The organism is Streptomyces sp. NPDC058985, from assembly GCF_042740985.1.
GTDB lineage: Bacteria > Actinomycetota > Actinomycetes > Streptomycetales > Streptomycetaceae > Streptomyces.
Genome location: NZ_JBHYJX010000064.1, coordinates 1 through 41143 on the forward strand (window position 1 = coordinate 1; position 41143 = coordinate 41143).

The following is a 41143-nucleotide window of genomic DNA, read 5'->3' on the forward strand; positions in this document are numbered from 1 at the left end:
CCGGCGGTAGCCGGCCGTGGGGGTGTTTGTTTTGGTCATTTGCGCGCGCGCGCGCTCCTGCCACACGCCGCCACCCCCCCCCCCGCCCCCGCCCCTCATCCGATGGTGGGCTACGCCGTGGGGCGGCCCATCGCCCGGTAGGTCCAGCCGGCCTTGCGCCAGGTCTCCGGGTCCAGCGCGTTGCGCCCGTCCAGGATCACCCGGGCCGCCGCGGCCTCGCCCAGCGTCTGGGGGTCCAGCTCGCGGAACTCCCGCCACTCCGTCAGGTGCAGCACCACGTCGGCACCCCGCACCGCCTCCAGCGCGGAGTCGGCGTACCCGAGGGTCGGGAAGAGCCGCCGCGCGTTCGCCATGCCCTTGGGGTCGTACACCGTCACCTGGGCGCCCTGGAGGTGGACCTGCCCGGCGACGTTCAGCGCGGGGGAGTCGCGTACGTCGTCCGAGTCGGGCTTGAAGGTGGCGCCGAGCACCGCGATCCGCTTGCCGAGGAACGGGCCGCCGCCCAGCGCCTGCCGGGTCAGCTCGACCATCTGGCCGCGCTGGCGCATGTTGATCGAGTCGATCTCGCGCAGGAAGGTGAGCGCCTGGTCCGCGCCCAGCTCACCGGCGCGCGCCATGAACGCCCGGATGTCCTTGGGCAGACAGCCGCCGCCGAAACCGATCCCGGCCCGCAGGAACTTCCGGCCGATCCGGTCGTCGTACCCGATCGCCTCGGCCAGCTTGGCCACGTCGCCGTCGGCCGCCTCGCACACCTCCGCCATCGCGTTGATGAAGGAGATCTTGGTGGCCAGGAAGGAGTTCGCGGAGGTCTTCACCAGCTCGGCGGTCGGGAAGTCCGTGACGACGAAGGGCGATCCCTCCGCGATCGGTGTGGCGTACACCTCGCGCAGCAGTTTCTCCGCCCGCTCACTGCGGACACCGACCACCAGCCGGTCGGGGCGCAGCGTGTCCTGGACGGCGAAGCCCTCGCGCAGGAACTCCGGGTTCCAGGCCAGTTCGGCGTCCGCGCCGGCCGGCGCGTGCTCGGCGAGGTAGGCGGCCAGCCGGTCGGCGGAGCCCACGGGCACCGTCGACTTCCCGACGACCAGCGCCGGGCCCGTCAGATGGGGCGCGAGCGAGGCGATCGCCGAGTCGACGTACGACATGTCGCAGGCGTACTCGCCGTGCTTCTGCGGCGTGTTCACGCACAGGAAGTGCACGTCGCCGAAGGCCGCGACCTCCGCGAAGTCCGTGGTGAAGCGCAGCCGCCCGGTGGCGCCCTCGATCCCGGCGACGTGCTTGCCCAGCAACTCCTCCAGACCGGGCTCGTACATGGGTACCTGGCCCCGCTTGAGCATCTCGATCTTCTCGGGCACCACGTCCAGGCCCAGCACCTCGAAACCGAGCTCGGCCATCGCCGCCGCGTGGGTCGCGCCGAGATAGCCGGTACCGATCACGGTGATCTTGAGGGCCATGGGTGCTCCAGAGGTGTACGGCGGGGTGCGCGCCCGAGCATAACGGGGGTGCGGGGCGGGCCCGTCGGTCGGCTGTCGCCAAGCTCACCTATCCACGACCCCGGACAGGGCTCTAAAATTTGGGTTACTTAACGGTAGTTAGCGTGCCCAGCATCACAGCGTTTTGGAGCGTGAGACACCTTGGCCGGATCGGCTGACTTCGACCTGTACCGCCCGTCCGAGGAGCACGACATGCTCCGCGACGCCGTCCGTGCGCTGGCCGAGGCGAAGATCGCGCCGCACGCCGCAGCGGTGGACGAGGAGGCCCGCTTCCCGCGCGAGGCCCTCACCGCGCTGACCGCGAACGACCTGCACGCGGTGCACGTCCCCGAGGAGTACGGCGGCGCGGGCGCCGACGCGCTCGCCACGGTGATCGTGATCGAGGAGGTCGCCCGCGTCTGCGCCAGCTCCTCCCTCATCCCGGCGGTGAACAAGCTCGGCTCCCTGCCGGTCATCCTCTCCGGCTCCGAGGACCTGAAGAAGAGGTACATGACCCCGCTCGCCAAGGGCGAGGGCATGTTCTCCTACTGCCTCTCCGAGCCCGACGCGGGCTCGGACGCGGCCGGCATGAAGACCAAGGCCGTCCGCGACGGCGACCACTGGATCCTCAACGGCGTCAAGCGTTGGATCACCAACGCCGGCGAGTCCGAGTACTACACGGTGATGGCCGTCACCGACCCCGCCAAGCGCTCCAAGGGCATCTCCGCCTTCGTCGTCGAGAAGTCCGACGAGGGCGTCTCCTTCGGCGCCCCGGAGAAGAAGCTCGGCATCAAGGGCTCGCCCACCCGCGAGGTCTACCTGGACAACGTCCGCATCCCCGCCGACCGCATGATCGGCGAGGAGGGCACCGGCTTCGCCACCGCGATGAAGACGCTGGACCACACCCGCATCACCATCGCCGCCCAGGCCCTCGGCATCGCGCAGGGCGCCCTCGACTACGCCAAGGGCTACGTCAAGGAGCGCAAGCAGTTCGGCAAGCCGATCGCCGACTTCCAGGGCATCCAGTTCATGCTCGCCGACATGGCCATGAAGATCGAGGCCGCCCGGCAGCTGACGTACGCCGCCGCCGCGAAGTCGGAGCGTGGTGACAGCGACCTCACCTTCCAGGGGGCCGCCGCCAAGTGCTTCGCCTCCGACGTGGCCATGGAGGTCACCACGGACGCCGTCCAGCTCCTCGGCGGCTACGGCTACACCCGTGACTACCCGGTGGAGCGCATGATGCGCGACGCCAAGATCACGCAGATCTACGAGGGCACCAACCAGGTCCAGCGCATCGTCATGGCGAGGAACCTTCCCTAGCAGGGTTTGTGCAGGTCAGGAGGCAGCCCCCGGCGTGACGCCGGGGGCTGTTGCCGTACGTCCCCGGGTGCCCCGGCGCTGTCCGGCCGATTGTCAGTGGTGGGTGAGACGGTAGGGGCATCGAGTCGGAAAGAGGGGGAGCCGCCTTGTCCGGAAGCCAGAACTACATCAATCACGTCGCTCTCGTGCTGGACGCCAGCTCGTCCATGTCCCGCCTGAGCCAGAAGGTGGTCGAAGTAGCCGACGAGCAGATCGCCTACCTGGCCCGCCGCTCGCAGGAGCTGGACCAGGAGACCCGCGTCACGGTGTACGTCTTCGCCGACAGGGTGGAGTGCGTCATCTACGACAAGGACGTGCTGCGGATGCCGTCGCTCAAGCAGATGTACCGCGTCGGCGGCATGACGGCGCTGCTGGCGGCCACGCTCAAGTCGCAGCGGGAGCTGGCGCACACCGCCCAGCTGTACGGAGACCACAGCTTCCTGACCTTCGTCCTCACCGACGGCCAGGAGAACGTGAGCCACCGCTGCCCGGACGCCCCGGCCAGGGATCCGCGCGCACTGGTCGACGCCGTGGCCGGGATGATCGAGACACAGGAGGACAACTGGACGCTCGCCGTCCTCGTGCCGGACCAGATGGGCAAGCGCGAGGCCATGCAGTACGGGTTCCCGAAGGACAACATCGCCATCTGGGACGCCACGAGCACGCAGGGCCTGCAGGAGGCCGGGCAGGTCATCCAGGAGGCCACCGAGAAGTTCATGGTGGGCCGCGCGCAGGGCATCCGGGGGTCGCGGGCGGTGTTCTCCACAGGTGCGGAAGCGGTCAACAAGGACACCATCAAGGCGGCCGGCCTCACCCCGGTGGACGCGTCGAAGTACCAGCTGGTCCCGGTGACGCGTGACGCGGCGATTCGCGACTGGGTGGTCGAGAGCGGGTACACGTACCGCACCGGCGCTGCCTTCTACCAGCTGAGCAAGTCGGAGAAGGTCCAGCCGAAGAAGCAGATATCGGTGCTGGAGAAGAAGACGGACCGGGTGTACACGGGGCCGGAGGCCCGAGCGCTGCTCGGTCTGCCGGACGTGGAGGTCCGCGTCAAGCCCGACCACAACGACGACTTCACGATCTTCGTACAGAGCACCAGCGTGAACCGGAAGCTCGTACCGAACACACGGCTGCTGCTGATGCTCTGACCCCTGTGTTCGGTCAGTCCTGGTAGCCCTCCGCCACCCGCCGCTCCCGCAGCTCCATGATGGCCCGGCGGCGGGCCAGGCGGTGGGTACGGCGGATCTGGGCCTCCTGATAGCGCCGCTTGTCCTTCTCCGTCTCCGGCAGCACCGGCGGGACCGTGCGGGGCTTGCCGTCCGCGTCGACGGCGGCGAAGACCAGGTACGCCGAGCCGACCTGGGTGGCCGGGGTGGACTCGTTCCAGCGCTCGGCCATGACCCGGACGCCGACCTCCATGGAGCTGCGGCCGGTCCAGTTGACCTGGGCCTTCACATGGACGAGGTCGCCGACGCGGACCGGCTCCAGGAACGCCATCTCGTCCATGGACGCGGTGACGGCGGGCCCGCCGGAGTGCCGTCCGGCCACGGCGCCCGCCGCGTCGTCGACGAGCTTCATGATCACGCCGCCGTGCACGGTGCCCAGCAGGTTGGTGTCGCCGTGCGTCATGATGTGGCTGAGAGTGGTGCGGGAGGCCGAGGTCGGCTTGCCCGGGATCTCCGGTGGCGCCGACCGTGCGGCCGAGGCCTGTTCTGCCTGGTCTGTCATGGCCTCCACCTTATGCCGCGGCGACACCGGCGTAATTTTGTGTCAGCTTCGCAACAGCGCTGACCCTATTTTCCGACGACCCTTGTATGGCCCACAGCGGGTACCTGCACACTGGTGCGCATGAATGATTGGCCCGAGGGATGGTCCGGTGACAACCGCGGCCGGTACGGACGTGGCAGCGGGAGCGCACAGCCCGAGAGCGCACGCGTGATGCGCCAGGTCCGCCGCGGTGCGGCTCCGCCGCCCGGCCCGGGCCCGTCGGCGCCGCCGTACGGCGGCGGGGTGCCGCAGCAGCCGTCCTATGTCGACGGCCGGGGGCACGGCGGCGACGGCTACGACAGCGGATACAACACCGGCCAGGTCTACGGCAGCCCCGGCGGCCACGGGCCGGGACAGGGCCGCGGCGGCCCCGGACGGCCCGCCCCGGACTGGCGCAGACGGATCAAGTGGACCGCGATCACGGTCGTGACCGCGCTGGTCGTCACCACCGTCGGCACCTACTTCTGGGCCGACTCCAAGCTCAACCGCGAGGTCGACCTGTCCAAGGTCATCGAGCGGCCCGAGGCCGGAGAGGGCACGAACTACCTGATCGTCGGCTCCGACAGCCGCGAGGGCATGACCGACGACCAGAAGAAGGACCTGCACACCGGCTCCGCCGAGGGCAAGCGCACCGACTCGATGATGATCCTGCACACCGGGGACAACGGGTCGACGCTGATCTCGCTGCCCCGCGACTCGGACGTGGAGATCCCCTCCTTCGTCGGCTCCGACTCCGGCAAGACGTACCCGGGCACCGGCCGGCACACCAAGCTGAACGCCGCGTACGCCGAGGACGGCCCCGAGCTGCTGGTGCGCACCGTCGAGCACAACACCGGGCTGCGCCTCGACCACTACGTGGAGATCGGCTTCGCCGGCTTCGCGAACATCGTGGACGCGGTCGGCGGCGTCGAGATGGACATCCCGCAGGACATCAAGGACAAGAAGTCCGGCGCCGACCTCAAGAAGGGCAAGCAGACCCTGAACGGCGAGGAGGCCCTCGCCTTCGTCCGCACCCGGTACGCGCTGGCCGGCTCCGACCTGGACCGCACGAAGAACCAGCAGAAGTTCCTGTCGGCGCTGGCGAGCCAGGTGGCCACGCCCTCGACGGTCCTCAACCCGTTCAAGCTGTACCCGACGATGGGCGCCGGCCTGGACTCCCTCATCGTCGACAAGGACATGGGCCTGTTCGACCTGGCGAGCATGTTCTGGGCGATGAAGAGCGTCAGCGGCGGCGAGGGCACCTCGATGAACATGCCGATCTCGGGCAGCGTCGGGTCCAACCTCAAGTGGGACGACGCCAAGGTGAAGCAGCTCGTCCAGGAGCTGAAGAACGACGAGAAGGTCACCGTCTCCGGCAACTGAGCCGGGGCCGGGCGGCCGGGCCCCTCACTCCTTGCCGCAGACCACCTCGTCGCCCCGCACCACCGTGCCCGACTCCTGCGGCGGGTCGGCCGGCCGCACCTTCACGGCCTGCCGGAAGTCGGCGCCCGCGATCACCTTCAGCAGCGCCCCCTGCCCCTTCACCGGCCGCAGCTCACTGCCGGGCAGGGCGGCGGCCAGCGACTTCGCCGACTGGTCCCAGCGGGGGTCGTAGGCGACCACGGTGCGCTCGACGGCGCGGTCCTTGGCGTTCCGCGGCGCCCGGGTGGTGCGGAACCCGGTCGCGGCCAGCGCGTCGTCCACCCGCTTGCCCAGCCCCGGGGTGCGGGTGCCGTTCTCCACCTGGACCCGGATCTGCTTCGGGTCCACCGGGACCCGCACCGGCGCCGGACCCGCGGGCTTCGGCCGGGGCGCCGACAGCGGCTTGTCCTGGCGCAGCGCGTCGAAGATCCGCTCGGACTTCACCGGGTCCCACTTCAGCGTCGAACCGACGCCCTTCACGGCGTACCCCATCTTCCCGATGGGCACGGTGGTGAACTCGGAGGAGGACGGCGAGAAGTTCCGCATCGCCCGCCCCAGCGCCAGCAACTCGTCGGTGCCGAAGCCCTTGTCGGCCCGCACCGACCCCAGCACGGCCCGGGTGACGTCACGGAACTTGAGCGGGTTCAGCAGGATGCCCGAGGAGGTCGCCCGGTCGATCAGGGCGGCCAGGAAGCGCTGCTGGCGCTTCATCCGGCTGAGATCGGAGGCCCCGTCGAGGTGGCGGGCCCGGACGTACTGGAGTGCCTGCCCGCCCATCAGGGTGTGGTCGCCGGCCGCGAGGTCGAGCCCGGTGTAGCTGTCCTTCAGCGGCTGGACGGTGCAGATCTTCACACCGCCGAGGACGTCCACGGTCTTCATGAAGCTGGTGAAGTCGACCTCCAGATAGTGGTCGATCTTCACGTGGGTCATGTTCTCCACGGTGCGGATGGTCAGCTGCGGGCCGCCCTCGGCGTACGCCGCGTTCAGCTTCAGCGGATGCCCCTTGTGCTGCTCCCCGGTGGTGCGGTCGGTGTGGCCGGGCGTGACGGCGTACGAGTCGCGCGGCAGGCTCACCACGCTCGCCCGCTCCCGGTCCTCCGAGATGTGCACGATCATGACGGTGTCGGTGCAGTGGCAGGGAGCGCCGCCCAGTCGGTACTTGCGCCGCTCCGCCTCGCTGATCCGGTCCCGGCCGTCGGTGCCGACCATCAGGACGTTCATGCCGTCGCCCGCCTTGGGGCGGTTCTTCATGTCCTTGAAGGGGTCGACGCGCGAGATGTCCGAGTCCAGCCCGGAGAGCACCATGTGGCCGATGCCCGCGGAGGCCAGCACCACCACCGACAGCGCGGTCACCGCCCGCATGGCCCAGCGCGGCTTCTTCCGCCGTACGGGGGGCCTCGGCGGGCGTCCGGAGGGGCGGGAGCCGCGGCGCTGCGGCGGGGGGCCGCCCCGGGGGGACGAGGCCGGGACCCGGGGGGAGCGGGGCGGCGTGGGCAAGGTGACACCTCCGCGGGGACGGGTTGCCGGCTGCGGACCGTGAGGCCGGACGTGGGATCCGTGAGCACCGTAGGCCCATACGATCTGCTGCCCGCGGCTGTGACCCCCGCGGCGCGCACCCGTGTCCCCCGTTCGCGGTAACGTGAGCACCGATGAACGCCAAGTCCGACGTGCGGCCGCCCGCCGTTTCCGTGATCATGCCCGTCCTCAACGAGGAGCGGCACCTGCGCGGCGCCGTCCGCGCCATCCTCGCCCAGGAGTACGCCGGCGAGATGGAGGTCGTGATCGCCCTCGGTCCCTCGACGGACCGTACGGACGAGATCGCCGCCGCACTCGTCGCCGAGGATCCGCGCGTGCATACCGTGCCGAATCCCACCGGCCGTACGCCCGCCGCGCTGAACGCCGCCATCAAGGCGTCCCGCCATCCCGTCGTCGTCCGCGTCGACGGCCACGGCATCCTGTCGCCCGGCTACATCGCCACAGCCGTACGGCTCCTTGAGGAGACCGGCGCGCACAATGTCGGCGGCATCATGCACGCCGAGGGCGAGAACGCCTGGGAGGACGCCGTCGCCGCCGCGATGACGTCGAAGATCGGCGTGGGCAACGCCGCCTTCCACACCGGCGGCGAGGCCGCCCCCGCCGAGACCGTGTACCTGGGCGTCTTCCGCCGCGAGGCGCTGGAGCGGCAGGGCGGGTACAACGAGGAGTTCATCCGAGCCCAGGACTGGGAGCTGAACTTCCGCATCCGCGAGGCCGGCGGCCTGATCTGGTTCTCGCCCGAGCTGCGGGTCTCCTACCGCCCCCGGCCGAGCGTGCGCGCGCTGGCCAAGCAGTACAAGGACTACGGCCGCTGGCGGCACGTCGTCGCCCGCTACCACTCCGGCTCCATCAACCTGCGCTACCTCGCCCCGCCGACCGCCGTGTGCGCCATCGCCGCCGGTGTCGTGGTGGGCGCCGCGCTGACCCCGTGGGGCTTCGTCGTGCCGGGCGCCTACCTGGCCGCGATCGCCGCCGGGTCGGTCCCGGCGGGCAAGGGGCTCGGGCTGAAGGCGCGGGCGCAGATCCCCGTGGCGCTGGCGACCATGCACATGTCGTGGGGGTGGGGCTTCCTGACCAGCCCCAAGTCGCTGGCCAGGAAGGTCATCGCCTCGCGGCGCCCGGCCGTCAAGACCGACTCCGGGACCGCCGACGCCGCCGGAGCGCGCTGACGTCCCTCAGGGGCTGAACGCCGGGTCCACCTTCATGCAGGCGCTCTCGTCCGCGCCGTTGAGGGCCTCGGCCGACTCCGGGGTGCGGTCGTCGGACTCGGGCGCCTCGTACGCGCCGCCCTCGCGCCAGTCGGCGCCCACGACGAGGGTGACCCCCGAGACGTCGGTCGACCGCTCCACCGAACTCGCCGGTATCCCCAGGGACTTGGCGACGCGCCGGGCGTCGCCCTCCAGGTCGGCGCTGGGGTAGCGGACGAGCGTGCGCTCCTCGTTCGGCAGCACCGAGGGGTCCGCGACGGCCCGAGTGAAGCCCCGCTCCACCAGCAGACCGGCGACCGTGTTGGCGCGGCCGCCCGCCGCGCCGAGGCGGTCCGTGCGGGTGCCGTTGCGGACCTGCACCGCGATCTCGTCGTCGGGGGCGGCGGGGTCGTCCGGCTCCTCCGGCTCCGACTCGGGCTTCTTCTTCGCGTCCTTGCCGTCCAGCGCGATGTCCTCGCGCACCAGCCGGAAGAGCTGCTCGGCGTCCTCGGTCGGCTCCACGCGCGCGCCCACGTACCGGTTGGGCATCGTGGTCATGGTGATGCGCTCCGGCTTCACCCGGCGCAGCTCGTCGCTGAGGTCGTACAGCTTCTTGACGCTGTCCAGGCCCGGGTCGACGGTGAGCGCGGAGGTGGCCTCCTCGGCCAGTCTGCGCAGCTTGTTCGGGTTGCTGAGGGTCGCGTTCTCGCGCAGCACCCTGACCATCGAGTTGAGGTACATGTGCTGGGCCTTCGCCCGCGCCAGGTCGCTGCCGTCCTCGAACCCGTAGCGGGTGCGCAGCCACTGCAGGGCCTGCTCGCCCTTGACCGGGTGCGTGCCCTTCTCCAGCTTCAGGCCCGAGCCGTGGCCCTCGCCGTCGCGCGAGTGGATGTCGGCGTCCACACACACCGGGACGCCGCCGACGGCGTCCGCCATGGCGACCACGCCCGCGAAGTCGACCATCACGAAGTGGTCGATGTGGATGCCGGTCAGCTCCTGCCAGGTGGCCACCGTGCAGCCGGGCCCGCCGTGTCCGAGGCTCTGGTTGGTCATCACCCGGCCGTCGGTCGCCGGATACACCTTCCCGTCGTCCGGGTCGGTGCACTTGGGTATCTCGACCAGGGTGTCGCGCGGCATGCTCACCACCGACATGTTGCTGCGGTCGGCGGACAGGTGCACCAGCATCTGCACGTCCGCCAGCGGCGTGGAGCCGAACGTCTCCCGGGCGCCGCCCAGTTGCTGGTTCTTCTCGCTGTCCCGGGCGTCCGAGCCGATCACGAGGATGTTCAGCGGGGTCTGTCCGGCCGCGTTCGGCGTCGGCGCGGCGACCTTGCCGTCCCCCAGGTTCAGGGGGTCCTGCTGGATGTTGCCGTTGAGGTGCTCGTAGTAGAGGTAGCCGGCACCGGCTGTGCCCGCCAGGACCACGGCGAGCGCCAGCCCGGTCCAGCGCAGCGCCCTGCGGGCACGCCGCGGGCGCCGTCCGCCGGTTCCCCCGCTCTCCTTGACCCCCGGGCCGTCCGGGCCGTCCGGGACGTCCGGGACGGTCTCCCGTCTGTCCTCCTCCTGCACACCGCTCCGCGTCACTTGCGCGTCCCTCCCCACCCCCGCGCCACCGCGCGGACCCGTCGCCGTCATGTGAGACGTGCGAGGGGCCCGTCAGGTCAACTGGCGCACTGCTTCTGGTCGGCCGTGGACTTGTCCAGGTCCGGCGTCTCAACGGACTTGGCGTCGAGCTTGACTCCGGCGCCCTTGAAGTCCTTGCCGAGGGTGAGGGTCATGGTCGGCAGGCCCTGGGAGTTGGTGACACTCTCGCCGGGTTTCATGGCGGCGCCGGAGAGGCCGAGGATCTCGGCGAGGGCGCGGGCCTGGTCGGCCTGGTCGGGGGCGTACTCCAGGGTGGTCTTGGCGACTTCCGCGGGGGCGTTGCCGGCGTTCTCGGACTTGGTGACACCGGCGTCCGTCTGGAGGTAGGCCAGCTCCTGCTGGGCGCTGCCGGCGGGGGCGCCGCCGTTCATGACGCGGACGCGGACCTCGGAGGGCTCGGACTGCTCGCCCTTGAGACGGGCGGCGACCGCGGCCGCCTCCTTCTTCTCCTTCTGCTTGACCTCGGTGAAGGAGATGTCGTTCCTGATCATGTCGAAGACCTGGGGGCCCTTGGTCTCGTTCACGACCACCGTCGCCTTGACCTTCTCGGCGGGGTTGTCGATCACCGGCACCGTGGTGAACGTGATGTTCTTCGTCGGCACCTTCTTCAGCTCCAGGGCCATGTCCTTGAGCGTGCCCACCTTGCCGATGGCCTTGTCCACGGTCAGGGCCTCGGTGGCGGCCTCGGCGAGCTTCACCAGCTTGGTGGGGCTGGTGAGGGTGTCGCTGGAGGACATCTTGCGCATCAGCGAGCCCAGGAACTGCTGCTGCACCTTGATGCGGTCCAGGTCGCCCTCGTTGCCGAAGGCGTGCCGGGTGCGGACGAAGGCCAGCGCCTGCTCGCCCTCCACCTTGGACTCGCCCGCGGGCAGTTTGAGATGGGACTTGGGGTCGTCCACGGCCTTCTCCACGCACACGTCGACGCCGCCGACCGCGGTGGTCAGCGTCTTGACCGCGTTGAAGTCGGCCATCATGAAGTGGTGCGGCTGGATCCCGGTCGCCTCCTTCACCGTGCGCATGGTGCAGCCCGGGTCCCGGCCGCTCTCGCCGAGGCTGGTGTTGAAGCGGACGCCGGTGGAGCCGGGGATGATCTTCGTCGTGCCGTCCTCCTGCTTGGTCTCGCAGTCGGGGACGTCGACGATCAGGTCGCGCGGGATGCTGAGGGCGGTGGCGTTGGAGCGGTCCTCGGAGACGTGCAGCAGGATGTTCGTGTCCGCGTGCCCGACGCTGCCCTTGTCGCCGTAGCCCTCGTTGCCCTCACCGGTGCGCTTGTCGGTGCCGATGATGAGGATGTTGAAGGCCTCGTTCTTCTTGAAGCTGCTGCTTCCGGCGCTGCCGACGTCCGTCGTCGAGACGTTGCCCTCGAGGTGCTTGAGGTAGACGTAGCCGCCGACCCCGGCCACCAGGACGACGAAGGCCGTGCTGCCGCCGACCCAGAGCAGGGCCCGCTTGCCCTTCGACTTCTTCTCCGGCCGGCGTCCGCGCCGCCCCGGTACCGGCTCCTCGGGCGCGGGCCTGCGCCGCCGCTGGGGCGGGACCTCGCGGCCGGGCGCGGCCGTGCGGCGACGGGCCGTGCCCGCCGTGTCGCCGCCGCCGTCGCGGGAGGCGCCGTCGCGGGAGCGGGGGGCGCCCCGGCGGGGGCCGGGGACGGACGACTGCGGTGCGGAAGGGGACAGTCGCAGTTCGTACTCACCGGTGCGTGGATTCAGTACCCACTGGTCTGCGGGATCGACATCGTCTGCCCGCCCACGTCCTTGCGCGTCCACGGTCTCCCAATCCTCCGTCGGGGGCCACGCGGCGCCTTCTCCGGAAGGCGCACGATGAAGGGTCAACTAGTGCACGACGCCAGGGCCGGCCTCGCGGTGCAGGGGCACTGGAGCGCTCACACTATCCGTCCAGTTCAGCGTCGAACGACTCCGGTGTCACATTCGACTCCCCTACAACAGGGCAATCCCTCCTATTTTCATGAACTCCTACCATCGATAGGGCTTGTAGACGTCCATGCACGTGCCGCTGTCCGAGCCGTTGAGGGCGTCGCTGTCGTCCGGCAGGTCTCCCGCCTCGGGCGTCTTCTGCTTCGGATAGGACGTGCCCGAGCGCCAGTCAGCTCCCACGGCGAGCGTGATCCCGGCCACGTCGGTGGACTTGCGCACCGCGCTCGCCGGGATGCCCAGCGCATCGGCGACGCGCCGCGCGTCGCCCGCCAACTCGTCGCTCGGATAGCGGACCAGGGTCCGCTCCTCGGAGAGGGCGGCGGAGGTGTCGGTCGTCGCCCGGGAGAAGCCCTTCTCCGCGAGCGTCCCGGCGACCGCGCCGGCCCGGCCCCTGACCGGGCCGAGTGAGTCGGAGCGGGTGGCGTTCTGGACCAGGACGCCGATGTCGGAGTCGGCGGCGGGCTCGTCGGAAGGTTTCCCGGTCGCGCCCTCACCGGAGCCCCCGGCGTCCTTCGGGTCCTTCGCGTCCTTGCCGCTCCCGCCGTCCCCGGTGCCCTTGCCGTCCTTGCCGCCCTTGTCGTCGAAGGAGACGTCGTCGCGGAGCATCGCCCACATCTGGTCCGCGCCGGCGGCCGGCAGCAGGTGGTTGGCGTCCTGGTCGTCCGCCACGGTGGGGATCGTCGTCATGGTGATGCGGTCCGTCGGCACCGTCTTGAGCTGCATGCCCAGGTCGTACAGCTTCTTGACCGTGCCGATCTCCTCGGAGACGGTCAGGGACTTGGTGGCGGCCTCGGCCAGGTTCATCAGGCGGCCGGTGTCGGTGAAGACGTTCTGCTGCTTCAGCGTGCGGATCATCGAGTTCATGTACATGTGCTGGGCGCGGGCCCGCAGCGGGTCGCTGCCCCAGGCGTGCCGGGTGCGCAGCCACTGGAGCGCCTGCTCGCCCTGCACCTTGGTGCGGCCGGCCTCCAGCTTCAGACCCGAGCCGCCGGGTACGCCGGGCAGCGGCCGGTCCCACACGTTCTGGTTCACGCAGACCTCGACGCCACCGACGGCGTCCGCCATCGAGACCACGCCCGCGAAGTCGATCGTCATCCAGTGGTCGATGTAGACCCCGGTGAGGTTCTCCCAGGTGGCCAGGGTGCAGCCGGCGCCGCCGCGGGCCAGCGACTCGTTGATGATGGCGTTGGTCGCGGGGAACTTCTCCCCGGTCTCCGCGTTCTGGCACGCGGGGATGTCCACGCGGGTGTCCCGGGGGATGCTCACCACCGCCGCGCTCTTGCGGTCCGCCGACAGGTGGATCAGCATCTGCACGTCGGCCAGCGGCGGGTTGTCGCGGTTGTTCTTGCCGCCGCCCAGCGCCACGTTGGCATCGGAGGCGCGGCTGTCGGAACCGATCAGCAGGATGTTCAGGGGGGTCTGGCCGGCCGCGTTCGGCTCGGTGCGGTGCGCCTTGGAGTCGCCGCTGCTGCGCGCGCCCTTCTCGATGTTGCCGTTCAGGTGCTGGTAGTAGAGGTATCCGGCGCCCGCCGTGCCGAGTATCAGCACCGCGAGGACCGTCGCCGACCAGCGCAGCGCCCGGCGCCGGCGTCCGGTGCGCCGCCGCCCGGACCGGCGGCGGTTCCCGTCCCCCCGGCCCGGCGGCCCTGCCGTGCCGGCGCCGCCCCCGTCCTGGGCGCCGGGGTCCCCGCGGTGCGCCTGCCGGACCGCGGCCGGTCGCGTTCCCTCCCCATGCACACTGCCCTGCGTCATGTCCCTCTCCCACCCTCGGGCCCGTGAACGTGCCCCTGCGCGCGACCTGTTCGCACAGTTGGACGTCCGGAGCCCCTCGTTGGCTGTACGGCGGCCCCGACGGATTGCGGGCGCCCCGCGCGGGGCCGCTTCCGTCCCGGCCGTCCCCAGGCGCACCGATGGACTGTCGTCCTGTCAGACGGGTTTGGAGGCCGTCAGGTCACTTCGCGCACTCGACCTTGTCGGCCGTGGACTTCTGGAGGTCCTCCGGGGCCTTCGCGGAGGTGGCGTCGAGTTTGACTCCGGCGCCCTTGAAGTCCTTGCCGAGGGTGAGGGTCATGGTGGGCAGGCCCTGGGAGTTGGTGACGCTCTCGCCGGGTTTCATGGCGGCGCCGGAGAGGCCGAGGATCTCGGCGAGGGCGCGGGCCTGGTCGGCCTGGTCGGGGGCGTACTCCAGGGTGGTCTTGGCGAGGTCGGTGGGGGCGTTGCCCGCGTTCTCGGACTTGGTGACGCCCGCCTCGTTCTGGAGGTAGGTCAGTTCCCGCCCCGCGCTGCCGGACGAGGCGCCGCCGTTGAGGACACGGACGCGGATCTCGGAGGGCTCGGACTTCTCGCCCTCGAGGCGGGCGGCGACCGCGGCCGCCTCCTTCTTCTCCTTCTCCGACTCCTTCTTCTTGACCTCGGTGAAGGAGACGTCGTTCTGCACCATGTCGAAGACCTGCTGGGCGGGCCCCTCCTTGAGCACGACCGTCGCCTTGACCGTCTCGGCCGGGTTGTCGACCACCGGCACCGTGGTGAAGGTCAGGTTCTTGGTGTTGAGCTTGCCCAGTTCCAGGCCGAGGTCCTTCAGCTTGCCGATGCTGTCCAGCTTGGAGTCGACGGTCAGCGCCTCGGTCCCCGCCTCGGCCAGCTTCAGCATCTTCGACGGACTGGTCAGCGTGTCGTTGGACTTCAGCTTGCGCATCAGCGCGCTGAGGAACTGCTGCTGGATCTCGATCCGGCTCAGGTCGCCGCCGAAGCCCACGGAGTGCCGGGTGCGGACGAAGGCCAGTGCCTGCTCGCCCTCGATGGTGTGCTCGCCCGCGGGCAGCTTCAGGTGCGAGTCCGGGTCGTCGATGTCCTTCGCCAGGCACACGTCGACGCCGCCGACGGCCGAGGTCAGCGTCTTGACCGCGTTGAAGTCGGCCACCATGAAGTTGTCCGGCGTCACCCCGGTCAGCTCGGTGACGGTCCGCATGGTGCAGCTGGGCGTACGGCCGTCCTGGCCGAGGCTCGTGTTGAAACGGACGCCGCTGGAGCCGGGGATGACCTTCTGCGTCCCGTCCTCCTGCGTGGTCGGGCAGTCGGGGACGTCGACTATCAGGTCGCGGGGGATGCTGAGCGCGGTGGCGTTGGAGCGGTCCTTCGACACGTGCAGCAGGATCGTGGTGTCGGCGTGGCCGGCGCTGCCGGTGTCGCCGTAGCCCTCGTTGCCGCTGCCGGTGCGCTTGTCGGTGCCGATCAGCAGGATGTTGATGGCCTTGTCCTTCTGGAAGCCACCGGTGCTCGCGCCGTCGTCGGAGACGGACTGGATGTTGCCGTTCAGGTGCTGGAGATAGAGGTACCCGGCGGTGCCGCCCGCGAGGACGACGAACGCCATGGTGCCGCCCGTCCACAGCAGGACCCGCTTGCCCCTCGACTTCTTCTTCGCCGGCCGCCGGCGCCCGGCCCGTCCCGGCGGCGGTTCCTCCGGAGCCGAACGGCGCCGGCGCTGCGGCGGCACCTCACGGTCCGGAGCCGCGGCGGGCGCGGCGCCCCGGGGGCCCGGGACCGGTGACTGCGCTGCGGAAGGGGACAGTCGCAGTTCGTATTCGCCGGTGTCCGGATTGAGTACCCACTGGTCTGCGGGGTCGATGTCGCCCGCCCGTCCACGGCCTTGCGCGTCCACGGTTGTCCGAATCCTCCGTCGGGGCCACGCGGCGCCCTCCCCTCCGGGCGCCCGGTCTCGCTCACTCGGTGCGCGGCCTCGGGCAGAGCCTCGGGGCCGGGCACACCGGATCGCTCACATTAACCGCCCGGTTCGGCCCGGGGCGATGGCAGTGACGCATGCCACGAAACTTACAACTGGGCAATCCAGCGCATTTCTTGGACAATTGTCCGTACTTTCATGCGCGCCTTGCACCCGTCTTGCCGTGACTTTGAAAGCGCTTTACTCGCGCTACTCGCAGACGTCTTCGTCGGCGGTGTTCCCGCTGAACGTCGGCGCCGGAGATTCGGCGTCACCGCGCTCGCCGTGGACCGGCAGTGCGATCGTCACCGGTTCGTCCGTCCGCAGCCGGGTGAAGAGCTTCTCGGCGGCCGGCTGCACGAGCTGGTCGCGATTGGCATCACCCGCGTAGGGCTGCCGGGGGACGGTCAGGAACTGCACGCGCTCGGTGGGAATGTCGCGCAGCCCGCGCACGAGGTCGTACAGACCGCGCAGGCTCGCCAGATTCGGGTCCGTCGTCAGTGCCGACGTGGCCGCGTCGAGTACCGGGTACAGCTTCACCGGATTCAGCAGCACGCCATTGCTCTGCACCTTGTTCACGAGCGCCCCCAGAAAGCGCTGCTGCCGGTCCATCCGGTCGGTGTCGCTGCCGTCCCCGAGCGACTTCCGGGCGCGGACGTAGCCGAGGGCCTGCTCACCGTCGAGCGTCACCCGGCCCGCGGGCAGTTTCAGCTTGGCGTCCTCGTCGTCGACCGGCTTGCGCAGGCACACCTCGACGCCGTCGAGGGCGTCGACCATCTCCTTGAAGCCCTGGAAGTCGACGACCACGTGGTGGTCGATCCGGATGCCGGTCAGCTTCTCCACGGTACGGATCGAGCACGCCGAACCGCCTGCGGAGAAGGCGTAGTTGAACTGTGTGAACACGGGCGCGGTGCGTGCCCCGTCCGGGCCGTGGCAGCCGGGCACGTTCACCATCAGGTCGCGGGGGAGGGAGACGGCCGTGGCGCTGTCCCGGCCCGCCGCCAGGTGCAGCAGGATCGTGGTGTCCGACCGCTCGGTCCCGGAGTCCCGGCCATAGCGCGCGTTGCCGTCGCCGGAGCGCGAGTCCGACCCGATCAGCAGCACGTTCTGCGCGCCGCGCACCAGGGCGGTGGGGCGCTCCTTCTCGTATCGGGCGAGCTCGGCGGCCGCCGCCTCGTCCGACGTGATGTTGCCGCTCAGCTTCGCGTACACCGCCCATCCGACGCCCACGGCACCGACGGCCACCACGCCGACCGCGATCCCCGCCCGGGCCAGCCGCCGCCTCCGACGCCGCCGCCTCAGCCCGTCCCCGGACGCGGACGCCCCCGCCCCCTTGCCGGCGTCATCGCTCACGTCTCCCTCCGTCCCACACCCGTGCGCTCCTACGACCATGCAGCGCGGGCCGCGACGACGCGGAACGTTGGTGAGCCGAACGGGTCAGCCCACCCGCATAGCCGCGGGCGGCCTACCCGCATAGCTGCGGGCAGTCGTGCCGCTGGGGCGGCACGGGTGGGCGCAGCGGCACCCCGCCACGCCGGGCTGCGACACCCAACCCCGCCCAGCTCCGACGCCGGGCGCCCCGTCAACGCCGGATCAGCACCCGGCGTACACCCGAGCCGGGCCCCGCCAACACCTCACCTCACCGAGCCGTGGCAGAAACCCTCTCCGCCTCGATCCGCTGATCCAGCACCCCGTCCCCCGCCCGCTCCAGATGCCGGCACAGGACCACCGACCCCCCACTCGCCAACGGCCCGTACAGCCCCGCGCTCAACCCCTCCCACGTGTCGTACGGCAGCCCCGACAGAATCCGCGCCCCCGGCCCGGTGAGCCCCAGCCCGGACGCCTCCGCCCGCGCCCGCTCCACGACCTCCGCCCCACTGAACTCCCGCCCGGCCACGATCAGCGCAGGCCCCTCCGGATCCACCGGCGCGTACGCCACGAACCGGTCCCCCTGCCCCGGCACCTCCACCGCGTAATCGGCGAAGCCCTCCGGCGGATGCGGCGCGAACCGTCCCCCGAGCGGCCGCAGCGCCAGCGCGATCCGCGCGCCCGAGCACGCCCGCGCGGCGTCCAGCGACTCGGGCTCCGGCCCGCTGACGACCACGTCGGCCGACGCCGGGTCACCCGCCACGTCGGCGACGACACCCACCGACGCGCACGCCAGCAGCCACACCGCCGTCTGCCAGTGCGCGGGCAGCAGCAGCGCGACCCGGTCGCCGGGCTCGACGGAGAGTTCGTCCTGGAGCAGGTTCGCGGTCTTGGCCACCCAATTGGCGAAGGTGGCGACGGACAGTTCGACGCGTTCGCCGGTGGCGTCGTCGTAGAAGGTCACCAGGGGGCGTCCCGGGTCCGCGGCGAGCGCGGAACTGAGCAGGTCGGCAGGGGTGCGATCGGTCGCGTTCACCCGCGCAAGCGTACGCGGCCCGCAACATCCGCACCGAGCGGACGGCGTACCGCACCACCCGCACCACCACCGTTTCGGGCGAAGGCACCCTACGGACCGTCAGATCTCAAATAGACATATTTGTAAGACCATGTCCAGTATCAGGGGCATGCGTGGATTCCTTGCTTCCTCGATCGGTGTCACGACCGCGGCGGCCCTGGCCGTCCCGCTCGCCCCACCCGCGGCGGCGGCCACCTCCGCGCCCCCGACCGCGACCCCGAGAGCGGCGCGGGCCGAGGCATACGTCCCCGGCGGTACCCAGTCGCTGCCCCTCACCCCCCTCGCCCGCGACCGCGCCACCGGCGCCGCCGCGCAGGGCCTGCCCCGCCGGGACGTACGGCACTTCTCGCTCGTCGGCGTCGTCTGGGACGACCCGGGGACCGAACTGCACGGCCGCGTCGAGGTCCGTACTCGCGCGACCGCCACCGGCGTCTGGTCCGACTGGCAGGAGGTGGAGACCCACAACGCCGACCACGCGGCCGACCCCGGCACCTCCGAGAGCACCGCCGACCGGGTCCGCGGCGCCACCGCACCCCTGTGGGTGGGCGAGTCCGACGGGGTGGAGGTGCGGGTGCGGGCGGACACCGCGCCCGAGGCCGCCACCCGAGCCGTCCCGGCGGCCATCGCGTCGACGCTCCCCACCGGCATGCGCCTCGAACTCGTCGACCCCGGCAAGGGCGCCCCACCCCCCGCGGCACCCGGACCGGAGGACGGACCGGAGGGCGAGCCCCGCACCACGACGACGTCCGCGGAGTCCGAGGCGTCCGCCGAAGCGCTCGCCGCCTCCGCCGCCAACGCCGGCCTCGCCCCGCTCGGCGCCGCCGAGATCCCAGCCCTCAGCCAGGCCCGGATCGAGGCCGAACTCGGCACCGGGCAGCAGACCAAGCCGTACGTCGGCGCCCGCCCGAGCATCACCACCCGCCACGGCTGGGGCGCGGACGAGGGGCTGCGGGAGAAGGGGTTCGTGTACACGAAGAAGGTCAAGGCGGCCTTCGTGCACCACTCGGACACCGGCAACAACTACCGCTGCGCACAGGCGCCGTCGGTCATTCGCAGTATCTACCGCTACCACGTCCACAGCACGGGCTGGCGTGACCTCGGCTACAACTTCCTCGTCGACAAGTGCGGAAACATCTACGAGGGCCGCGCCGGGGGAGTGTCCAAGGCGGTACTCGGCGCCCACACCCTGGGGTTCAACTCCAACAGCATGGGCATCGCCGTTCTCGGCACGTACAGCGACAGGAAGCCGTCCTCGGCCGCCGTGAAGGCGATCGCGCGGCTCACCGCGTGGAAGCTCGGCATCTACGGCATGAATCCGGACGGGAAGACATACCTGAAGTCCGGTGGTGGCAATCTCTACCGAAAAGGTAAGAACGTACGACTGAACGTCATCTCCGGTCACCGCGACGGCTTCGCGACGAACTGCCCCGGCAGGCTGCTCTACGGCAAGCTCGACACGAGCCGATCGAAGGCGGCGCGGTACCAGGGCCGCTGAGGGCGGAACACCGCACGGCCGTCGAGGGCGCCGAGGAACGGTCTGCATACACTGGCCGGCCGAAACACAGTTCGGCCGGTCCCGGCAGGAAGCAGAGACGACGGTGACAGAAGCGATCCTCCTGGTCGGCGGCAAGGGCACGCGGCTGCGTCCGCTCACGGTGAACACCCCGAAGCCCATGGTCCGGGCGGCCGGGGTGCCGTTCCTCACGCACCAGCTGGCGCGGGCGAAGGCGGCGGGCGTCGACCACATCGTGCTCGCGACGAGCTATCTGGCCGAGGTCTTCGAACCGTACTTCGGCGACGGCTCGGCGCTGGGGCTGCACCTCGAGTACGTCACCGAGGAGGAGCCGCTCGGCACCGGCGGGGCGATCCGCAACGTGGCGTCCCGGCTGCACTCGGGGCCGGACGAGCCGGTTCTGATCTTCAACGGCGACATCCTGACGGGTCTGGACATCGGCGCGCTGGTCCGCACCCACGAGACGACCGGCGCGGACGTCTCCCTGCACCTGACCAAGGTCACCGACCCGAGGGCGTACGGGCTGGTCCCCACCGACGACACGGGCCGGGTGCTCGCCTTCCTGGAGAAGCCCCAGACCCCGGAGGAGATCGTCACCGACCAGATCAACGCGGGGGCGTACGTCTTCCGTCGCTCGGTCATCGACACGATCCCGGCGGGGCGGCCCGTCTCGGTCGAACGCGAGACCTTCCCGGAGCTCCTCGCCACCGGCGCGCACCTCCAGGGCATGGTCGACTCCACGTACTGGCTGGACCTCGGCACCCCGGCGGCCTTCGTGCGCGGCTCGGCCGACCTGGTCCTCGGCCGCGCCCCGTCCCCGGCGATACCGGGGCGCTGCGGCGACCGCTTGGTCCTGCCCACGGCCCAGGTCGCGCCCGACGCGAAGCTGGCCGGCGGCACGGTGATCGGCGAGGGCGCCTTCGTGGCGGAGGGCGCGCGCGTCTTCGGCAGCACGATCCTGCCCGGCGCCGTCATCGAGCCCGGCGCCGTCATCACCGATTCCCTCGTCGGCACCCGCGCCCGCGTCGGCACCCGCTCGGTCCTCAGCGACACGGTCATCGGCGACGGCGCGATCATCGGCGCCGACAACGAACTCCGCTCCGGCGCCAGAATCTGGTGCGACGCCCACATCCCACCGGCTGCACTGCGCTTCTCCTCGGACACGTAACGCCGCGCGGCCGGGCGGGGGCGGGGGCCATGTGCCCCCGCCTCCCGTCCCCGCGGGCCATGCGCCCCGTTCCCGCGGGCCATGCGCCCCGTTCCCGCGGGCCATGCGCCCCGTTCCCGCGGGCCATGCGCCCCGTTCCCGCGGGCTATGCGCCCCGTTCCCGCGGGCACATGTGCCGCCTGGGGCGGCACGGGTGGGCGCGGGCGGCACCCGGCCAGCGCCGGGCCGCGTCACCCACCCCCCGGCCCGCACCCACGCCGGGCACACGTGAACGCCGGCCCGCACCACGCCGGACGACGAAGTCATCCCCGGCCCCGTCAGAGCCGCTCGATACCCCGCGGAGCCATCCGCGGCGCCCGCCGCCCCGGCACCCGCCCACTCAGCAGCACCAGCCGAGCCGCCCGATGCCGCTGCCCGGCATACGGCTCCAGCAGCCGCAGCATCTCCGCGTCGTCCGCGTACCGGTCCCCGCCCAGCGCGAACCCCACGATCCCCGGCAGATGCAGATCGCCCACCGTCACCGCGTCCGGCGCCCCATGACTGCGCTGCACGGTCTCCGCCGACGTCCACGGCCCGATCCCCGGTACGACCTCCAGCCGCGCCTGCGCCGCCGCCGGCTCCATCCCGGCCGCCTCCTCCAGCCGCGCGGCGACACGCACGGCCCGCAGGATCGTCGAGGCCCGTTTGTCGTCCACCCCTGCCAGGTGCCACTCCCAGGACGGGATCAGCGCCCACGTCCGCGCCGACGGCATGACACACATCCGCCCGGGCGCGGGCCCCGGCGCCGGCTCCCCGAACTTCCGCACCAGCAGCCGCCACGCCTGGTACGCCTCCAGCGTCGTGACCTTCTGCTCCAGGACCGAGGGGATCAGCGACTCCAGCACCAGCCCGGTCCGTGTCAGCCGCAGCCCCGGCCGCCGATGCCGCGTCAGCGCCAGCAGCCGGTGCCTCGGCACGAAAGCGGACGGGTCGTCCTCGGCGCCCAGCATCCGCGGCAGCTGATCCAGCAGCCACTCCGCCCCGGGCCCCCAGCTCTCACCCCGCACCTCGTCACCGCGCGCGGTGACCCGCAGCGTGCCCGGCCCGGCGGGGGTGCGGCTGGTCCGCCACACGGCCCCGTCCGGTGTCGTCCGGAACGTCGGATCTCCCGGCCCGCGCCGCAGCGGCCCGAGCACCAGCCCCAGCTCCAGCGGCCCGTCCGGCACCCACACCCGTACCCGGCCCGGCGCGGCCCCCTGCCGGGGTATCCCGCCGCGCGCAGCGGCACGCGGGGGCCGGGAAGCGAAACGTCCTGCCACGAGTGAGGTCCTTGGAGGAAAGGGACGGAGGGGCCTCTACGAGAGTAGGAGGGCCTCTACGAGAGTAGAGGGGTCACCGCACCTCGATGAACGATCCCGCGTCCCGCTCCGGCCGCGCGCGCGGTTCCCCGGCCGGATGACCGACCGCCACCGCACCCATCGGGTCCCAGTCGCCCGGCAGCCCCAGCACCTCCCGCACCACGTCCCGGCAGAACATCGTCGAGGACACCCACGCCGACCCCAGCCGCTCCCCGGCGAGCGCGACGAGCAGGTTCTGCACGCCCGCGCCGGTGGCGACGACGAACATCTCCCGCTCGGCCCCGTCCCGCCGCGCGTCCCCGTACGTGTGTGAACCGTCCATGACCAGGCAGGGGACGACGAGGTAGGGCGCGTTGCGCAGGACGTCCCCGCGCCGGACCCGCTTGGCGATGGACTCCTCGCTCTTGCCGTCCCGCCGCAGGTCCGCGATCCAGGCGTCCCGCATCGCGTCCAGCAGCCGGGTGCGGGATTCCCCGGACTCCAGGAGCACGAACCGCCACGGCGTCGTGTGGTGCGGCGCCGGTGCCGTGACCGCCGCCGCGACCGCCCGGCGTACGGCGCCGGGGTCGACGGGCTCGTCGGTGAAGGCCCGTACCGTACGGCGCTGGGTGACCGCGTGCCGTACCGCCTCCGACGTGCCCAGCCGGAACATGTCGTCGCGCGCGCCGCGCACCATCGCCCGCGCGCCCTCCCCGTCGTCGTCGGCCACCAGGAGCGGCAGCCCGCGCACCACGGCGACCGGCAGACCCGCGGCCTTGCCCTTGACCAGGTCGCCCGCCGCGGCCAGCTCGTCGGCGGTGGCGACGACGGTGGAGCCGAGCGGGTTGCCGTGCGCGTCCGTGCCGCCGCGCAGGTCGTCGAGGACCCGCACTCCGGCGGCGCCGATCGCCACGTCCGTGAGCCCGGCCCGCCAGGGGCGGCCGAAGGTGTCGGTGACGACGACCCCCACGTCGACGCCGAGCGCGTCGCGCAGTCCCTCGCGGATGCCCCGCGCGGAGGCGTCCGGGTCCTCGGGAAGCAGCAGAACCGTGCCGGACGGGGTGTTGGAGGCGTCGACGCCGGCCGCCGCCATGACCAGCCCCTGCCGGTTCTCGACGATGCGCAGCGGGCCGCGCCGGGCCACCACCCGCACGGTCTCCGCGTCGATCGCGGCCTCCCGGTCGGCGGCCCGTACGACACGGCCCTCGGCCTTGGACACGATCTTGGAGGTGACGAGCAGCACGTCCCCGTCGGCCAGCCCCGGCTCGGCCGCGGCGATCAGCTTGGCGAGGTCGTCGCCGGGCTGCACCTCGGGCAGGCCGGGCAGGGCCCACACCCGGTAGCCCTCCGGGCGGCCGGGGGCGTCCTCGCGCGTGCCGTCGCTCATGCCTCCCGCACCTCCTCGGCGAGCGTCAGCGCCTCCCGGGCCATCTGCGTCGTGGTGTCGAGGTCGGTCATCATCAGCGGTACGGCGCGGCAGAGGATGCCGGCCGCCTTCACGCGGGTGACGGCCTCGGCGTCGACGGTGTCGACCAGCCAGCCGTCGAGCAGCCCCGAGCCGTAGTGCTCGGCGACCGCGGCCGCCGAGGACTCCACGCCGACCGCCGCGAGCACCTTGTCCGCCATCCCGCGCACGGGCGCGTCCCCCACGATCGGGGACAGGCCCACCACGGGCACCCCGGCGTCGGCGATCGCCTCCCGGATGCCGGGCACGGCGAGGATGGTGCCGACGGAGACCACCGGGTTGGACGGCGGGAAGAGGATCACGTCCGCCTCGGCGACGGCCTCCAGGACGCCCGGCGCCGGCTTGGCCTGCTCGGCCCCGACCGGCACGACCGCCTCGGCGGGGACGGAGGCGCGCAGCCGTACCCAGTACTCCTGGAAGTGGACCGCCTTGCGCTCCCCTTCCAGCTCGACCGCGACATGCGTCTCCACGCGGTCGTCGGTCATCGGGATGAGGCGCACCCCGGGCTTCCAGCGGTCGCAGAGGGCCTCGGTCACCGCGCTGAGCGGGAAGCCCGCGGTGATCATCTGCGTCCGTACGATGTGCGTGGCGAAGTCGCGGTCGCCGAGGCCGAACCACTCGGGCCCCACGCCGTACGCCGCCAGCTCCTCCTTGAGGTGGAAGGTCTCGTCGGCCCGTCCCCAGCCCTGCTCCTCGTTGATACCGCCGCCGAGCGTGTACATCACCGTGTCGAGGTCCGGGCAGACCTTCAGACCGAAGAGGTGGATGTCGTCCCCGGTGTTGCCGATGACGGTGATGTCCGCGTCGGGCGCGGCCTGCTTCAGACCACGCAGGAACCGGGCACCGCCGATGCCGCCTGCCAGAACCACAATGCGCATGGCCCCAGTCTTGCAGGCGGGTACGACACCGCGTCAGGCAGTCTTCACGGCGCCGGTGTCCGCGTCCCGCGCCGTGGCGGCCGAGCACTGCGGGGCGTGCATCGGCATCTCGGTGAGGCCCGGGTAGTAGACGTGCAGGCTGACCGCGGGCTCCAGCGCGTCGTTGACGACCTCGTGCACGTGCCCGGGTGCGAACACGCGCTGGGTGCCGGCCCGCAACGCGCGCGTGCCGCGCTCCGTGTACTCGGTGAGGGTCCCCTCCAGGACGGTCCACACGCCGGAGGAGGGGCCGTGGTCGTGGCGTCCGCTGCCCTGTCCCGGGACCCAGGACAGCAGCCACACCTCGTAGCCGGGGCCGGTGCGCAGCCGGTGGTACCAGCGTGTCGTGGCGTCGTACCGGACGAGGTGCTCCCACGCGGAGCGGTCGTCGGCGAGGGAGCGGGCCAGCCCGGCGAACTCGGCCACGGTGGCCGGGTGCTCGCGGGGTGCCTGGAGGAGGTGGGGGACTTCGAGGATGTCGCCGGCGATCTGGAGGTCGCTGTCGCTGTTCATGGGTGCGGTGGTTCCTCGGCGGAAGAGTGCGGCGGGGGGAACGAATGACTCAGGAACGCCCTGGTAGGGCGGGCAGGCGGAGCGTCGAGTCGAGTGGACTCGGGAAACAGCCGGAGCGCGGTCGGCTCAACAGCTGGAACAGCGGCAACAGCTACAGCGAGCGCGGGCAGCACCGTGGGACCCGGCGGTGCGGGTCGAGGTGAGCGCCAAGTTCGCGAGCATGCCCACAAGGACACCGGTTCACACCGGCACTGTCAACTCGATGCCCGGTATGTGGGACATGGTTCACCTCTTCCGGTTCATCTTGCAGGGGAAAGGTTTGTTCAGGGGCTCCTGGGACACATGGCGCACTAGCCGGGCGCGCCACCTCCGTTGTGATCCTGTGACGCGAATGTGATCAGGTTCGCTTCGGCGCGTGTATCGGAACGGGATCGAACGCCGGCGCGTCCTTCCCGGTACGAGCGGAACGCGGGTCGAGTGTCCGGCCGGGCCTCTTTGGGATGTCAAGGTTTATGGCGATTTGAACACTTTCCGCTTTGCCTTGGTTCCGCAGAGTGAATAAGGGGCCCAATAGCAGATCTCGGCTTGACTCGCCCGGAGCAGCACACTTGTAATTTCACTCGTGTCGTTCAGCCGGAATCGGTAACGGCCAGATCACGGGGACGCGAAGACAGACGAGGGGCGCACATGACCGAGACGGTGCAGCAACTGCTGGTCGACGACGCGGACGAGGAGCTCGGCTGGCAGGAGCGCGCACTGTGCGCCCAGACCGACCCCGAGTCCTTCTTCCCCGAGAAGGGCGGCTCCACCCGCGAGGCCAAGAAGGTCTGCCTCGCCTGCGAGGTCCGCTCCGAATGCCTCGAGTACGCCCTCGCCAACGACGAGCGCTTCGGCATCTGGGGCGGCCTGTCCGAGAGGGAGCGCCGCCGGCTGAAGAAGGCCGCCGTCTGACGGGGCGTCAGAACCGGCGCGAACGGCGGGACCAGCGGGAACGGGCCCTCGCAGGTGGGTTGTCCACAGGCGGCGGGCCCTCTTGCTGTCCAGCCGATAGTGTGGGCGCTCGTCCGAGACGCCCCGCCATTCCCCACCGGCACGGGCGTCCACCGCAGTCCACCGAACCGGGGCCCGTACCTCGATGTCCGTGCAGAGTCACACGGCAGCCCAGCACGACCTCGCTGCCACACCTGAGTTCCCGCGCCACGTCGTGACCGCGGTCCTCGTCGCCCACGACGGAGCCCGCTGGCTGCCCGACGCGCTCGCCGGGCTGCTCGGCCAGGAACGCCCCGTCCAGTACGCCGTGGCCGCCGACACCGGCAGTGCCGACGACTCGGCCCGGCTGGTCGGCGAAGCCCTCGGCGGCGACCACGTGCTGCACCTCGCCCGGCGCACCGGCTTCGGCCAGGCCGTGGAGGAGGCGGCCCGCACCGTCCCCGTCCTCACCCCGGAGGACCTGCCGTACCTGAAGCGCCCCAGCGGCTGGGACCCCGTCACGCGCACCTGGCGCGACGACGCCTACGACCTGCCCGAACTGCCCCACGGCGAGCCGGTCCAGTGGCTCTGGCTGCTGCACGACGACTGCGCACCCGAACCCGACGCCCTGGCCCAGCTGCTGCGCGTCGTGGACACCGAGTACGAACTCGGCCGTGACGACGTCGCCGTCGTCGGCCCCAAGCTCCGCGGCTGGTACGACCGCCGGCAACTGCTGGAGGTCGGCGTCTCCATCGCCAACTCCGGCCGCCGCTGGACCGGCCTGGACCGCCGCGAACAGGACCAGGGACAGCACGACCACGTCCGGCCCGTCCTGTCGGTGTCCACCGCCGGCATGCTGATCCGGCGTGATGTCTTCGAGCGGCTCGGCGGGTTCGACCGCCGGCTGCCCCTGATGCGCGACGACGTCGACCTGTGCTGGCGCGCGCACGCCGCCGGACTGCGCGTCCTCATCGCCCCCGAGGCGGTGGTCCGCCACGCCGAGGCGGCCTCCCGCGAGCGCCGCGCCGTCGACTGCGCGGGCCGCACCACCGCCTCCCCGCACAAGGTGGACAAGGCCGGCGCCGTCCACACCCTCCTGGTCAACGTCCGTACGGCCGCCCTGCCCTGGGTGCTGCTGCGCATCGTCCTCGGCACCATGCTGCGCACCCTCGCCTACCTCGTCGGCAAGGTGCCCGGGCAGGCACTCGACGAGATCCGGGGCCTGCTGGGCGTGCTGCTGCGCCCCGAGCGCATCATCGCCGCCCGGCGTGAACGCGGCCGCCCGCAGGTCGAGAAGGACGAACTGCGCCCCCTGTTCCCGCCCCCCGGCGCGACCATCCGCGTCACCGTCGAACAGGTAGCGGGCAACCTCCTCGGCAGTTCCGAGGCCGAGACCGCCGCGGGCGCCGGACGGCACGGCGGCGGCATCGAGTCCGGACCGGGCGGCGACGACGCCGACTTCCTGGAGATCGAGCAGTTCGCCCGCCTCAAGCGCATCGCCCGCAAGCCCGGCCCGGTGCTCTTCCTGATCCTGCTGCTCGCCTCCCTGGCCGCCTGCCGCGCCCTCCTCGGCGGCGGCGCCCTCGCGGGCGGGGCGCTGCTGCCCGCCCCGGCCGACGCCGGTGAGCTGTGGTCGCGCTACGCGGACGCCTGGCACACCGTCGGCACCGGCGGCACCGCCTCCGCCCCGCCCTACCTCGCGATCCTGGCGGCACTGGCCTCCGCGCTGCTCGGCTCGACCGGCACCGCCGTCACCCTGCTGCTGGTCGGCTCGGTGCCCCTGGCCGGCGCCACCGCGTACTTCGCGTCCCGACCGCTGGTCATGTCCCGGCTGCTGCGTGCCTGGGCGGCCGTCGCCTACGCCTTCCTGCCCGCCGTCACCGGTGCCCTCGCCGGCGGCCGCATCGGCACCGCCGTCCTCGCCGTACTGCTGCCGCTCATCGCCCGCGCGGGCGTCGCGGCGGCCGGGCTGACGAGCACGTCCGGCGCCCGCGGCAGCTGGCGCGCCACCTGGGCGTACGCGCTCCTGCTGACGGTCACCACCGCCTTCACGCCCGTCGTGTGGCCGCTCGCACTCTTCCTCGGCCTCGGCGTCCTGGCCCTGCGCCGCGCCGAGATCACCGCGTACGGACTGCGCTTCCTCGCCCAGCTCGGCACCCCCCTGCTGCTGCTCGCTCCCTGGTCGCTGTCGCTGCTGCCCCTCGGCTTCTTCGACGAGGCCGGACTGGACTACGGCTCGTCGGCCGCCTCCGCCCTCGACCTGCTCGGCGCGAGCCCCGGCGGCCCCGGGACGGTCGGCGGGCTGGTCCTCATCGGCATCGTGCTTGCCGCGCTGGCCGCCCTGCTGCGCTCCGAGCGGCAGTTGGGCATCAGGGCCGCGTGGGCGGTGGCCCTGGCCGGCTTCGTCTTCGCGGTCCTCTCCAACCGCTCCGCCTGGGCCGGCCCCGCCACCCTCGTCTATGGCATCGCCCTGCTGGCCGCCGCGGCCCTCGGCGCCGACGGAGCCCGCTCCCGCGTCGCCGAGCAGAGCTTCGGCTGGCGCCAGCCCGTCGCCGCGCTGATCGCCCTCGCCTCGGCCGTCGGCCCGCTGATCGCCGCCACCGGCTGGATGATCGGGGGCGCCGACGGCCCCGTCGAGCGACGCGACCCCGCACAGGTGCCCGCGTTCGTCGCCGAGGAGAGCGGCACCCGCGACCAGGCCCGCACCCTCGTCCTCGACAGCGACTCCACCGCCCACGTGGGATACATGCTGGTCCGCGGCTCCGGAGCCCGCCTCGGCGACGGCGAACTGGCCGCCGGGGACGGCGAGAACAGCACCCTCGACAAGATCGTCGCCAACCTGGTGGCCGGCTCCGGCGCGGACCAGGCGGACCAGCTCGGCGGCTTCGCCGTGCGCTACGTGCTCGTGCACAAGGGCGCGCCCCGCGAGGTCACCCGGGTCCTGGACGCCACCCCCGGCCTGAGCAGACTGAGCCAGCAGGACGGCAGCGGACTGTGGCGGGTGGACCAGGAGGTCGCCCGCGCGACCATCGTGTCGGGCGGCGACTCGGCCACCGGTGAACCCCAGCCCGTGGCGGCCGGACCGGTCGACATCCACACCGACATCGAACCGGGCCCCGACGGCCGCGTGCTGCGCCTCGCCGACACCGCCGCCGAGGGCTGGACCGCCACCCTGGACGGCAAGCCGCTCACCCGCACCACGGTCGACGGCTGGGCCCAGGGCTTCGAACTCCCCGCCTCCGGCGGCAGGCTGGACGTCACCTACGACGACCCGTTCACCCACACCGTCTGGCTGTGGGCCCAGGGCCTGCTCGCCGTGGTCCTGGTCGTCCTCGCGCTGCCCGGCAGGCGCCGCGACGTCGACGACGACCTGCCCGAGGAGCCGCTGATCCCCGCCGAGGCCCTGGAGGGCGAAGGACGCCGGGCACGCCGACTGCGCGCCCAGGCGGAGGCCGAGGCCGGGACGGACCCGGAGCCGCCGGCCGCACCGGCGGACGGCGCCCCCGAGGTGCCCGAACCACCCGCGGCACCTCCGATGCCCCCGGCACCGGTCCCGCAGCAGCCGGCGTACGGCGAGTGGGACTCGACGGGGTACCGGACCGAGTACGGCACCTACGACGCCTACGGCCAGGAGCAGTACCAGGGCGTCCAGCAGCAGTACGACCAGGGCGCGTACGCGCAGCAGCCGTACCAGCAGGGAGATCCGTACCAGCAGGAGGCCCACCCCGCGGACGCCTACCAGGACGGCCGCGGCGCCGCGTACGAGCCGGACCAGTACGCCCCGTACGCCTACGGCGAGCAGGCGCAGGGCCGGCCCCAGGAGGGCGGGTACGACCCCGCCTACGACCCGGCGTACGGCCAGGGCGGCTACGACGCGCCGTACGACCCCTCCCAGCCCCACCACCCCCACGGCACGGGCAGTGAGCGTCCCGACGGGAGCCAGCAGTGAAGCGCACGACCCTGTCCCTGATCGCCTGCGCGGCCGCGCTCGCCGCCGTCACCGGATTCGCGGCGGTCGCCACCCCGGACGGCTCCGGCTCCGACACCGCCGCGCCGGCCGCCCGGCTGCCCGTGGAGCGCACCAGCCTGCTCTGCCCGGCGCCCAGCACCTCCGACCTCGCCGAGACCCAGTACACCTCCTTCACGCCCGTCACGAAGGGCGCCGACGAGAAGGGCGAGGCGGTGCTCACCACCGCGCCACGGGGCGACGAGTCCGCGGACGCCAAGGACGGGAAGAAGGACGACGAGAAGGCCGCGAAGCCGCCCGTCGAGCCCAAGGAGCCCGGCACCCCGGCCACCGGCACGGCTTCCGGCTCCGACACGCCCGCGCTGATCGGTACCGCCGAGGGCGCCGATGCCCCCGGCTGGACGGTGCAGCAGACCACGGAGGTCGCCGCCGGGACGGGCCGCGGCCTCCAGGGCGTCAACTGCGCGGCCCCGGACACCGAGTTCTGGTTCCCCGGCGCCAGCACGGCGGCCGGCCGCACCGACTACGTCCACCTGACGAACCCCGACGACTCGGCCGCCGTCGTCGACATCGAGCTCTACGGCAAGGACGGAGCCCTCGAGTCCACGGTGGGGGAGGGCGTCACGGTGCCGCCACACGGCACCGAGTCCCTGCTGCTGTCCACGCTCGCCGACGTGAAGGAGACCGACGTGACCGTCCACGTCGGCGTGCGCAGCGGGCGGGTCGGGGCCGCGGTGCAGGCCCTGGACGACAAGACCGGCGGCGACTGGCTGACCGCGGCCGCGGACCCGGCGGGCGACCTGGTCCTGCCGGGCATCCCGAAGGACGCGACCGCCGTCCGCCTGGTGCTGTTCACCCCTGGGGGCACCGACGCCGACCTGAAGGTGCGGCTCGCCTCGCCGTCAGGGCTGATCACCCCCGCCGGACACGAGACGGTGCACGTCAAGGCCGGCATGACGACGGGCGTGGACCTCGGCGAGGTCACCCGCGGCGAGGCGGGTTCGCTGGTGCTGACGCCGACGGACGGGGCCGTGCCGGTGGTGGCCGCGGTCCGGGTCGTACGGGGCAAGGGCGGCGAGCAGGAGTCGGCGTTCATCCCCGCGACCGACCCGGTCGGAGCGCGCGCGACGGCCGCGGACAACCGCGCCAAGGGCACGACCCTGGCCCTGACCGCCCCCGGCGAGGGCGCCGAGGTGAAGGTGACGGCGTCGGCGGGCACGGAGGGCGGCACGACGGCGACCAAGACGTTCACGGTCAAGGCCGGCACCACCCAGAACGTCGAGGCACCGGTCCCCGCCGGTCTCAAGGGCGGCTACGCGCTCACCGTCGAGACCGTCTCCGGGGGTCCGGTCCACGCGTCCCGCACCCTGACCGTCGCGGACGACGACGTGGCGTCCTTCACCGTGCAGACCCTCCCCGACGACCGGGGGACGGTCTCGGTGCCGAACGCGGAGGAAGACCTCTCGGTGCTGCAGAAGTAGAACGCGCGACCGGGGAGGGGGAAGGCGCCGCGCCCTCAGTCCTCCCCGTACCGCGGATCCACCGTCTCCGGGGTCAGCCCCAGCAGCTCGGCGACCTGTTCCACGACGACCTCGTGCACGAGCGCCGCCCGTTCGTCCCGGCCCTTGGTCCGGATCTCCACCGGCCGCCGGTACACGACCACCCGCCCCCGCCTGCCCTCACGCGAGGGCACCGTGCCGCCGAGCGGGACCGCCTCGTCGTTCCACATCTCCCCGGGCCCGTCCAGCCGGGGCACGTCGAGGACGAGGAAATCGATGTCGGCGAGTTGCGGCCACCGCCGCTCCAGGCGCTCCACGGAATCCTGCACCAGGTCCGCGAACACCTCGCCGCGGCTCGCGGCGAGCGGCACCTGCGGGGGCGCCACCGGACCGCGCATGCCCCGGCCGTGGCGATCACGACGGCGGGGCCCTGGGCGACCGGCATCACGGGGCGTCACGGGGTTGTCCATCACTGGTGAAGGGTAGTCCCCGCCGAGGTCGCGCGCCCGGCCGCACACGCGGACCGGACAGCGCCGAGGCGCGAGACGCGGCTTGTCGCCGGATGACCATTCCAGCCAAGGTTGGGCTCGATTCCATATCTCTCCGCGACCGTGGAACTCCAGGCAAATGTCACTGTTTGTGTCACGTCGTGACCGCTTCCCAGGCGGTCCCGCCGCCCGGAAACCGCCGTCCGCGCAGGTCACCGGGGTGTGTTCCGAGCGGCCCGTAGGGCGTTTCACGCCACGACACGGGGGTGTGACCTGGTGGAGAGTCGTCGCGGCCCGCTCAAGAGTGCGGTACCGTCCAACATCGTGAGCCCTGTACGTCGCTGTTCGCGCACCGCCTGCGGCCGTCCCGCCGTCGCGACGCTGACGTACGTCTACGCCGACTCGACCGCGGTCCTCGGCCCGCTCGCCACCTACGCCGAACCCCACTGCTACGACCTGTGCGCCGAGCACTCCGAGCGCCTCACCGCCCCGCGCGGCTGGGAGGTCGTCCGCCTGCTCGACGGGTCGGCCCCGGCCCGCCCCAGCGGCGACGACCTGGAAGCGCTTGCCAACGCGGTGCGTGAGGCGGCCCGTCCCCAGGAGCGCGCGGCCGAGGCCGGGGGCGGCGGGCGCACGGCCGACCCGATGGAGGTCGCGCGCCGCGGCCACCTCCGCGTGCTGCGCTCGCCGGACAACTGAGCCACCCGCTTCTGCATCTCCCGTCACATCCGTTGCCGCACACCCATTGACGTCGCCTTGTCGCGGACACGACCATTCCGGAAGCCGCGAGAAAACGCTTTCGCATTGCGGAATCCGGGGAGGCGCCCGTGTACGTGCAGGAACTGGAACCCGTCGCCGGTTCGCTCGGCCTGTCCGCCCTGGTGGCGGCCCTGCCTCTGGTGATCGTCCTCGTCCTGCTGGGCGGTGTCCGCATGAAGGCGCACCTGGCGGGCCTCACCGGTCTCCTGGCGGCCGTCCTCGTGGCGTGGCTGGCGTACGGCATGCCGCTGGACCAGACGGCCTCCAGCGCCGTCCAAGGGGCCGTTTTCGGCCTCTTCCCCATCCTGTGGATCGTCGTGAACGCCCTGTGGGTCTACCGGATGACCGTCCGCACCCGGCACTTCGACATCCTGCGCCGCTCCTTCGGGCGGCTGTCCGACGACCCCCGCATCCAGGCCCTCGTCGTCGCCTTCTGCTTCGGCGCCCTGCTGGAGGCCCTGGCCGGCTTCGGGGCGCCCGTCGCGATCTGCTCCGTCATGCTCGTCGCGCTCGGCTTCGACCCGGTCCGGGCGGCGGTCGTGTCGCTGGTCGCCAACACCGCGCCGGTCGCCTTCGGCGCGATGGGCACCCCCGTGGTGACGCTGGCCCAGGTCACCGGGCTGCCCCTGGACGACGTCGCCTCCGTCGTCGGCCGCCAGACCCCGCTGCTCGCCCTGATCGTGCCGCTGCTGCTGGTCGGCCTGGTGGACGGGCGGCGCGGACTGCGCGAGACCTGGGTGCCCGCGATGGCCTGCGGAGTCGCCTTCGCCGTCGCCCAGTTCGTCGCCTCCAACTACCTCTCCGTCCAGCTCGCCGACATCGTCGCCGCCCTGGCCGGGGCCGGCGCCCTGGTCGCCGTACCGCACTCCCGCAGGCCCGCCGCCGAACCCGTCCGGGCGGCCGTCCTGACCGGCGCCCGCAGCGAGGAACTGGACGAGGACGACACCCGCCGGGAGGTGCTGCGCGCCTACGCCCCCTACGCCCTGATCGTCGCCGTCTTCTCCGTCGCGCAGATCCCGGCGGTCAAGGACTGGCTGGCCCGGGCGACCCAGACCTACGACTGGCCGTTCCTGGACGTGGCCGACCCCGAGGGCAATCCGGTGGGCGGCAACGTCTTCTCCTGGCCGATCGTCTCCACCGGCGGCACGCTCGTCCTGTTCGCCGGGCTGGTCACGGCCGTCGTCCTCGGCGTGCACGCGCGCGTGGCGGTCAAGGAGTGGCTCGCGACCGTCCACGAACTGCGGTTCGCGATCCTCACCGTCACCTCGGTGCTGGCCCTCGCCTACGTCATGAACCTCTCCGGGCAGGCCGCCACCATCGGCCACTTCGTCGCCGCGGCGGGCGCCGGGCTCGCCTTCCTCTCCCCGGTCCTCGGCTGGTTCGGCGTGGCCGTCTCCGGCTCCGACACCTCGGCCAACGCGCTCTTCGGCGCCCTCCAGGTGACCGCCGCGCGGGAGTCCGGCCTCTCTCCCGAACTGCTCGCCGCCGCCAACAGCTCCGGCGGTGTCCTCGGCAAGATGATCTCCCCGCAGAACCTCACCATCGCCTGCGCCGCCGTCGGACTCGCGGGCCGCGAGGGCGACCTGCTGCGCAAGGTACTGCCCTGGAGCCTCGGCCTGCTGCTGGTGATGTGCCTGATCGTGGTCGGCCAGTCCACGGTCGTCCTGGGCTGGATGCTGCCCTGACCTTCGGGAACCGCGCGACGGCCGGTCGGTGGGTGCGGGTAGTTTGTGCACACCGACGGGACTTTCAGGAAGGTTGGCCGTGGCTGCTGATCTGTCGCAGATCGTGAAGGCGTACGACGTGCGCGGTGTCGTACCCGACCAGTGGGACGAGTCGCTGGCCGGGCTGTTCGGCGCGGCCTTCGTCGAGCTGACCGGAGCGGGCGCCGTCGTCGTCGGGCACGACATGCGGCCCTCGTCGCCCGGCCTGTCCGGCGCCTTCGCCCGCGGGGCGGCGGCCCGGGGCGCCGACGTGACCGAGATCGGCCTGTGCTCCACCGACCAGCTGTACTACGCCTCCGGCGCGCTGGACCTGCCGGGCGCCATGTTCACGGCCTCGCACAACCCGGCCCGGTACAACGGCATCAAGCTCTGCCGCGCCGGCGCCGCACCGGTCGGCCAGGACACCGGCCTCGCCGAGATCCGCGCCCTCGTGGAGCGCTGGAGCGACACCGGCGCCCCGGAACCGGCGGCCCGCCCGGGCACCGTCACCCGGCGCGACACCCTCGCCGACTACGCCGCCCACCTGCGCTCCCTGGTCGACCTCACCGCCATCCGCCCCCTGAAGGTCGTCGTCGACGCGGGCAACGGCATGGGCGGCCACACCGTCCCCACGGTCCTCGCGGGGCTGCCCCTCGACGTCGTGCCGCTGTACTTCGAACTGGACGGCACCTTCCCCAACCACGAGGCCAACCCGCTCGACCCGGCCAACCTCGTCGACCTCCAGAAGCGCGTCCGCGAGGAGGGCGCCGACCTCGGCCTCGCCTTCGACGGCGACGCCGACCGCTGCTTCGTCGTCGACCAGGACGGCAACCCGGTCTCCCCGTCCGCGGTCACCGCCCTCGTGGCCGCCCGCGAACTCGCCCGCAACGGCGGCCGGGGCATGGTCATCCACAACCTGATCACCTCCTGGTCCGTCCCGGAGGTCGTCGAGGAGAACGGCGGCACACCGGTACGCACGCGCGTGGGCCACTCCTTCATCAAGGCCGAGATGGCCCGCACCGGCGCCATCTTCGGCGGCGAACACTCCGCGCACTACTACTTCCGCGACTTCTGGAACGCCGACACGGGCATGCTGGCCGCCCTCCACGTCCTCGCCGCCCTCGGCGGTCAGCAGGGCCCGCTGTCCGCCCTCGTCGCCGAGTACGACCGCTACGCCGGCTCCGGCGAGATCAACTCCACCGTCGCCGACCAGGCGGACCGCCTCGCCGCGATCAGGGCCGCGTACGAGGGCCGCGACGACATCACCCTGGACGACCTCGACGGCCTCACCGTCACGTCGGCCGACTGGTGGTTCAACGTCCGCCCCTCCAACACCGAGCCCCTGCTCCGCCTGAACGCGGAGGCCCGCGACGAGGCGACGATGACGAAGGTCAGGGACGAGGCCCTGGCGATCATCAGGGGCTGAGCCTCCGTCGCTGGGCGGCCTCTGGCTCCGAGTCGGGCGAGGGACAAGCCTCGCTCCTGGGTACTTGGCCGGCCATCCAGCCCACCGAGTCGGGTGGTGGGTGGGCCATAGGCCGGGGGTCCAGGGGCGGAGCCCCTTGGCGGGGCTGCAGCGGACGGCGCCCTCACCGCCGCCCCCCGCCACGCCCCCACCGGCGGTACCCTGACCAGCACATCCGCACACGACGAACCGCCCCCGAAGGGAACCCCCATGCCGCTCGAAGCCGGCCTCCTGGAGATCCTCGCCTGCCCCGCCTGCCACGCCCCCCTCAAGGAGCAGGACGCGGAACTGATCTGCACCGGCCAGGACTGCGGCCTGGCCTACCCGGTGCGCGACGGCATCCCCGTCCTCCTCGTCGACGAGGCACGCCGCCCCGCCTGACCGACGGCGAAGCGACCCGGCACCCCGGCCACTCGGCGACCCCGCGACCCCGCGCAACCGAACGAACGCCCCGGCGATCGGAGACCTGCCGCCATGCTCGACGAATCGCTCCTCGACACCCCGGAGCGCCTCACCGAGGCCGACCACCGCGGCCTGCTGCGCGGCGCCGCCGAGGCCGGTGCCCGCGTACGCACCGCCGCCCGGCACGCCGCCGAGGCCGGAGTCGGCAACCTCAAGCCCGACGGCCGCCCCCGCGCCGTCCTGATCGCCGGCCCCGGCGCCGCCGCCACCCACGCCGCCGACCTCCTCGGCACCCTCGCCGGCGCCGGCAGCCCCGTCACCCGCCTCGCCCCCACCGGCGTCGCCCCCGCCGCGGGCGCCCTGCGCTGGGAACTGCCCGGCTGGGCCGGCTCCGTGGACCTCCTGTTGATCGCCACCCCCGACGGCACCGAGCCGGGCCTCTCCCTGCTCGCCGAACAGGCCTACCGCCGGGGCTGCACGGTCGTCGCCGTCGCCCCCGCCGGCTGCCCGCTCAGCGAGTCGGTGAACGCCGCGCACGGCCTGTTCATCCCGATGGCGACCGCCCCGTACGACCAGGACGAACCCCTCGCCGGTGCCGCCCCCGGAGTCCTGTGGGCGCTGCTCACGCCGCTGCTCGTACTCCTCGACCGCACCGCCCTGCTCGACGCACCGCCCGAGGCCGTCGAGAAGATCGCCGACCGCCTCGACCGCATCGCCGAACGCTGCGGGCCCGCCATCGTGACGTACAGCAACCCCGCCAAGACCCTGGCGGCCGAGCTGGCCGACTCCCTCCCGGTGATCTGGACCGAGGGCATCTCCGCCGGCCCCGCCGGCCGCCGTTTCGCCGCCGCCCTCGCCGAACTGTCCGGCACCCCGGCCGTCGTCGCCGACCTGCCCGAGGCGCTCGCCGCGCACACCGCCCTGCTCGCCGGACGCCTTGCCGCCGGCGCCGACCCCGACGACTTCTTCCGCGACCGCGTCGAGGAGGCACCCGCCCTGCACGCGCGCGTGGTGCTCCTGCGCGACCGCCCCAGCGGAGGCCTCACCGCCGCCCCCAACGCCCGTGAACTGGCCCTCAGCCACGACACGCCGATGAGCGAACTGGAGCCGGAAGCGGGCGGCGAACTGGAGACCCTCGCCGAACTGATCGCCATCACGGATTTCGCAGCCGTTTACCTGGCGCTCGCCTCGGCCGCCTGATCCCGTACGCACCATCGGAACGCACCGCACGCACAGGACACGCACCGGCAGAGAGAGCCCATGGACCGCCTCGACAACACCGTCCGCCCCTACGCCTGGGGTTCCACCACCGCGATCCCGGCCCTGCTCGGGACCGAACCGACCGGCGAACCGCAGGCGGAGATGTGGATGGGCGCCCACCCCGGCGCCCCCTCCCGCACCGGCCGGGGCACCCTCGCCGAGGTCGTCGACGCCGCCCCCGAGAAGGAACTGGGCGCCGCCTCCGTGGCGAAGTTCGGCCCCCGGCTGCCCTTCCTCCTCAAGCTCCTCGCCGCCGGCGCCCCGCTCTCCCTCCAGGTCCACCCCGACCTCGCCCAGGCCAGGGCCGGTTACGAGGACGAGGAGCGCCGGGGTATTCCCCTGGACGCCCCGCACCGCAACTACAAGGACGCCAACCACAAGCCCGAACTGATCTGCGCCCTCACCGAGTTCGACGGTCTCTGCGGCTTCCGCCCGCCGACCGAGAGCGCCGACCTGCTCGACGGCCTCGGCGTCGCCTCCCTCAAGCCGTACGTCGACCTGCTGCGCGCACACCCCGAGGACGCCGCCCTGCGCGAGGTCCTCACCGCCGTCCTCACCGCCGACCCCGAGGAGATGTCCCACACGGTCACCGAGGTCGCGGCCGCCTGCGACCGCCTCGGCGACGCCTACGCCCCCTACGCCGACATCGCCCACCACTACCCGGGCGACCCCGGCGTCCTCGCCGCGATGCTCCTCAACCACGTCAGGCTCCAGCCCGGCGAGGCCCTGTACCTCGGCGCCGGAATCCCGCACGCCTACCTGAACGGCCTCGGCGTCGAGATCATGGCCAACTCCGACAACGTCCTGCGCTGCGGCCTCACGCCCAAGCACGTCGACGTCCCCGAACTGCTGCGCATCGTCCGCTTCGAGGCCGGCGACCCCGGCGTGCTGCGCCCGGAGGCGTCCCCGGACGGCGAAGAGGTCTACGAGACCCCGATCGACGAGTTCCGCCTGTCCCGCCACGTCCTGCCCGAGGGCACCGGCGCCCACGACCTCACCCTGCCCACCCCGCAGATCCTGCTCTGCACGGCGGGCACCGTGTGGGCCGGCGAGCACGAACTCACCCCGGGGCAGTCGGTGTTCGTCGCCGCGGGCGAAAAGGCCGAAGTGTCCGGAACCGGCACGCTCTTCCGTGCCACCGTGCTCGTCTGACGCACGTCTGACGCACGTCTGAGGGGCGTACGAAGGGGCATCCGGCACGTCGGGGCCCGCGCGGGCTGCAACAATGGCGCACCGCAAAGGAGGGGCAAAGCCGGTCACCGGCCGCGCCCCCACCGGCGTACGGACGCAGACGAAGGCGAAGGGACAACGCGACACATGAGCGCGTCAGGCGGAACCAAGGCGATCGTGGCGGCACTGCTCGCCAACCTCTCGATCGCGGTAGCGAAATTCGTGGCGTTCCTCTTCAGTGGATCGTCGTCGATGCTCGCCGAGTCCGTGCACTCCCTCGCCGACTCCGGCAACCAGGGACTCCTGCTCCTCGGCGGCAAGCGGGCCAAGCGCGCCGCCACCCCTCAACACCCCTTCGGCTTCGGCCGCGAGCGCTACATCTACGCCTTCCTCGTCTCCATCGTGCTCTTCTCGGTCGGCGGCATGTTCGCCCTCTACGAGGGCTACGAGAAGATCAAGCACCCGCACGAGATCGAGCACTGGTACTGGCCGGTCGGCGTGCTGGTCTTCGCGATCATCGCCGAGGCCTTCTCCTTCCGGACCGCCATCAAGGAATCCAACGCCCTGCGCGGGCAGAAGTCCTGGACGGAGTTCGTCCGCCACGCCAAGGCCCCGGAGCTGCCGGTCGTCCTCCTGGAGGACCTCGGCGCCCTCGTCGGCCTGATCCTCGCCCTCGGCGGCGTCGGCCTCGCCCTGCTCACCGGCGACGGCGTCTGGGACGGCGTCGGCACCCTGTGCATCGGCGTCCTGCTCATCCTGATCGCGCTGGTCCTCGCCGCCGAGACCAAGTCCCTGCTGCTCGGCGAGTCCGCCGGCCCCGAAGCGGTCGGACAGATCGAGGCCGCGATCGTCGCCGGCGACACGGTCACCGGCATCATCCACATGCGCACCCTCCACCTCGGCCCGGAGGAGCTGCTCGTCGCCGCCAAGATCGCCGTCCGCCACGACGGCACGGCCACCGAGATCGCCTCCGCGATCGACGCCGCCGAGTCCCGCATCCGCGACGCCGTCCCGATCGCCCGCGTCATCTACCTGGAACCCGACATCTACAGCGAGTCCGAGGCCGCCAAGGGACCGGACCGCGAGGCGACCCCCGGCGGCCCGGCCACACCGCCCGACGCCCACTGACGCCCCCTGACGTCCACGGACCCACGGACGTCCGCGCCGCCATGAACGTCCGGAAGTGTTCGGAGGCGGACTGGGGACCGCGGGCGCCCGCGGTGTAGCTTGGGGTGGAGCCAGACGTCGCTGCTGATGGCGGTCGGGCGGTCCAGGACGGACCGGCCGAGGGAGAGAGGGCCTCCGACGGACTGCGCTGCGCGTACGCGGGCATGCCTGTGTCCTCTTCCGGGACACCCCTGTGTCCGCCGCCGCGCAGGTCAGCCGTACCCACCTCGACCCAACCCGAGGAGCAGCCCGCAATGACGACTGTCGACAACCGACAGGACTTCAAGGTCGCCGACCTCTCCCTGGCCGCGTTCGGCCGCAAGGAGATCACCCTCGCCGAGCACGAGATGCCGGGCCTGATGGCGATCCGCAAGGAGTACGCCGAGGCCCAGCCCCTCGCCGGCGCCCGCGTCACCGGCTCCCTGCACATGACCGTGCAGACCGCCGTGCTCATCGAGACCCTCGTCGCCCTCGGCGCCGACGTCCGCTGGGCCTCCTGCAACATCTTCTCCACCCAGGACCACGCGGCCGCCGCCATCGCCGTCGGCCCGAACGGCACGCCGGACAACCCCCAGGGCATCCCGGTCTTCGCCTGGAAGGGCGAGACCCTGGAGGAGTACTGGTGGTGCACGGAGCAGGCGCTGACCTGGCCGAACACCCCCACCGGCGGCCCCAACATGATCCTGGACGACGGCGGTGACGCCACCCTCCTCGTCCACAAGGGCGTCGAGTACGAGAAGGACGGCAAGGTCCCCTCGCCCGACACCGCCGAGTCCGACGAGCACCGCGTCATCCTCGAACTCCTCACCCGCACCGTGAGCGAGAGCCCGCAGAAGTGGACCCAGCTGGCGTCCGAGATCCGCGGCGTGACCGAGGAGACCACGACCGGCGTCCACCGCCTGTACGAGATGCACCGCGACGGCACCCTGCTGTTCCCGGCC

Annotated in this window: 31 protein-coding genes; 17 read left to right on the plus strand and 14 right to left on the minus strand. The window is 72.3% G+C overall.

Annotation, left to right across the window (positions count from 1 at the left end; translation table 11 throughout):
* Positions 1–110: 110 nt before the first annotated feature.
* The gene (locus ACFW01_RS35215; RefSeq protein ID WP_384510501.1) at positions 111–1454 is read right to left on the minus strand and encodes a UDP-glucose dehydrogenase family protein; all 1344 of its coding nucleotides are present in this window, start codon (positions 1452–1454) and stop codon (positions 111–113) included.
* 180 nt (positions 1455–1634) lie between these two features.
* Here ACFW01_RS35215 and ACFW01_RS35220 point away from each other — a divergent pair, with 180 nt between their 5' ends.
* Both ACFW01_RS35220 and ACFW01_RS35225 read left to right on the plus strand, forming a co-directional pair.
* On the plus strand, positions 1635–2792 hold the full coding sequence (locus ACFW01_RS35220) for an acyl-CoA dehydrogenase (protein ID WP_234961062.1): 1158 nt from the start codon (positions 1635–1637) through the stop codon (positions 2790–2792).
* Between the two features lie 146 nt (positions 2793–2938).
* On the plus strand, positions 2939–3979 hold the full coding sequence (locus ACFW01_RS35225; RefSeq protein ID WP_234961061.1) for a vWA domain-containing protein: 1041 nt from the start codon (positions 2939–2941) through the stop codon (positions 3977–3979).
* 13 nt (positions 3980–3992) lie between these two features.
* Here ACFW01_RS35225 and ACFW01_RS35230 read toward each other — a convergent pair whose 3' ends face one another.
* Complete coding sequence (locus ACFW01_RS35230; protein ID WP_161329101.1) at positions 3993–4559, minus strand: acyl-CoA thioesterase; 567 nt, start codon at positions 4557–4559, stop codon at positions 3993–3995.
* A 120-nt stretch (positions 4560–4679) separates the two neighbouring features.
* Here ACFW01_RS35230 and ACFW01_RS35235 point away from each other — a divergent pair, with 120 nt between their 5' ends.
* Positions 4680–5960 (plus strand): LCP family protein, encoded by a 1281-nt coding sequence (locus ACFW01_RS35235; RefSeq protein ID WP_234961060.1) that lies wholly within the window; start codon positions 4680–4682, stop codon positions 5958–5960.
* Positions 5961–5984: 24 nt separating this feature from the next.
* On the opposite strand, the gene ACFW01_RS35240 is transcribed toward ACFW01_RS35235, so the two are convergent.
* A complete protein-coding gene (locus tag ACFW01_RS35240) occupies positions 5985–7361 on the minus strand; it encodes an LCP family protein (RefSeq protein ID WP_234961114.1) in 1377 nt (458 codons plus the stop codon).
* Between the two features lie 287 nt (positions 7362–7648).
* On the opposite strand from ACFW01_RS35240, the gene ACFW01_RS35245 reads away from it, so the two are divergent.
* The gene (locus ACFW01_RS35245; protein ID WP_234961059.1) at positions 7649–8704 is read left to right on the plus strand and encodes a glycosyltransferase family 2 protein; all 1056 of its coding nucleotides are present in this window, start codon (positions 7649–7651) and stop codon (positions 8702–8704) included.
* Between the two features lie 6 nt (positions 8705–8710).
* Here ACFW01_RS35245 and ACFW01_RS35250 read toward each other — a convergent pair whose 3' ends face one another.
* The 6 genes from ACFW01_RS35250 to ACFW01_RS35275 all read right to left on the minus strand — a co-directional run bounded on the left by ACFW01_RS35250 (position 8711) and on the right by ACFW01_RS35275 (position 18422).
* Complete coding sequence (locus ACFW01_RS35250) at positions 8711–10357, minus strand: LCP family protein (RefSeq protein ID WP_384510508.1); 1647 nt, start codon at positions 10355–10357, stop codon at positions 8711–8713.
* Between the two features lie 26 nt (positions 10358–10383).
* Positions 10384–12132, minus strand: coding sequence for an LCP family protein (locus ACFW01_RS35255; protein WP_384510511.1), 1749 nt, complete (start codon positions 12130–12132; stop codon positions 10384–10386).
* A 207-nt stretch (positions 12133–12339) separates the two neighbouring features.
* Complete coding sequence (locus ACFW01_RS35260; protein ID WP_234961056.1) at positions 12340–14052, minus strand: LCP family protein; 1713 nt, start codon at positions 14050–14052, stop codon at positions 12340–12342.
* Positions 14053–14251: 199 nt separating this feature from the next.
* Positions 14252–15958 (minus strand): LCP family protein, encoded by a 1707-nt coding sequence (locus tag ACFW01_RS35265; RefSeq protein ID WP_384510514.1) that lies wholly within the window; start codon positions 15956–15958, stop codon positions 14252–14254.
* A gap of 270 nt (positions 15959–16228) precedes the next feature.
* Positions 16229–17410, minus strand: a complete 1182-nt coding sequence (locus ACFW01_RS35270) for an LCP family protein (RefSeq protein WP_384510517.1) — start codon at positions 17408–17410, stop codon at positions 16229–16231.
* 247 nt (positions 17411–17657) lie between these two features.
* Positions 17658–18422: a TIGR03089 family protein gene (locus ACFW01_RS35275; protein ID WP_384510520.1), complete on the minus strand. Its 765-nt coding sequence runs from the start codon at positions 18420–18422 to the stop codon at positions 17658–17660.
* Positions 18423–18570: 148 nt separating this feature from the next.
* Here ACFW01_RS35275 and ACFW01_RS35280 point away from each other — a divergent pair, with 148 nt between their 5' ends.
* Complete coding sequence (locus ACFW01_RS35280; protein WP_384510522.1) at positions 18571–19956, plus strand: peptidoglycan recognition protein; 1386 nt, start codon at positions 18571–18573, stop codon at positions 19954–19956.
* 103 nt (positions 19957–20059) lie between these two features.
* Entirely contained in the window at positions 20060–21142 is a 1083-nt protein-coding gene (locus ACFW01_RS35285; protein ID WP_234961050.1) for an NDP-sugar synthase, read from the plus strand.
* Between the two features lie 317 nt (positions 21143–21459).
* Here the strand turns inward: ACFW01_RS35285 and ACFW01_RS35290 are convergent, their stop codons facing one another.
* From ACFW01_RS35290 to ACFW01_RS35305, 4 genes are all read right to left on the minus strand, one after another.
* Positions 21460–22440, minus strand: coding sequence for a DNA-3-methyladenine glycosylase family protein (locus ACFW01_RS35290; RefSeq protein ID WP_384510525.1), 981 nt, complete (start codon positions 22438–22440; stop codon positions 21460–21462).
* Between the two features lie 73 nt (positions 22441–22513).
* Positions 22514–23845, minus strand: a complete 1332-nt coding sequence (locus tag ACFW01_RS35295; protein WP_384510528.1) for a coenzyme F420-0:L-glutamate ligase — start codon at positions 23843–23845, stop codon at positions 22514–22516.
* Complete coding sequence (gene cofD / locus ACFW01_RS35300; protein WP_234961047.1) at positions 23842–24801, minus strand: 2-phospho-L-lactate transferase; 960 nt, start codon at positions 24799–24801, stop codon at positions 23842–23844. Before cofD ends, ACFW01_RS35295 begins: the two co-directional genes overlap by 4 nt.
* A gap of 33 nt (positions 24802–24834) precedes the next feature.
* The gene (locus ACFW01_RS35305) at positions 24835–25353 is read right to left on the minus strand and encodes a cysteine dioxygenase (RefSeq protein ID WP_384510531.1); all 519 of its coding nucleotides are present in this window, start codon (positions 25351–25353) and stop codon (positions 24835–24837) included.
* 687 nt (positions 25354–26040) lie between these two features.
* Between ACFW01_RS35305 and ACFW01_RS35310 the strand changes: the two genes are divergently transcribed.
* From ACFW01_RS35310 to ACFW01_RS35320, 3 genes are all read left to right on the plus strand, one after another.
* Positions 26041–26304, plus strand: coding sequence for a WhiB family transcriptional regulator (locus ACFW01_RS35310; protein ID WP_010034659.1), 264 nt, complete (start codon positions 26041–26043; stop codon positions 26302–26304).
* 184 nt (positions 26305–26488) lie between these two features.
* Positions 26489–30271 carry a glycosyltransferase gene (locus ACFW01_RS35315; protein WP_234961045.1) on the plus strand — a complete coding sequence of 1261 codons (3783 nt, stop codon included), beginning with the start codon at positions 26489–26491 and terminating at the stop codon, positions 30269–30271.
* Positions 30268–31770, plus strand: a complete 1503-nt coding sequence (locus ACFW01_RS35320; RefSeq protein ID WP_384510535.1) for a DUF5719 family protein — start codon at positions 30268–30270, stop codon at positions 31768–31770. The genes ACFW01_RS35315 and ACFW01_RS35320 overlap by 4 nt, the downstream gene beginning before the upstream one ends.
* 35 nt (positions 31771–31805) lie before the next feature.
* Here the strand turns inward: ACFW01_RS35320 and ACFW01_RS35325 are convergent, their stop codons facing one another.
* Complete coding sequence (locus ACFW01_RS35325) at positions 31806–32258, minus strand: metallopeptidase family protein (RefSeq protein ID WP_163015902.1); 453 nt, start codon at positions 32256–32258, stop codon at positions 31806–31808.
* Positions 32259–32552: 294 nt separating this feature from the next.
* On the opposite strand from ACFW01_RS35325, the gene ACFW01_RS35330 reads away from it, so the two are divergent.
* The 8 genes from ACFW01_RS35330 to ACFW01_RS35365 form a co-directional block, all read left to right on the plus strand.
* Complete coding sequence (locus ACFW01_RS35330; RefSeq protein WP_114533823.1) at positions 32553–32975, plus strand: DUF3499 domain-containing protein; 423 nt, start codon at positions 32553–32555, stop codon at positions 32973–32975.
* Between the two features lie 128 nt (positions 32976–33103).
* Complete coding sequence (locus ACFW01_RS35335; RefSeq protein ID WP_384510539.1) at positions 33104–34720, plus strand: L-lactate permease; 1617 nt, start codon at positions 33104–33106, stop codon at positions 34718–34720.
* Between the two features lie 79 nt (positions 34721–34799).
* Entirely contained in the window at positions 34800–36164 is a 1365-nt protein-coding gene (locus tag ACFW01_RS35340) for a phosphomannomutase/phosphoglucomutase (protein WP_234961042.1), read from the plus strand.
* Between the two features lie 249 nt (positions 36165–36413).
* Positions 36414–36584 carry a Trm112 family protein gene (locus ACFW01_RS35345; RefSeq protein ID WP_020940431.1) on the plus strand — a complete coding sequence of 57 codons (171 nt, stop codon included), beginning with the start codon at positions 36414–36416 and terminating at the stop codon, positions 36582–36584.
* A gap of 93 nt (positions 36585–36677) precedes the next feature.
* Positions 36678–37805, plus strand: coding sequence for an SIS domain-containing protein (locus tag ACFW01_RS35350; protein WP_234961041.1), 1128 nt, complete (start codon positions 36678–36680; stop codon positions 37803–37805).
* 60 nt (positions 37806–37865) lie between these two features.
* Positions 37866–39017, plus strand: a complete 1152-nt coding sequence (manA, locus tag ACFW01_RS35355; protein WP_384510544.1) for a mannose-6-phosphate isomerase, class I — start codon at positions 37866–37868, stop codon at positions 39015–39017.
* 165 nt (positions 39018–39182) lie between these two features.
* Positions 39183–40163 carry a cation diffusion facilitator family transporter gene (locus ACFW01_RS35360; protein WP_234961039.1) on the plus strand — a complete coding sequence of 327 codons (981 nt, stop codon included), beginning with the start codon at positions 39183–39185 and terminating at the stop codon, positions 40161–40163.
* 293 nt (positions 40164–40456) lie between these two features.
* Positions 40457–41143, plus strand: a 687-nt coding sequence (locus tag ACFW01_RS35365; RefSeq protein ID WP_384510547.1) for an adenosylhomocysteinase, incomplete at its 3' end; no start/stop codon positions are given.

Bases quoted from the DNA above. Each gene is read 5' to 3' on its own strand.
- ACFW01_RS35235 (WP_234961060.1), top strand. From the start codon at position 4,680: ATGAATGATTGGCCCGAGGGATGGTCCGGTGACAACCGCGGCCGGTAC.
- ACFW01_RS35280 (WP_384510522.1), top strand. From the start codon at position 18,571: ATGCGTGGATTCCTTGCTTCCTCGATCGGTGTCACGACCGCGGCGGCC.
- ACFW01_RS35215 (WP_384510501.1), bottom strand. From the start codon at position 1,454: ATGGCCCTCAAGATCACCGTGATCGGTACCGGCTATCTCGGCGCGACC.
- ACFW01_RS35230 (WP_161329101.1), bottom strand. From the start codon at position 4,559: ATGACAGACCAGGCAGAACAGGCCTCGGCCGCACGGTCGGCGCCACCG.
- ACFW01_RS35315 (WP_234961045.1), top strand. From the start codon at position 26,489: ATGTCCGTGCAGAGTCACACGGCAGCCCAGCACGACCTCGCTGCCACA.
- ACFW01_RS35310 (WP_010034659.1), top strand. From the start codon at position 26,041: ATGACCGAGACGGTGCAGCAACTGCTGGTCGACGACGCGGACGAGGAG.
- ACFW01_RS35250 (WP_384510508.1), bottom strand. From the start codon at position 10,357: ATGACGGCGACGGGTCCGCGCGGTGGCGCGGGGGTGGGGAGGGACGCG.
- ACFW01_RS35350 (WP_234961041.1), top strand. From the start codon at position 36,678: ATGCTCGACGAATCGCTCCTCGACACCCCGGAGCGCCTCACCGAGGCC.
- cofD (WP_234961047.1), bottom strand. From the start codon at position 24,801: ATGCGCATTGTGGTTCTGGCAGGCGGCATCGGCGGTGCCCGGTTCCTG.
- ACFW01_RS35260 (WP_234961056.1), bottom strand. From the start codon at position 14,052: ATGACGCAGGGCAGTGTGCATGGGGAGGGAACGCGACCGGCCGCGGTC.
- ACFW01_RS35245 (WP_234961059.1), top strand. From the start codon at position 7,649: ATGAACGCCAAGTCCGACGTGCGGCCGCCCGCCGTTTCCGTGATCATG.
- ACFW01_RS35305 (WP_384510531.1), bottom strand. From the start codon at position 25,353: ATGAACAGCGACAGCGACCTCCAGATCGCCGGCGACATCCTCGAAGTC.
- manA (WP_384510544.1), top strand. From the start codon at position 37,866: ATGGACCGCCTCGACAACACCGTCCGCCCCTACGCCTGGGGTTCCACC.
- ACFW01_RS35295 (WP_384510528.1), bottom strand. From the start codon at position 23,845: ATGAGCGACGGCACGCGCGAGGACGCCCCCGGCCGCCCGGAGGGCTAC.
- ACFW01_RS35360 (WP_234961039.1), top strand. From the start codon at position 39,183: ATGAGCGCGTCAGGCGGAACCAAGGCGATCGTGGCGGCACTGCTCGCC.
- ACFW01_RS35270 (WP_384510517.1), bottom strand. From the start codon at position 17,410: ATGGTCGTAGGAGCGCACGGGTGTGGGACGGAGGGAGACGTGAGCGAT.
- ACFW01_RS35240 (WP_234961114.1), bottom strand. From the start codon at position 7,361: ATGCGGGCGGTGACCGCGCTGTCGGTGGTGGTGCTGGCCTCCGCGGGC.
- ACFW01_RS35345 (WP_020940431.1), top strand. From the start codon at position 36,414: ATGCCGCTCGAAGCCGGCCTCCTGGAGATCCTCGCCTGCCCCGCCTGC.
- ACFW01_RS35325 (WP_163015902.1), bottom strand. From the start codon at position 32,258: ATGGACAACCCCGTGACGCCCCGTGATGCCGGTCGCCCAGGGCCCCGC.